A 54,938-nucleotide genomic window follows, 5' to 3' on the forward strand; every position below is an offset into this window, starting at 1 on the left:
CACGGCGGCGCACGAGGCGCTGCAGCGGGTCGCGGCCAAGCCCGATTTGTCGGACGGCGTGCGCGAGATCGTGACCCGCGCCCTCCAACAAGCCTGATTTTTGAAACTCTCGAAAGCCTCGTCATGAGCTCACGCGTCAGCCTCACGCAATACCTGGTCGAACAGCAGCGCCAGCACGGCAACATCCCCTCGCAACTGCGCCTGCTCATCGAGGTGGTGGCCCGTGCCTGCAAGCGCATCAGCATCAGCGTCAACAAGGGCGCGCTGGGTGAAATCCTCGGCAGCGCCGAGAGCGAGAACGTGCAGGGCGAGGTGCAGAAGAAGCTCGACATCATCGCCAACGAGGTGCTGATCGAAGCCAACGAATGGGGCGGCCACCTGGCTGCGATGGCGTCCGAAGAGATGGAAGGCATCTACGTGGTGCCGAACCGCTTTCCGCAGGGCGAGTACCTGCTGATGTTCGACCCGCTCGATGGCTCGTCGAACATCGACGTCAACGTGAGCATCGGCACCATCTTCTCGGTGCTGAAGAAAGACAGCACGCACGAAGGCGTCAGCGAGAAAGACTTCCTGCAGCCCGGCACGCAGCAAGCCGCCGCCGGCTACTGTGTCTACGGCCCGCAGACCACGCTGGTGCTGACGGTCGGCGACGGCGTCGTGATGTTCACGCTCGACCGCGAGCAGGGCTCGTGGGTGCTGACCGACGACAACGTGCAGATCCCGGCCGACACCAAAGAGTTCGCGATCAACATGAGCAACATGCGCCATTGGGCGCCGCCCGTGAAGCGCTACATCGACGAGTGCCTGGCCGGCAAGACCGGCCCGCGCGGCAAAGACTTCAACATGCGCTGGATCGCCAGCATGGTGGCCGACGTGCACCGCATCCTCACGCGCGGCGGCGTCTTCATGTACCCCTGGGACCAGCGCGAGCCCGAGAAGCCCGGCAAGCTGCGCCTGATGTACGAAGCCAACCCGATGGCCTTCCTGGTCGAACAGGCCGGCGGCGCGGCCACGAACGGGCAGCAGCGCATCCTCGAAATCGCGCCGACCAAGCTGCACGAGCGCGTGAGCGTGATCCTCGGCTCGAAGAACGAGGTCGAGCGCGTCACCTCGTACCACCAGGAAGCCAAGGCATGAAGCACCCACGCCCGCTTCGCTCGCTGCCCCCCGAGGGGGTAGCAGCTCAAGCCCTTCGGACGGCCTGGCGGGCCTGAGGACGCGATGGGTACGCTTTACCTCGTCCGCCACGGCCAGGCCTCGTTCGGCGCCGACAACTACGACAAGCTCAGCGAGCTGGGCCACCGCCAGTGCCTGCAGCTCGGCCAGTACCTGCGGGGCAAGGGCGTGCAGTTCGACGCCGCGCTCGTCGGCACGCTGCAGCGGCAGGTCGAGTCGCTCGCTGGCATCAGCGAAGGGCTGCAGCAGCAGCCTGAAACGCTGTCATGGCCGGGCCTGAACGAGTACGACAGCAAGGCGGTGCTCCAAGCCATCCACCCGGAGCCGTTGGCCAAGCCGAAAGATGCCGAAGCCGTGAAGCACCACTTCCGCCTGTTGCGGGACGGGCTGGCCGCGTGGATGGCCGGGCGCATCCAGCCGCAGGGCATGCCGAGCTACGCCGACTTCGTGGCCGGCATCACCGGCGCGCTGAATCACGTGCAGGCCAGCCACTTCGGCAAGAAGGTGCTGATCGTCAGCAGCGGCGGCCCGATCTCGACGCTGGTCGGCCACGTGCTGGGCATGCAGCCCGAGGCGACGATCGAGCTGAACCTGCGCATCCGCAACAGCTCGCTGACCGAGCTGGTGTTCACCGAGAAGCGCGCCTCGCTCGTCACCTACAACACGCTGCCGCACCTCGATCACCCCGACCACGCCAGCTGGGTGACGTATACATAGCCGGCGGCACGATTCGCTGGCTATAATCGCCGGCTTCACGCAGTTCGCAAGGTCTGCGCGCAAAACAAGGCCGGTGTAGCTCAGTTGGTAGAGCAGCGCATTCGTAATGCGAAGGTCGAGGGTTCGACTCCTTTCACCGGCACCAGATCAAGGGCTCAGCTTCGGCTGGGCCCTTTTTCGTTGCGGCCCGGCTTCCAGCCAGGCGACACGCCCAAACCTAGAATCACCGCCGCATGTGGCACCGCCTGTTCATCGTTGTAGCGCTGTGGTTGCTGGGCGCACCGGCCTTGGCCGCACCGAGCCCGGTGGCGTTCGCGGCCGTGTTCGAGGCCTCGCCCGAAGCCGGCGCATGGGCCTCCGCCGCCACGACCGAATCGGCCGCCGATTCGACGAGCCCGGCCGAGAGCGGCACGCCCCAACTCCCGCTCGAAGTGGGCGGTGACGTGTCCGACCTGCTGCACACGGCAGCGAGCCTCACCATCGACGCCCCCTCGCGCATGCAGCCGGCGCCCCGGGCCGACCCGGCGCTGCCCGCGCCGCTGGTGTGGAAGCAGCGCCGGCCACCCCGCGCCACGCACGCCCCTGCCGCGTGAGGCCGGCGGCGGCACCTTCGCCGCCCGCTCGCGCCTCGATCCGCTCACCCGCTTTTCAACACACTGCGCGCCCACGCCGCACGGCCCGTGCCCTGCGACCGACAACGCCTCCTGGACCCCATGGACTTCTTGCTCGACCCCCAAATCTGGATTGCCTTCGCGATGCTCACCGCCCTGGAAATCGTCCTCGGCGTGGACAACATCATCTTCATCTCCATCCTGGTCGGTCGCCTGCCCGCCGACCAGCGCGACAAGGCCCGCAGACTCGGCCTGGGCTTCGCGATGGTCTCGCGCCTGCTGCTGCTGTTTTCGCTCAGTTGGGTGATGGGCCTGACCGCCCCGCTCTTCACGGTGCTGACCCAGGAGATCAGCGGACGCGACCTCGTGCTGCTGTTCGGTGGGCTCTTCCTGCTCTACAAGGCCTCGCACGAAATCTTCGTCGAGGTCGAGGCACCTGAGCAGCAAGGTCCGGACGGCATCTCGGCCGCGGCCAAGTCGGCCGCGTTCTGGGGCGTGATCGGGCAAATCGCCATCATCGACATCGTGTTCTCGCTCGACTCGGTGATCACCGCCGTGGGCATGGTCGATCAGATCGGCGTGATGGTCGCCGCGGTCGTCTTCTCGGTGGGCGTGATGCTGCTCGCGGCCAAGCCCATCGGTGAGTTCGTCGAACGCCACCCGTCGGTGAAGGTGCTGGCGCTGGCCTTCCTGGTGATGGTGGGCATGGCGCTCACGGCCGAAGCCTTCGAGGTGCACATGCCCAAGGGCTACATCTACGCGGCCATGGCGTTCTCGCTGGCGGTCGAAGCGCTGAACATCCGCTCGCGCAAGAAGCGCCGGGCCGCCTCCGCCTGAGCCTGCGCCCTGAACCGCCGCCGGGCCGAGCCATCGCTCAGCCCGGCGGCGCCTGCGTCGGCAAAGCCTCATGCGGCCCGGCCACAGCCGGCCGTGGGGCCGGCTCGGGCGCACCCTCGGCGCCGATCAGCTCGGGCCAGATGCGGTGCCAGTCTTGCGGGCGCAAGTCCCAGCGGCGCACGCTGCCGCCGGTGGCCTGCTCGATGGCAAAGCAGCGTTCGGCCGGCGCCTGCCGCACGCCCCGTGCGATCTGCGAAAGAAAGGCCGGGGTCAACCCACAGCGGCTGGCCACCCGAACGGCCCGGCCGCGTTTGGCGCGAAGGTGTTCCATCAAGGTCATCGCGTCATGCTAAAGCAATACTTGAACTAAAGTAAAGCATTGGTTATAGAGAGCCTCATGAACAAAATGAAGCAATGCTTGACAAATCAGACACCGACATCGTCCGCGAGTGGCTGCTGGTCGCCCTGACCGTGGCCGAATCCCAAGGCAAGACGGCGAGCGAACTCGCCGCCTGGTGCGGCGTGAGCCCCCAGGCCGTCAGCGGCTGGAAGAAAACCGGCCGCATCAGCAAGGGCCACCTCGAACGCGCGGCCCTGTTCTTCGGCAGCGGCCCATCGTTCACGCGCGGCACGGCCTACGCGGCGCGTGAGTCGGTGCTGACCGGCTGGCCCTTCCCCGACCTCGACCGCGACCGATTCGACCAGTTGAGCTTCAACCAGAAGATCGAGATCCAGGGCTTGGTGCGCGAGCGCCTCGAACGCTTCGAGGCCGAGGCACCCGGCGCACGAGCCCGCGCCGTAAAGAAAGCGCCCACCCCCAAGGCACGCAAGCGCGCGGCCTGATCGCGGGGGCACCCCAGGGGGCCGCCCGGGGTGCCGTGATGAAATACAGGGATGAACGAAGACGTTGACAAGCTGCGCCGGTTGATCCAAGACCTGGAGGACCAGCACACCACCGGCTTCGTGAACGACGCTCAGTACGCCGAACATCGCGCGCGCCTGGAGCGGCGTCTGGTCGAGGCGGTGATGAAGGGCCCGGTCGATGCGGCCACACTCCCACCCGCGACAGCCCCGGCCGCCGCACGGCCCGCCGCGGCCGCGCCGACATCCCCCCCACCCCACCCCTCGCGCCGTGGACTGCGTCTCGCGCTGCCTCTGCTGGTCTTGGCCAGCATGGCAGGCGCCGGCGTGTGGTGGTGGGTGACACAGGGCCAGCGACCCGCCGCACCCGCGGCGGCCACATCGCCCCCGGCGCAGGCTTCGCAGGCCGTGGCCATCGAACCGCCGCCACCCACCGCCCCCACCGACGCCCCCGCGTCCATCAGTACCGAGGCACTGCCAGCCAGCGCGCCGACGCCCGCTGCGGCTGCTTCGCCAGCCCCCCGTGCGGCGGTTCGGTCCGGCGGGGCCTCGTCGGTGCAGGGCACGGTGAGCCTGTCGCCCACGCTGGCGGCACGCGTCCAGCCGGGCGACACGGTGTTCGTCTATGCACGGGGCGTCGATGGGCCGCCGATGCCGCTCGCACTGACCCGCGCGCAGGTGAAAGACCTGCCCCTGCGCTTTCGCTTCGACGACAGCATGGCGCTGTGGTCGTCGGCGAAGCTCTCGTCGTTTGCCTCGGTGGTCGTGATGGCCCGCGTCAGCAAGAGCGGCGAAGGCGTGCCGCGTGCCGGTGACCTGCAGGGGCAGTCGGCCCCGGTGCCGGTGGGCAGCGAGGCGGTGCGCATCGACATCGACACCGTCATCGCCAAGTAACGAAAAGGCCCGCACGCGGCGGGCCTGGGGGTGAACCGGCCCCGGCATCGCGCCGGGGCGTCACTCGGTTCACAGCGGCGAGAGCACGAAGTCGCCGGCCTCGTGCCCGGCAAAGCCGATCGGCGCGTACTGCGGCTGCTGCGGCACCTTCAGCCGGCGCGCGAGGTGCGCGAAGCGCGCCGACACCGACTGGTGCAGCTCTTGCGCAGCAACCGGGCCGTTCACCTGGCCGAGCACGTCGAGCAGGCTGCGCGCGAAGAGCGAGTGCGACACGCTGCCGCCATCGACCACGGGCTCCAGACCACCCGAGGTCATCGCCACCCGGGCGCGCTGCTTCGACAGTTGCTTGAGCGGGTTGAGGCGCTGCTCGGACGTGAGGGCCTGGTCCACCACCGGCACCAGCGAGCGCGTCAGCGTGCCCGAGTAGCACGAGTCGGCGATGACCAGCACGTGCCGCGCGCTCATGGCCGAGAGCTGGTCGGTGACGTCGATCACCGAGACCCACTGTGCGAGGTCTTTGGGATCGCCATCGACCGGGATCCAGTAGCCGCGTGCGGTGACTTCGTCCATCTGCCCATGGCCGGCGTAGTAGACGACGACCTGGTCTTGCGCACCGACCTGCTGGCGCAGGCGGCCCAGGGCCGCGAGCATCTGCTGGCGATTGGCGTCTTGCAGCGTGGTCACCTCGAAGCCGAAGCGCTGCTTGAGCACATCGCCCACGGCCTGTGCGTCGGCGCGCGGCGTGTCGAGCGGCGTCCACTGCTTGTACTGCTGGTTGGCGATCACCAGCGCAAAACGGCGACCGGCCAGCAGGGGCTCGGTCTTGGCACGGCCGGCCGCTGGCGGCGCCTTGTCGAGTTGGGCGACGAGCGCGGCCGCAGCATCCGAGGCGGCGCCTGACGCTGCCATCGGCGCCGAACGCTGCATCAGCGTGAGCTCACCTTGTGCCAATGCGCCGGCCTCGTCTTCGGCCTCGACGCGCACCGTGGTGCGCGCGTCGTTGATCGTCAGCGGCACGCTGATCAGGCCCTGCGCATCAGGCGTCTGCGGTTGGCCATTGACGCGCACCGTCTTCAGGCCGGTCGCCCCGGCCACACGCACAACCACCTCCAGCGGCCCGGCCGGCGCCTCGACCGCCAGCGGCGCGTTGGCCGTTCGCGGCAGCGGGGCCGCGCCCATCGGCGAGACGAACTCGACCCGCAGGCGCTCGGACCGCTGGATGGCCAGCCCCGCCACCAGACCACCGGTGGCCTTGCCGACCAGGTCGGTGATGCGCGCAAAGCTGTCGAGCGGGATCAGGCCCTTGTCCACCTGGCCGAGCAAGCCCGCCAGGTTGATCAATGAACGTGCATCGCCCTGCGCCGCGGCCTTCTCGTACCACGAGCGCGCCAGCGACTTCTGGCCACGCTGGTCGAAGAGTTCGCCGACGGTGGTCTGCGCTTCGGGCAGGCCTTCGTTGGCCATCGGCAGCCACATCTTCACGGCGCCACCGGTGTCTTGCGGTTCGACGTACTCGCCACCGGCCGCCCGGCACTGGCCCGGGGCCAGGCGCTGTGCGCGACGCGGCGTGACACTGGTGCTGAAGGCCCCGAGCCGTCGCACCTGGCCCGGCAGCAGGCAGTGCACGAGGCCGTCGCCCGCAGCCGCCAGTTCGGTGTTGGACTGAGCCTGCGCGGGTGCCGCGAACAGGCCCAGCAGCGCCAGCGCGCCGACGGCCACGCCGCGTTGCGCGAAGCGGGCGCGCGCCCGATGCAGCACCGCCATCTCAGCCCCCGGCGCGGAACTGCACGCGGCGGTTCACGCCGTCGTACGGGTCGGCCTTGTTGAGCGGCTTGTGCGGGCCCTTGCCCTCGACCATCAACAACTGGCCGGACAGCTTCTTCTCGCTGACGAGGTAGCGGCGCACGGCCGCGGCACGACGGTACGACAGCGCCTCGTTGTAGCTCACGCTGCCCTTCGCATCGGTGTGGCCCTCGACCACGACCTTGATCGTGCCTTCGGTGAGGCGGATGCCGTCGGCGATCACATCGAGCTGGCGCTTCGCCTGGGGCGACAAGGTCGATGAACCGAAGCCGAAGGGCACCGGCACCGACACGGCGCTGGCCTCGTTGATCTCGCGCGTGGGCGTTTGTTCGAGCACCGCGAAAGGCGTGTTGCCCGGTGACCGGCCGCGCGTCTTGATCTGCTCGCTCGCGCCGCGCGACAGGATGTCGGCGATGTCTTGCGCCGAGGGCGTCTGCCCTTCTTCATAGACCATCACGGTCTGCGCCGAGGCCCACAGCGGCAAGGCCGCGAGCACCGCAACGGCGGCGAATGAATGCAATGTGCGGATCGAAGCGAACGTTGGCATGAGTTCTCCCTGCATGGCCTGAAACGCTGGATTTTTTCATGCGGGCTGTGCGCAGCAGCCCCCGCAAGATGGGGCTGTGCCGCCTGCACATGCAACAAGACGAAACGTGTGGAGGCCGATGTCTTGTGTTGAGCACCCGCAAAGGGGGTTTACGCCTGACGCAGCGAGCCGGGATGATCGTGGGCTCATCTTTGTGTGCCACAGCGGCGCAAGACCGCTTCCCTCTTCAAGCTCCATGCGACATCCCAACATTCCATCGCTGTCATCGTTTGCTCTTCTTCCTCCACTGCTGTGGGTGGCTTCATCAGCCACCGCACAAACGGTGACCAACGTGCGCTGTTCGCCCAGCACCAGCGCCTCGGTCGTGCGTCCGGGCGAGACCTTCGTGTTGCGCGGCAACTGTGTCAACGGCGACACCAACACGCCTCTGACCGAGGGCATCGAACGCTGGCAGTACCGTGACGACGAGGGCAACCTCGTGCTGTTTGCCGAGCGCCCCTTGGTGTGCGAAGTGCTCGCCTCGCGGGGGGATCGCCCCGGCACCTCCGACTGCAACGGCCTGCGCGTCGAAGCCTCCAGCATCACGGGCGAACGCACCTACCTGCTGACGCACTTCAACACCGGCTATGGGGGCCCGATCGATCTCGAGGACGATGGTGGCCATCCGAGCGTCACCGTGACTGTCGAGGCCGATGCCTCGACCCAGCAGCGCTCGCTGAACCAACTCAGCGCCCCGCTGCTCAACATCCAGACCCAACGCCTGCGCAGCCAGCTCGCACAAGCCGATGCCCGCATGCGCCTCTTGCGCAAGCAGCGCAGCGTGCCCACGCTGGCCGTGCCGGGTGTGCCGCTGCCTGAAGGCAAAGACGGCGAAGACAAGAACCGCGAGCGCCGCACCGGCTTCTACGTCGGCGGCCTGGTGGACTACCTGCGCCAGAAGGCCAACGGCAGCCGGTCCGAGTTCGACTCGCGCACGACCAACCTGTCTTTCGGCGGCGACCACCGCGTCAGCGACGAGTGGGTGCTCGGTGGCAGCGTGGGTCGCTCGGACGGACGCGTCAGCTTCGGCGATTCGGCGAGCCGCCAGACGAGCGAAGGCAGCAACCTCACCGCCTACGCCAGCTGGAGCCTCACCGCCACCACCTACCTCACCGCCACGCTGAGCGTCGAAGAAACGAAGTTCGACCTCACGCGCGACGAACAAGGCAGCCTGAGCTTCGCGTCACCGCGCGGCAAGGGCGTGGGCCTGAGCGTCTCGGCCGGCCGCGACTTCAGCTTCGGCCCGTGGAGCATCGGCCCCTACCTGCGCTTCGACAACGTCACGTCCAGCGTCAAGGCCTTCGACGAAACCGGTGGCCCCTCGGCCGCTTCGGTGAGCGCGCAACGCCTGCGCTCGAACTCGATCAACCTCGGCGCACAGACGCAGTTCGCCGTGCCGGTCGAATGGGGCATCGTGCTGCCCTTCGTGCGCGCCGAGCTCACGCACCGCCGCGACGCCGTCAAGCAGGCCCCGACCGCCATGCTCATCGATGGCAACACGCCGCTGCTGGTGCCGACCACGGCCGACACCAGCGATGGCTTCGGCACGCTGGCCTTCGGCGTGACGGGCGTCAACAATGGCGGCCTGAGCTGGTTTGCCGACCTCGAGACCGCGGTGGGCCAAAAGGGCTTCCGCTCGCGCCGCGTCGGGTTCGGCCTGCGCTCGGAGTTCTGAGCTTCCGCCACCACCGCACCACCCACCTCGCCACCGCATGGCCCGCTTTCTCTTCGCCTGGGAACTGGGGGCCAACCTCGGCCACGTCTCGCGGTTGCTGCCGGTGGCGCGCATGCTCAAGGCGCGGGGCCACGAGCTGGTGTTCGCGCTGCGCGACTTGACCAACGGGCACGGTGCGATCGGCCCCGAACTGGGCCCGGTGCTGCAGGCGCCGGTCTACCTGCACGCCTCGCCACAGGCGGCCTGGACGATGGCCGACATCCTCTTGTCGTGCGGCTACGCCTCGCCGCGTGTGCTGAGCGGCTTGGCCGAAGCCTGGCGGGGCCTGATGGCCCTGAGCGCCTGCGATGCGGTCATCGCCGACCACGCACCCACCGCGCTGCTCGCTGCACGGCTGGCGGGTGTGCCCGCGCTGCACATCGGCCATGGCTTCACGGTGCCGCCACAGGTGTCGCCGCTGCCGGTCTTCCGCGATTGGGCGACCGCCCCCCGGCGGGCGCCGCATGAGAGCGACGCGCAGGCGCTCGGCAGCGTCAACGCCGTGCTGGCCGCCCACCACCGCGCCCCGCTGGCGAACCTGTGGCAGCTGTTTCGCCCCGAACGAAGCCTGCTGTGCACCTGGCCCGAGCTGGACCACTACGCCGCACGCCCCGACGAGCCCTACCTCGGGCCCGATTGCGAATACCTGCCCGGTGTCGCGCCCACCTGGCCCGCGAGCCCGGGGCCGCGCGTGTTCGCCTACCTGCGGGCGCACGACCCGCAGCACCAGGGCGTGCTGCAGGCACTTGCCGCGCTGCCCTGCGCGGTGGTGTGTTTCTTTCCCGACCTCGCCAGCGCCGGCGGCACGCTGCCGCGCCCGCCGCACATCCACTACAGCGCCGAGCCACTGGACCTGCGCCGCACCCTGGCCGACGGTTGCCGGCTGGTGATCTGCCACGCAGGCCAGGCCACGCTGGCCCAGGCGCTGCTGGCGGGCGTCCCGAGCCTGTTGATGCCGACGCAGGCCGAGCAGTTCATGATCGCGCGCCGCGCCGAAACGCTGGGCGCCGCCATCAACGTGGCGCGGGTGCCGAAGCCGGTGGACTTCCGCCCGCTCATCACGCAGTTGCTGCAGGCCGACGGGCCGCACATGGCCGCGGCCCAGGCCGTCGCCCACAAGTACCGCGACTTCGACCCGGCCCAGCTCAGCCATGCCGTGGTCGAAGCCGCCGAAGGCCTGCTGCCCCGGCCCCACGCCTGAAGCGACTCAGGCGATGCGGCAGGCCTCGTCGAAGTCGAGGCGCGGGCCACGCGGGTGCAAGGCCTCGGGGCGGCCCTGGCCGAGGGCGCAGACGAAGTTGGTCTTGACCGGGGTGCCGGCCCAGAACGCCTCGTCCATCTTCTGCGCATCGAAGCCGCCCATCGGGCCGCAATCCAGGCCGAGTGCGCGCGCGGCGACGATGAAGTAGCCCGCCTGCAGGCTCGCGTTGCGCAGCGCCGTTTCGGCGATGTGCTCGTGCGGCTTGCCGACGAACCAGCTGCGTGCGTCGGTGTGCGGAAAGAGCTTGGGCAGCTGCTCGTAGAAGGCCATGTCCATGCCCAGCACGGCCGTGACCGGCGCGCTGCGGGTCTTCTCGACGTTGCCCGGGTTCATGCAGGCCAGCAGCTTGTCTTTCGCTTCGGCCGACTGCACGAACACCACCCGCAGCGGGCAGCAGTTGGCCGATGTCGGGCCCCACTTCATCAGGTCGTACAGCGCCCGCAAGCGGGTCTCGGGGACGGGCGCGGGGTCAAAGCGGTTGTGAGAGCGCGCCTCAGTGAACAATTGCTCGGTGCTGGCGTTCATGTCGGTGTGTGATGAGAGTCTTTCAGAAGGCGAGAATTCTCGGATGTTTGCCCCCTCCCAACACGATGTGCGCCGCTTCTTCTGCGACGCTTACCGCAAGCAGCGCGAAGGCGCGCCGCTGACGCCCATCGAAGCCCTTGCCGGTGACTGGATCACGCAGCACGCCGAATACCACGCCGAACTGGCCGACACGGACCAGGCGCTCGCCGCGGTCTACGACGTCGAAGAGGGCCGCACCAACCCGTTCCTGCACCTGTCGATGCACCTGTCGATCACCGAGCAGGTCAGCATCGACCAGCCGCGCGGCATCAAGCAGGCCTTCACGCTGCTGGTGGCCAGGCGCGGCTCGATGCACGAGGCGCAGCACGAGGTGATGGAATGCCTCGGCCAGATGATGTGGGAGTCGCAACGCAGCGGCCTGCCTCCCGATGGCGACAAGTACATCGACTGCGTGAGGCGGCGGGCGACGCGGGACTGAGTGGCGGGGGCTTTGCTTGGGTGGCTGCGTTTGCGGTGAGGCACGTGTTTTCACCGCCAAGGCGCAAAGGAACGCAAAGAACGCAAAGACAGACTTCCTTCTTGGCGACCTTTGCGTTCCTTTGCGCCTTGGCGGTAAAAAAACGACACGCCCCGCCGACTCCAGTCAAGCGCTTCGAAGCCCCCGCTCAGTTCTGCACCAAGCCGGGGCCCGCGCACGCTGCCGCCCGACCGAGAAGCACCCCACGCTCGCGCGCGTTGCGCGTCATCTCGGCGGCGCGCTCGAACTCGGCACGCGCCTCGGCCATGCGCCCCAGCTTGAACAGCAGGTCGCCGCGCACGCTGGGCAGCAGGTGGTAGGCCTTCAGCGCGGGCTCGTCGCGCAGCACATCCACGGCCTCCAGCCCCGCGGCCGGCCCGTAGGCCATGCCGACGGCGACGGCGCGGTTCAGGCCCACCACCGGTGACGGCATCAGCTGGGCCAGCGCGTCGTACAGCGCGACGATCTGCGCCCAATCGGTGTCGCCAGGTGTCCGGGCCCGCGCATGGCAGGCCGCGATCGCCGCCTGCAGGCCATACGGCCCCAGGCCTTGCCGCAAGGCCGCCGCACGGTCGAGCGCCGCGAGCCCGCGGCGGATGAGCAACTGGTCCCACCACGCCCGGTTCTGGTCGAGCAGCAGCACCGGCTCGCCTTGCGGGCCGGTGCGCGCGCCGAGGCGAGAGGCCTGGATTTCCATCAGCGCGACCAGCCCGTGCACCTCGGGCTCGGCCGGCGTCAGCTCGGCGAGGATGCGCCCGAGCCGCAGCGCCTCTTCGCACAGCGCGGGGCGCACCCAGTCGTCGCCGGCGGTGGCCGAATAGCCTTCGTTGAAGACGAGGTAGATCACCTCCAGCACCGACGACAACCGCGCCGGCAGCTCGGCCGCGCGCGGCACCTCGAACGGCACCTTCGCCGCGCTGAGCGAGCGCTTGGCACGCACGATGCGCTGCGCGATGGTCGGCTCGGCCACCAGGAAGGCCCGCGCGATCTCGTCGGTGGTCAGCCCGCCCAGCAGGCGCAGCGTGAGCGCCACGCGCGCTTCGGTGCTCAGCACCGGGTGGCAGGCAGTGAAGACGAGCCGCAGCAGGTCGTCGCCGATGTCGTCTTCGGCGGCCGCCTCGAGGCCGTTGTCGGCCATCTCTTGCTGCAGAGCGAGTTCGTGGCCGATCTGCTCGTGCTTGCTGTCGCGCAGCTGCACATGGCGCAGCCGGTCGAGCGCCTTGTTCTTGGCGACCGCCGTCAGCCACGCGGCCGGGTTGTCGGGCACGCCGCCTTCGGGCCACTGTTCGAGCGCTGTGACGAGCGCGTCTTGCGCCAGCTCTTCGGCCAGGCCCACGTCGCGCAGCATGCGCGCGAGCGTGGCGATGATCTTGGCCGACTCCATGCGCCACACCGCGTCGAGGGTGCGCTGGATGCGCGTGCCCACGGTGGGGGACGGGCGAGGCGCCGGGGTCGTCGTCATGCCGGCGTCATGCCTTGCTGGTCTGCTGCTCGATCTGGGCGCGCAGGCGCTCTTCCTGCTCGCGCAGCTCGGGCGTGAACTCGGCACCGAAGTCGTCGGCCTCGAAGACCTGGCGGATTTCGATGTCGCTGTCGGTCAGCATCGGGTTGGGGCAGCGCTTGACCCACTCGATGGCCTCTTCGAGCGACTTCACCTGCCACAGCCAGAAGCCGGCGATCAGCTCTTTGGTTTCGGCAAAGGGGCCGTCGATCACCGTGCGGCTCTTGCCCGAGAAGCGCACGCGCGCGCCCTTGCTGCTGGGGTGCAGGCCTTCGCCGGCCAGCATGATCCCGGCCTTGACCAGTTCTTCGTTGTAGGCGCCCATGTCGGCGAGCAGTTTCTCGTCGGGCATCACGCCGGCTTCGCTGTCGGCCGTGGCTTTGACAATCACCATGAATCGCATCGTCGTCTCCTTCGCGGGTTGAATGAGCGAGGAAACCGTCCCCGCCCTGATGTCACGACGGCCGGGGCCGATCCAAATCGACACCCGTGGCCTCCCGGCGCATGTAACAATTTGTACCGACTGGTGCTGCGTCCGCCGCACCGCCCTACTTCGCGGGCTTCATGTGGATCCATCGCCATTCGAGCCAGTTGTCCGGCCGGTGCACGACCTCGACGTTCGCGCGCGCCGCCCACGGGATCACCTGCCGGTGCAGCGGCACGTACAGCACCTCGTCTTTCGCGCGTTGCAGCGCGGCCTTGATGAGCTGCTCGCGCTTCTTGGGGTCGGCCTCGCGGCTCGATGCCGCCGCCAGCTCGTCGAGCTTGGCGTCTTTCACCTGACCGAAGTTCCACGACCCGGTGCCGCCTTCGCCGCGACTGCGCAGCACGGGCGTGAGCGTGGTCTCGGCGTCGGTGATCGCACCGCCCCAGCCCAGCAGGTACATCGAGGTGTCGAGCCGCTGCAGCTTGGCGAAGTAGGTGCTGCGCGGCATGGCGTTGACGCGCACCTTCACGCCCAGCCGCGCCCACATCGAGGCCAGCGTCTGGCAGATCTCTTCGTCGTTGACGTAGCGGTTGTTGGGACAGTCGAGCGTCACGTCGAAGCCTTGCGGGTAGCCGGCGTCGGCCATCAACAGCTTGGCGGCGGCCAGGTCGAAGGGCAGGCGCTTTTCGATGGCCGCGTCGTTGAAGGCCCCCAGCGGCGAAGGCGTCACGTTGCCGGTGGGCAGCGCCTGGCCGCGCATCAGCTTGGTCTTGATGGCCTCGATGTCGATGGCCTGGTAGAGCGCACGGCGAACGCGCACGTCCTTGAACGGGTTCTTGCCCTTCACGCCCGAGTACAGCAGCTCATCGCGGTGCTGGTCCATGCCGATGAAGAGCGCGCGGTTCTCGGGGCCTTCGATCACCTTCAGCGTCGGCTGCGCCTTCAGGCGCGGCACGTCTTGCGGCGCGGGGTCGAGCACGAAGTCGATCTCGCCCGAGATGAGCGCGGCCACGCGCGTCGCGTCGCTCTTGATCGGCGTGTAGACGACCTCTTGCACGTTGCCGTCGAATTTGCCCCACCACGCCGGGTTGCGCTTGTAGACCGTTTTCACGTCGGGCTGGCGCGAGACCAGCACGAAGGGCCCCGTGCCGTTGGCATGCAGCGAGGCGAAGCCTTCTTCCTTGTTTTTGTAGTCGATGGGCCGGGTGGCCTTGTGTTTCTCGGCCCAGGCGCGGCTCATGATCGGCAGCGTGGTCAGGTGTTCGAGAAACACCGGGTTCACGGCCGGCGTGTCGAACTCGACGGTCAGCGCATCGACCTGCTTCACGGCGCCCAGCGCGTTGGCGTACACCGCGATGTCGGACGTGCCGGCACGCGCGCGCTGCGACGAGAACACCACATCGGCCGCGGTGAAGGCCGAGCCGTCGTGAAACTTCACGTTCGGCCGCAGCTTGAGGCGCCACTTGGTGGGCGCGAGCTGCTTCCATTCGGTGGCCAGCACGGGCTCGATGCGCATCTGCTTGTCGCGGTTGACCAGCGTCTCGTAGACCTGGCCGTTCATCGCGTTGGTGAGCAGCTCGTTCTGCGCATGCGGGTCCATGGTCTGCGGGTCGCCCTGCGAGGCCCAGCGCAGGGTTTGCGCCGACGCGCCGAAGTTCATCGCCAGCGCCAACGCGCCCACCATCCACCACCGCTTCATGCGTGCTCCTTGGGCTCACCGAAAAGACGCGGCGAGTGTAGGGGCCGACCTCGGCGTGCCTCTTGCGTGTCGCCCCCAAGCCCTGGGGCACGAAAGGGCTTGACCTTCCAACGATGGCAATCTTTAAGCTCCCCACCATGGACTCGATCTACACCCTGCAATTGCCCATCGAAGGCATGACCTGCGCCTCGTGCGCGGGCCGCGTCGAAAAGGCGCTCGGCAAAGTGCCGGGCGTGCGCTCGGCCCTGGTCAACCTCGCCACCGAAACGGCCACCATCGAGGCACCGCCCGAGGTGACGGCCACCGGGCTGGCGCAGGCCGTCACGGCCGCCGGCTACGCCGTGCCTTCTGAAGAGCTGCAACTCGCCATCGATGGCATGAGCTGCGCCTCGTGCGTGGGCCGCGTCGAAAAGGCGCTGGCCGCCGTGCCCGGCGTGCTGTCGGCCAGCGTGAACCTGGCCACGGCGCAGGCCACCATCAAGCGCCTATCGGGCGGTGACACCGCCGGCCTGCTGGCCGCCGTGCAGCGCGCTGGCTACACGGCGCGCGACCTGTCGCAGCCCGCCGCCCCCGGCGCCGAAAAGGCCCACCGCAGCGACACCGTCTGGCCCGTGCTGCTGGCCGCGGCGCTTTCGTTGCCGCTGGTGCTGCCGATGGCGGTCGAGCCGTTCGGCCTGCACTGGATGCTGCCCGGCTGGTTGCAGTGGCTGCTGGCCACGCCAGTGCAGTTCTGGCTGGGCGCGCGTTTCTACCGTGCGGCCTGGGGCGCGCTGCGTGCCGGCGCGGGCAACATGGACCTGCTGGTGGCCATCGGCACCACGGCGGCCTATGCGCTCAGCGTGTGGGTGCTGTACGCCGACGGTGGACCCATGCCCGAGCTGTACTTCGAGTCGTCGGCGGTGGTCATCACGCTGGTGTTGCTGGGCAAGTGGCTCGAAGCGCGCGCCAAGCGGCAGACCACCGAGGCGCTGCGCGCGCTGCAATCACTGCGGCCGGCCACCGCGCGCGTGCGGCGCGGTGAAGGTGACGCGGCGACCGACGTCGACCTGCCACTTGCCGAAGTGCGCGTGGGCGACCTGGTCGTGGTGCGGCCCGGCGAGCGGGTGCCGGTCGATGGCCTCGTGCACGAAGGCCACAGCCACGCCGATGAATCGATGCTCACCGGCGAAAGCCTGCCGGTGGCCAAGTCGCCCGGAGACCGCGTGACCGGCGGTGCGATCAACGCCGAAGGCCTGCTGCTCGTGCGCACCACGGCCATCGGTGCCGAGACGGCGCTGGCGCGCATCGTGCGGCTGGTCGAGTCGGCGCAGGCGAACAAGGCGCCGATCCAGCGGCTGGTCGATCGGGTCAGCGCCGTGTTCGTGCCAGTGGTCGTGGGCATCGCGCTGGTCACCTTCGCCGGCTGGTGGTGGTACGGGGCCGACCTCGCCACCGCCACCCTGCACGCGGTGGCCGTGCTCGTGATCGCCTGCCCGTGTGCGCTGGGCCTGGCCACGCCGGCCGCCGTGATGGTGGGCACCGGCACCGCGGCGCGCCACGGCATCCTGATTCAAGACGCGGCGGCGCTCGAAGCACTGCACGCGGTCGAGGTGATCGCCTTCGACAAGACCGGCACGCTCACCGAAGGCCGCCCCGTGCTCGTGAGCGCGGTGGCGGCCAACGGCGACAGCGACGCCCTGCTGGCCCGCGCCGCCGCGCTGCAGGCCGGCAGCGAACACCCGCTGGCGCGCGCCGTGATGACCGAGCTGCAGTCGCACCAGCTGCGCCCCTTGAGCGCCCGCGACGTGCGCGCCGAACCCGGCCGGGGCGTGCGCGGCGAGGTCGGTGTCGAGTCGCTCGCGCTCGGCAGCAGCCGCTGGATGCAGGAACTCGGCGTGGACATGTCGCCCATGGACGAACACGCCGCGCGCCTGCGCGACGAAGGCCGCACCGTGTCGTGGCTGGCCATCACCTCGGGCGCCGCACCCCGGTTGATCGGCCTGCTGGCCTTTGGTGACCCGGTCAAACGCGAAGCCGCCCGCGCCATCGCGCGGCTGAAGGCCCAGGGCCTGCGCACCGTGCTGATCAGCGGCGACAACCGCGGCAGCGCCGAGGCCGTGGGCCGGCAACTGGGCATCGACGAGGTGCTGGCCGAGGTGCTGCCGGCCGACAAGGCCGCCACCATCGACCGCCTGCGCCGCGCCGCCGAAGCGCCTGTGGCGATGGTCGGCGACGGCATCAACGACGCGCCGGCGCTGGCCGCGGCCGACGTGGGCATCGCGATGGGCACCGGCACCGACGTCGCCATGGCGACCGCCGGCGTCACGCTGATGCGCGGCGACGTGGGCCTCGTCGAGGCGGCTCGCTCGATCTCGAAGCGCACCACGGCGAAGATCCGGCAAAACCTGTTCTGGGCCTTCGTCTACAACGTGGTCGGCGTGCCGCTGGCCGCGCTGGGCTACCTGAGCCCGGTGGTGGCCGGCGCCGCGATGGCCTTGTCCAGCGTGAGCGTGGTGACGAATGCGCTCTTGCTCAAACGCTGGCGACCGACGGAGGTGAAGTGATGGAATCCTTGCAAACGAAGCCCGCGTGCCAGACGCCGGGGGGCTGCGAAGGCAGCCGAAGGGCCCTGGGCGCGTCGGCCAATGGCGCCACCGGCGCGGTCATGAACATCGGCGAAGCCGCCAAGCGCTCGGCCGTGTCGGCCAAGATGATCCGCCACTACGAGAGCCTGGGCCTGCTGCCGGCGGTGCCGCGCACCGAGTCGGGCTACCGGCAGTACGACGACGCCAGCGTGCACACGCTGCGCTTCATCCGCCGGGCGCGCGACCTGGGCTTCGGCATGGCCGAGATCGGCACGCTGCTCGGGCTGTGGCAAAACCGCCGCCGCAACAGCAGCGACGTCAAGCGCATCACCGAGCGGCACATCACCGACCTGCAGCGCCGCATCGACGAGATGCAGGCCATGAAGCGGTCGCTCGAACAGCTGGCCCATGCCTGCCACGGCAACGGCCGGCCGGACTGCCCCATCCTCGACGACCTGTCGGGCGGCCGGGTCGATTGACCGGCGGCGGTCCGCGGGGCGGTCAGTCGCTCAGCGACCCAGCTTGCGCAGCACGTCGGGCCCCGCCCACAGCTCGTCGAGGTGCTTGAACTGCCACTGCGCGTTCGACTCGCGGGCGACGATGCGGTCGCTGCAGCCGGCAGCCGAGAGGTCGACCACCTCCACCGTGACCGGCATGTTCGATCGCGTCGAAAAGAACACCTTCACCTTGGGAGACACCATCGAGCCGGCGCTCTGATCGACCACCACGCCGAGGCGTCCCGATTGCAGCCGCACCAGCGAGCCGGTCGGGTAGATGCCCAGGCTCTTCACGAAGGCCTGGAACACCGCCTCGTCGAAGTGCCCCTGGCGCCAGGAGGCCATCTTGGCGACCGACTCGGCTGGGTCCCAGCCCTCCTTGTAGGGCCGGTTCGAGGTGATGGCGTCGTACACGTCGCACACCGCACCCATCTTGGCAAGCTGCGAGATCTGGTCCGCCTTCAGCCCAAAGGGGTAGCCCGAACCGTCGGTCTTCTCGTGGTGGTGCAGACACACGTCGAGCGCGGCGGCCGGCACGGCGGCGCTGTCTTTCAGCAGGTCGTGGCCACGCTGCGGGTGACCCTTCATCACGGTGAACTCGGCGTCGGTCAGCTTGCCGGGCTTGTTCAGGATCTCCAGCGGCATCAGCGCCTTGCCGGTGTCGTGCAGCAGTCCCGCGACGCCGGCTTCGCGCGACTGGGCTTCGTCCATGCCCATCTCGCGCGCCAGCGACACCATCAGCGCACACACCGCCACCGAGTGCATGTACGAGTAGTCGTCGTGGGTCTTCAAGCGCGCCAGCGTCACCAGGGCGCTGGGGTTGCGCCACACCGAGGCAGCCACCTCGTCGACCAGTTCGACACACTGCTGCGTGTCGAGGGCCCGGCCCATGCGGGCCTCGGCAAAGAGCGCCATCACGGCCTGACGCGACTGCGTCACGATGGCGGCGGCGCGTTGCGTTTCTTCGGCGAACGAGGCCGATGGACGGGGACGCGCAGGCTTGGCCGGCGCCTCGCCGCGCGGCTGCGCGGGCGCCAACGCGGCGTCTGGCGTCGCAGGTTGGGCCGCGGCGACCCCGGCCGGCGCCGCGACGTCGCCACCCTTGCTCACGTCGATCCAGCATTCCTTCACGCCGCTGTCGAGCAGCTTGCGCAGGTCGCCCGGGTCGCGCAGCAGGAACTTGGTCTTCCAAAACGGGTGCGACAGCCACGGGCCCTCCAGTTCATGCAGGTGCATGCCCAGGCTGAGCTGATCGACCCGGATTTTCTTGAGCATCGCAGTCTCTTGTCGTGGTGGGGTCTGTGTGTCTTCTGGTTTCGGCCAAGCCAGCCGCATCTTGAACCCTGCGCTTGACGGCGCGCAATGAAAAACGCCGCTGATTTCTCAGCGGCGTTCGTCTTGCGGGATCGTTTTTTGCGGGCGATCAGCGGAAGCGCGACTGCGGCACCGTCTTCAGGTCGCCGGGCAGCGAACCAATGTAGTTGGCCAGGGCCTTCAGCTCGGCGTGGGTGAAGGGCTGGGCAGCGTTGGCCATGATCGCGTTGCCACGGCCGACCTGCGGGTTCGCCGTCGTCTGGTAGGCCTTCAGCGCCACGTAGAGGTAATCGCGGTGCTGGCCGGCCAGCTTCGGGTAGCCCTCGATGGGCTTGTTGAAGTTGTCACCGTGGCAAGACGCACAGTTGCCCTTCTTGATCAGTTCGGCCACCTGGGCCGTCGGCTGGGGCGCCGGGGCGGCGTCTGCGGGCTTGGCCTGCTGTTCGTAGAAGGCCGACAGGTCGGCGATGTCTTGTTCGGTCAGGGAGCCGGCGATGCCGCGCATCGTGGGGTGCTTGCGCTCACCCTTCTGGTAGGCCACCAGCGCCGAGGCGATGAACTTGGCGCTCTGGCCCGAGATCATCGGCACCTTGTGGATTTCAGGGAAGCTGGCCTGGTAGCCGGGGATGTTGTGGCAGCCGATGCACATCGCCGCCTTCTTTTCGCCGGCCTTGGCGTCTTGCGCCTGCGCGCCGAGGGTGACACTGCCCAGGGCAGCCAGAGCGAAGATCGAGGAGAGCAGCTTGTTCATGTGTTCTGCGAAGGCGGTGTCTTGGGACAGCCGGCGATTATAGGAGCCCCAGGCGTCGCTTCGAGGCAGCGACTTATACTGACCCGTTCCCTCCCCCGCTGCCCCCAAGCCCCCCGCGCATGAAGTTCCAAGGCTCCCAAAACTACGTCGCCACCGACGATTTGATGCTGGCCGTGAATGCGGCCTCGACCCTCAAGCGCCCCTTGCTCGTCAAGGGCGAACCGGGCACCGGCAAGACGATGCTGGCCGAAGAGGTCGCGCAAGCGCTCGGCCTGCCACTGCTGCAGTGGCACATCAAGAGCACCACCAAGGCCCAGCAGGGCCTGTACGAATACGACGCCGTGAGCCGCCTGCGCGACAGTCAGCTGGGCGACGAGCGCGTGAAAGACATCCACAACTACATCGTCAAGGGTGTGCTGTGGCAGGCCTTCACGGCCGACGAGCCGGTCGCCTTGCTGATCGACGAGATCGACAAGGCCGACATCGAATTCCCGAACGACCTGCTGCGAGAAATCGACCGCATGGAGTTCTACTGCTACGAAACGCGTGAACTGATCCGCGCCAAGCACCGCCCGCTGGTGTTCATCACCTCGAACAACGAGAAAGAGCTGCCCGACGCGTTCCTGCGCCGCTGCTTCTTCCACTACATCAAGTTCCCCGACGCCGACACGATGGGCAAGATCGTCGAGGTGCACTTCCCCGGCATCAAGAAAGAACTGCTGGGCGCGGCGCTGAAGAATTTCTACGACGTGCGCAACCTGCCCGGCCTGAAGAAGAAGCCGTCGACCAGCGAACTGCTCGACTGGCTGAAGCTGCTGGTGGCCGAGGACATTCCGCTCGACGTGCTGCAAAGCAAGGACGAAAAGGTCTCGCTGCCCCCGCTGGTGGGCGCGCTGCTGAAGAACGAGCAGGACGTGTCGCTGTTCGAAAAGCTCGTGTTCATGCAGCGTCACAACCGCTGAACGGTTGGCGGCGATGGCCCTGCGTTTTCTCGAACCCGTCACGCTGAGCGGCCAGCTTGTCACGCTGGAGCCACTGGAGCGTTTGCACGAGACGGAGCTTCTCGACGCCGCCCGTGACGGCGAGTTGTGGAACCTCTGGTACACGACCATCGCCACGCCCGAAGCGGTGCTGACCTACATCGACACGGCCCTCAAGCAGCGCGAAAAGGGCATCGCCCTGCCCTTCGTCGTGCGCCTGAAGGCCGACGGCCGGCTGGTGGGTTCGACGCGCTACATGAACGCCGATGCCGCCAACAAGCGGGTCGAGATCGGTGGCACCTGGTACAGCCGCAGCGTGCAGCGCAGCGGCGTCAACACCGAGTGCAAGCACCTGCTGCTCAAGCATGCGTTCGAGACGCTGCGCTGCATCGCGGTCGAGTTCCGCACGCACATCCTGAACACACAGAGCCGCGGCGCCATCGAGCGCCTGGGCGCCAAGCTCGACGGCATCTTGCGCAACCACCAGCGCTTGGCCAATGGCACGCTGCGTGACACCTGCGTCTACAGCATCATCGAAAGCGAGTGGCCAACCATCAACGCCCACCTGCGTTGGCAGATGACCAAGCCGCGCTGACGCCAGGCCTCGCCGGGTGTCAACGGCGATGGCATGGCGACGTTGGAGACTCTCGTCGGCCCCACCCGCCCGCCCACCACCTGCCGCAAAATCCGCCGCCATGCTGATCAATTTCTTCTTCACCCTGCGGGCGGCCAAGCTCAAGGTCTCGGTCAAGGAGTACCTGACGCTGCTCGAAGCCCTCCAGGCCGGCGTGATAGACGACGAGCACGGCCCGACGGTGGACAAGTTCTACTACCTCGCCCGCACGTCGCTGGTGAAGGACGAAGCCAACTTCGACAAGTTCGACCGCGCCTTCGCCGCGTACTTCAAGGGCGTCGAGTTGCTGACCGACTTCACCAAAGAGCTGCCGCTCGACTGGCTGAAGAAGAAGTTCGAACTCGAACTCAGCCCCGAAGAAAAAGCCGCCATCGAGAAGATGGGCTGGGACGAGTTGATGGACACGCTGAAGAAGCGATTCGAAGAGCAGAAAGAGCGCCACGAAGGCGGCAACAAGATGATCGGCACCGGCGGCACCTCGCCCTTCGGTGCCTACGGCTACAACCCGCAGGGCGTGCGTATCGGGCAGGACAAGAGTCGCAACAAGAGCGCGGTGAAGGTCTGGGACCAGCGCCAGTTCAAGGACTACGACGACCAACTCGAACTGGGCACGCGCAACATCAAGGTGGCGCTGCGCCGCCTGCGCCGCTTCGCGCGCGAGGGCGCGGCCGAAGAGCTGGACCTCGACGACACCATCCGCTCGACCGCGGCCAATGCCGGCTACCTGGATCTGAAGCTGGTGCCCGAGCGCCACAACAAGGTGAAGGTGCTGCTGCTGATGGACGTGGGCGGCACGATGGACGAGCACATCCACCGCGTCGAAGAACTCTTCAGCGCCAGCAAGGCGGAGTTCAAGCACCTGGAGTTCTATTACTTCCACAACTGCGTCTACGACTTCATGTGGAAGAACAACCGCCGCCGCTACAGCGAGAAGTTCAGCACCTGGGACGTGATCCGCAAGTACAACAAGGACTACAAGCTCATCTTCGTGGGCGACGCGACGATGAGCCCGTTCGAGATCCTGCAGGCCGGCGGCAGCGTCGAATACAACAACGAAGAACCCGGTGCCGAGTGGCTGCAACGCCTGACCAACGCCTTCCCGAAGTACGCGTGGATCAACCCCGAGCCACAAGGCGTGTGGGGCTACCGGCAGAGCATCGCGGTCATCCAGCAATTGATGAACCAGCGCATGTTCCCGCTGACGCTGCAAGGGCTCGAAGGGGCCATGCGACTGCTGAGCAAGTGAACGCATGACCCTCGGGCGCTTGCGCGCTGGCGACTGGGCCGGCCGGTTGATGGGGCACGTGGGCATGGCGCTGGCGGCCGGGGGCCTGTGGGGCTGTGCGGCGCTTGCGCAGCCAGCGGGGCCCGATGCGCCCAGCGAGCCGGCGCCGGTCGCGGCTCCAAGCTCAAGCGCCGCATCGGCCCCTGCGCCGGGTGCCGAACCCGGCGCCCCGCCCCCCACCGCACCGGCCGACACCGGCGCCGCCTACCAACTGGTGGTGGACGCCCCCGGCAACCTGCGCGACCTGCTGCAGACCTACCTCGACTTGGGCCGCTTCCAGGGCGAGGCGGACGCCGACCGCATCACCTCGACCGAACTCAACCGGCTGATCGCCGCAGCGCCCGCGCAGGCACGCTCGCTGCTCGAAACCGAGGGCTACTTCAGCGCCGAAGTCACCGTCGAACGGCAGCCGTCGCCGTTCGAGGGACCGCCGCGCGTGGTGGTGCGCGTCGAGCCCGGGCCCCGCGTGCAGGTGAAGGCGTGGTCGCTCAACGTGCAGGGCGACCTGTCCACACGCGGCGGGCGCGGCGAGGCCGATGCGCTGGCCCTCATCGAGCAGTTGCGCGCGCGCTGGCCGCTCAAGACCGGCGATGCCTTCCGGCAGCCGGCGTGGAACTCGGCGAAGAACACCGCCCTCGCCCGTCTGCGCGCCGAGGGCTACCCGGCGGCCTCGGTCGAATCGACCGAGGCCCGGGTGGACGCGCGCACGAACGAAGCCCACCTCACCGTGGTGTTCGACAGCGGGCCCCTCTTCCTGCTGGGCGAACTGCGTATCGAGGGCTTGCAGCGCTACGACGAGAGCGCGGTGCGCAACGTGGCCGACTTCGACGTGGGCACGCCTTACACCGAAAAACGCATGCTCGACTTCCAGGAGCGCCTGACCAAGGTCGGCCTGTTCGAGAGCGTCACCGTCGAGATCGACCCCGACGCGGCGGCGGCCTCGGCCACCCCGGTCACCGTGAAGCTGCGCGAGCAGACCCTGCAACAGGCCACGACCGGTGTGGGCTTCAGCGACAACACCGGCCCGCGCGTGACGCTCGAGCACCGCCACCGCCGCCCCTTCGGCTGGAACCTGCAATCGCACAACAAGTTCGAGATCGGCCGCGACCTGCGCTCGTGGGAAGGCGAGCTCATCTCGCACCCGACCGAAGGTCAGTACCGCAACCTCATCGCCGGCAGCGTGTCGCGGCTCGACACCGCCGGCGACGTGACCATCGCCTCGCGCGCCCGGGCCGGCCGCTTGCTGGAAACCGAACGCATCGAACGCCTGAGCTTCGGCGAAGTGATCCGCTCAGCCACCACCAACGCCCTCGGGCGACGCACCAGCCAGACGGTCGCCGCCAACCAGCACGCGGTGTGGCGCGGGGTGGACAGCGTGCTGCTGCCCACCGAGGGCTACACGGCCTCGGTGCAGGCCGCTGCCGGCTATGCGCGCTCGAACTTCGCCGACAGCGGGCCCTTCGGCCGCGTCTACACCCGCGTCACCGGTTACTGGCCGCTCGGCCGCGCCTGGTACAGCTCGCTGCGCGTCGAGGCCGGGCAGATCATCTCGAAGCCCGACATCGGCCTGCCCGAGGCGCTGCTTTTTCGCGCCGGTGGCGACGACTCGGTGCGCGGCTACCCGTACCGCACGCTCGGCCCCAAGATCAACGGCACGCTGACCAGCGGCCGGCACCTCTTCACCACCAGCGCCGAGCTGGCGCGCCCCCTCAGCGACCGCATGCCTTCGCTGTGGTGGGCGATGTTCGTGGACGCGGGCAACGCCGCCAACAAATGGAGCGAGCTCGACCCGGCCGTGGGCTACGGCCTGGGCCTGCGCTGGCGCAGCCCGGTCGGCCCGCTCAAGCTCGACGTTGCCTACGGGCAAGAACTGCGCAAAGCCCGCCTGCACCTGAGCGTGGGCATTGCGTTCTGACGCCGCGCCCGACCGAGCCATGAGCGACGACGCCGCCCTGCCCCCACCGGCCCCGCCGGAGCCGGCTGCTCCCCCCCCGCCCAGGCGCCGGTTCGGGCGTTTCGGCGTGTGGGGCTGGCTGGGCGTGCTGCTGCTGATCGTCGTGCCCTCGCTGATCGTCGGCTTGCTGTGGTGGGCCATGGCCAGCGCGGGCGGCACCGCATGGCTGCTCGCGCGCCTGCCCAGCCTGCAGTTCGTCGAGCCGCAGGGCAGCCTGATCGGCGACTTTCGCGCGAAGCAGATGACGGTGCTGCTCAAGGGCGACGACCGCATCGTGATCGACCAGCCGCGCTGGGACGACCTGCGTGTGCGCTACACCGCCGACCCGGACACCTGGGTGGCGATCCGCGCCCGGCAACTCTCTGCCGAGCGGGTGACGCTGCAACTCGCGCCCAGCGGCAAGCCCTTTGCGCTGCCGCCGCAGCTGCGGTTGCCGATCACGCTGGCCATCGACGCGGTGCAGGTCGGCGAGCTGCGCTTGCCCAATCCCAACGTGCCCCTGTTGCACGACTTGCAAGGCCGCGTGCGCCTGGGCATGGACGGCGGCACGCTGCACCGCATCGACAACCTCGCCCTGCGGCTGGACCCGATGCAGCTGCGCGGCCATGCGCAGATCGGCGCCGACGCACCGATGACGATGGACGTGCAATTGAGCGCCAGCCAAAGCACCACCAGCGCACCAGTGGTCTTGCCGGCATGGGCCCAGGCGCTGCGAGCCGACTGGCAGGCGCAGTTGAGCGCGAAGGGGCCGCTCGCGCGCTTCAGCGCCTCGGCGCGCCTGCGAGCACAAGGCCAGCAGCTGGATGCCGAAGGCGTGATCGCCCCCATGGACGCGTGGCCCGTGCCGCAACTCGAAGCCACCACACAGGGGCTCGACCTCTCGGCGCTGCTCGCACGCGCGCCGGTCACGTCGCTGAGCGGCAGCGTCAGCATCGTGCCGCTCAGCAGCGCGGCGCGCGCGGGCACCGGCGACCGCGGCGGCGCACTGTCGGCACGCGGCACGCTCAGCAACGCCCAGCCGGGTCGCTGGACCGAGCAGCGCCTGCCGATCCGCCGGGTGGTGTTCGACCTGCGAGGCCAGGCCAACCGGCCCGACCACTTCGAGATCGCGTCGATGGACGTGCAGTTCGCCTCGGGCCTGCGCGACGCCGGGCTCATCGAAGGCAAGGGCCAGTGGACGGCCGGGCGCTTCGAGCTGAAGACCGTGCTGAGCCGGCTGCAGCCCGGGTTGATCGACCCGCGGCTGCCGGCCATGAGTCTCAGCGGCCCGATCGCGCTGAAGGGCCACGTGGCCCGCGCCGCGCCGCAAGCATCCCAGCCAGCCGCCTCGCAGCCCGCTCCTGAACTGCACGCCACGGCCGACCTCACCGGCCGGCTCGAAGCGGCCGCGCGCGAGGTGCGCGTGAAGCTCGATGCGCAGGCCACGCCGCAGCGCATCCAGGTGAATGAGTTCCGCGCCAGCGCCGGCGGTGCGCACGCCACGCTGGCCGGCACCGCCGAGCGCGGCGCAGAAAGCTGGGACTTGAAAGGCCAGGCCGCGCTGGCCGACTTCGACCCGCAGCCGTGGTTTCCGGGCGTGCCCGGCGCGGCCTGGGCGCGCGGCTCGCACAAGCTCAACGCCAAGGCCGAATGGGCGCTCAACCTGCCCGACAGCATCGGCACGCCCTCGCGCCGCGCACGCATCGACCGGCTGGCTGGCGTGCGTGGTACCGCCGAGGCGCGGCTGAGCGACAGCGTGCTGGCCGGTGTGCCGCTGAGTGGCGAACTGCGCCTGGCCCACCCGAGCCCGAGCCAACCCTTGGCCGCGTCCGCCGTGCTCGACCTCGTCGGCAACCAGTTGCGGCTCGATGGCAGCCTCGCGCCGGTGACCCAGCGCAGCGGCGAGGACCGCTGGACGCTGAGCGCCCGCGTTCCGGCGCCGGGCCGGCTGACGCCGCTGCTCAGCCTGGTGCCGGGCCTCGAACGCTCGGGCCTGCTCGATGGCCTGACCGGGAGCCTGAGCGCGGATGCCCGCGTCAACGGCCGCTGGCCCGACGCCACGATGAGCGGCACCGCGCAGCTACCCAGCCTGCGCGCGGGGCCGCTGCTGATCAATGGCGGCCAATCGCGCTGGCAGCTCGGCACACGGCGCGATGCGGCGCTCGACGTGCTGGCCGAAGTGGCCGACCTGCGCTGGCGCGGTCAGCGTGTCGATGCGACCCGGCTGCAACTGCAGGGCAGCGCACGCGAACACACGCTGTCGTTCCAGTCTGAACTGCACGCGACGCCGCCCGCCTGGGTGGACGCGCTGCAAGGCACGGCCGGCGCCTCGCGCGTGGGCACCGCCCACACCCTGGCGCGCGGCTCGGCGCGCGGCACGCTCGACGGCGGGGTGTTCGACAGCGCCGAGGGCAGCGCCCGCCCCGCGCCCTACCACTGGCGTGGGCTGGTGCAACTGCTCGAATTGCGCGGCAGCCAGGCCAACGCCATCCCATGGTTGCGCACGCGCGACGTGACCCTGGCGCTCGACGCCGGCCCGGCCGCGCAGGTGAGCGTCGGCCCCGGTCGCGTCGAGCTGCTCGACGCCGCCATGCGCTGGACGCGCATCGCCTGGCAGGCCGGCCAGGGCCTGCAGACCCAGCAGATCGACATCAACGCCGAGTTGGAGCCCCTGCCCGTGGTGCCGCTGCTGCGCCGGCTGCAGCCCGAGTTCGGCTGGAGCGGCGACCTGCACATGGGCGGGCGCATCGTGGTGAACCAGGCCGACGAGTTCAGCGCCGACATCGTGCTCGAACGCGCGCGCGGCGACCTGCAGGTCACCGACGATGCCGGCACCACGCCGCTCGGTCTCACCGACCTGCGCGTGGGCTTGAACGCGCAGGACGGCGTCTGGAGCTTCACGCAGGGCCTGGCCGGCCGGCAGCTCGGCCAGGCGGCCGGCGCGGTGGTCGTGCGCACGTCGCCGCGCCGTGCCTGGCCGGAACCCGAGGCGCCGATGCAAGGCGTGCTCGAAGCGCAGGTGGCCAACCTGGGCACCTGGGGCACCTGGGTGCCCCCGGGCTGGCGGCTCGGCGGCCGCCTGGGTGTCACCGCCAGCATCGGTGGCCGCTTCGGCGCCCCGCAATACACCGGCGTGATGACCGGCAGCGGCATCGCCGTACGCAACCTGCTGCTGGGCGTGGATGTGTACGGCGGCGAACTCGACATCACCCTCGAAGGCGAGACCGCGCGCATTCGCACCTTCACGGCCAAGGCCGGCCCGGGGCGCGTCGAGCTCACCGGCGACGCGACCTTCGGCGCCAACCCGCGCGCGCAGCTCGCTCTGGTGGCCGACCGCTTCCAGGTGCTGGGGCGCGTGGACCGCCGCGTGGTCGCCAGCGGCAAGAGCCAGTTGCTGCTCGACCGCGACAGCCTCGCCCTGACCGGCAAGCTCGCGGTAGACGAAGGCCTGTTCGACTTCTCACGCGGCGACGCGCCCAACCTCGGCAGCGACGTGGTGGTCACCGGCCGCCGCAACGAGCCCGCAGCACCGGCCGCGCCGTCGACGCGCTCGCGCAAGAGCAACCTCGACCTGCTGGTGAACCTGGGCGACCGGCTTCGCGTGCGCGGGCGCGGCATCGACACCGGCCTCAAGGGCGAAGTGCGCATCACCAACCCGGGCGGGCGCATCGCCATCCACGGCAGCGTGAGCACCGAAGACGGCACCTACGCCGCCTACGGCCAAAAGCTGGAGGTGGACCGCGGCGTGATCGCCTTCAGCGGCCCACCCGAGAACCCGCGGCTGGACATCGAGGCCACGCGCCCCAACCTCGACGTGCGCGTCGGCGTGCAGATCGGCGGCACGGCGCAGAACCCGCGCGTGCGCCTGTTCTCGGACACCGACATGACCGACACCGATCGGCTCTCATGGCTGCTGCTGGGTCGCGCCAGCGAAGGCTTGGGCACCGGCGACACGGCGCTGCTTCAACGCGCCGCACTGGCGCTCCTGGCGGGTGAAGGAGAAGGCGTCACCGACCAAATCACCAAAGCCATCGGCATCGACGAGGTCTCGGTGAGCCAGAAAGACGGCGAAGTGCGCGAAACCGTCATCACCCTGGGCAAGCAGCTGTCGCGCCGCTGGTACGTGGGCTACGAGCGCAGCCTGACCGAAACGACCGGCACCTGGCAGCTCATCTACCGGATCGCCCAACGCTTCACCTTGCGGGCGCAGTCGGGTCTCGACAACTCGCTGGATCTGATCTGGAGCTGGCGCTGGGAGTGAGTCGCCAATACCCCAAGCCCGCCGTCGCCTGACGGCATGCCTAGGGGTTGACGCGCCGCGCGCATCAGGCCGCCGTGGCGAGCTCGAGCGCGCGGATCGCGCGGTGGCCGCTGTCGAGGGCCCGCACCAAGGCATCGTTGGCCGTCTCGAAGCGGTGGCCGCCGAAGAGCCGCTCGTCGCGAAAGACCAGTTCCGGCGGGCGCCCGGCGCCGCGGCGCCGGTGGACGACCACCCCGGCCACATAGCCCCCCGTCGGTTCTTCCATCGCTCCGGCATAGATCCGGAAGTCGCCCATGTCACGTTCGGTGAAATGCATCGCTGGCTCCTTGTCGCCGACATCCCGCGTCGACATGGGGAAATCTTCGGCGCCGAAGGTCCGCATGACATCCGCAGGGGGTGGGCCCCGCTTTGGGGGAGAAGCAGTGCTTGCGTAAAAGCGTTGTTACGCAGCCTCAGGGAATGCCCGCACCGCTGACCTTCTCAAGCTTGGCATCGAAGCGAGGCCGCACATAAAGTGACAATGCCAATCTTCACCCGCCCTGACCCGAGGCAAAGGCACGCCATCCCTGTGCTTACGAGGTGAAACGCTCCAGAACCCAGGGGGCGATTTCACCCCGGCCGCCCGCGGTCTCATCCAGCGCAACGCGAGGCTGCATGCGGCTTTGCCGGTTTGTATACGTTTGCTTACGAGTGCAACCTAAAGCAAAAGGCGCGGAAAGGCGGGCGAAAATCACTGTCGCCACGGACGACCCATGAGGCTTGTCAAGGACACTGGCGCGCTCCGTAAGCGGGCGGTCGCTGTCTGCGGCAAGTCTGTGTTTTCAGGGCTCGTGGCACGCACGAAAAAATCGCTTCCGGAAGCTCGGCCCCTGCAGGGCCGGTGCCGCACATCAGACGTTGGGGACAGAGTTGAACGAACAAAGGGCATCGATGATGAAGAAAGCGGGTCGTGGGGTGGTTGCGGCGTTGGCGGCCGCCTTGGTGTTGTGGGGCCCAAGCCTCGCCTCGGCACAGATTCGCATCGGGCAGACCACCGGGCTCACCGGCCCGGTGTCGGCTTCGGTGAATGAAATCAACATCGGCGCGAAGCTGTACCTCGACTACGTCAATGCAGACGGTGGCATCGGCGGGCAACGCATCGAGCTGGTCTCGATGGACGACAAGTTCCAGCCGCCGATGGCCGTCGAGAACGCCAAGAAGCTGATCGCCGATCCGAAGGTGCTGGCGCTCTTCCTGAACCGCGGCACGCCGCACGTGCAGGCGGTGTTGCCGCTGCTGGCCGAAGGCAAGATCCCGCTGATCGCGCCTTCGACCGGCGCCATGGCCCTGCACAGCCCGGTGCAGCCGTGGATCTTCAACGTGCGCGCGACCTACCAGGTCGAAGCCGAACACGTGACGCGCCACCTGGGCCTGTCGGGCCTCGAAAACGTGGCCGTGCTGTATGTGGCCGACTCCTTCGGCGAAGACGCAGCGGCCGGCGCGAACAAGGTGTTCCGCGACGCGAACAAGAAGCCGGCCGTCTTCGAGGCCATCGACCGCGCCAAGCCCGACTACACGGCCGCCGCGCAGAAGGTCGTGGCCGCGCGGGCGACCGGCGTGCTGGTGATCGGCTCCAGCACCTCGGTGGCTTCGGGCGTGCGGGCGCTGCGCAAGGCGGGCTCGCTGGCGACGATTGCCACGCTGTCGAACAACGCCGCGTCGGGCTTCGTCAAAGAATTGGGCAACCTCGGCCCTGGGATCATCGTCAGCCAGGTCTTCCCGTCCGAGCGCAAGCAGGCGGTGGCCATGATTGCCGAAGCGGTGCGCCTGGCCAAGGCGAGCAAGCTGCCCGAGATCACGCCGGCAATGATCGAAGGCTTCGCAGGCGCTAAGGTGCTGGTGCAGGGCCTCAAGATCGCCTCGAAAGACCCGAAGGGGCTGAGCCGCGCCAGCCTCAAGCGCGCGCTGGAGAGCTTCAACCGCTACGACCTGGGCGGACTGGAGATCACCTACAGCTCGAACGACCACACCGGCCTCAATTTCGCAGACCTGTCCATGATTGGTGAAGACGGGAAGTTCCGGCGCTGATGCGCATGAACGCCGGCGTGCCGGCTCCCGTCCACACCGATCCGCCACCACCAGCACAAGGCGCCGCCGCAGCCGCCGCAGAGCCGCCTGCGGCGGAGCCCGAACCGCCCGCAGCGCCCGAGTCCGGCCGGCTCGCACGCCACCTGGTGGTGTTTTGCGCCGCGCTGGGCGGCTTTGTGGACCTGTACTGCACCCAGGCCATCTACCCCAGCCTGCAAGCGCGCTTCGGCATTTCGGTCGCCGGTGCCGGTGCGCTGGTCACCACGACCACGCTGGTGCTGGCACTGTTTGCGCCCTTTGCCAGCTGGTTTTCTCACAAGGTCGGCGCGCGCCGTGCCACCGTTGGCGGGCTCGCCGGGCTCACGCTCTCGGTGTTCCTGATGGCCTTCGTCGATCAGACCTGGCAGCTGATGGCCTTGCGCGTGATGCAAGGCCTGCTGATCCCGGTGGTGCTGTCGTCGGTCTTGCGCACCAACCAGGCGCTGGGCGGCGAGTCCGAGGCCCTGGCGCTGGCCGGCACCTACGTCAGCGGCACGGTGCTGGGTGGTGTGATGGGGCGCTTCCTGCCCGCAGCCCTGGTGCCGGCCATCGGCTGGACCGGCGCCTTCCTCGCGTTCGCGTTCGTTCATGCGGCGCTGATGGCCGTCGTGGCGCGCTTGTACGTATCGCCGACGCCACAACCGCCGCCACCCGCAGACGCCGCTGAAAGCTCGGGCCCCTCGGGGCCCAAGCCATGGCTGCACATCGCCCTGCTCGGCATGGCAGGCTTCAGCTTGCTGTTCTCGCAAGCGGCGACCTACACCTACATCGCGATCCGCTTCGCGTCCGAGCCCTATGGTTGGAGCACGGCGCAGCTCGGCGCGATCTACCTCGTCTTCTTGCCTTCGCTGGTGTTCGTGCGCCTGTCGCGCAGCCTGGTGGCGCGCATTGGCGCGCTGGCAGCCCTCAAACGTGCGGTGATGGTTTCGACCGCCGGGCTGCTGCTCACACTGGTGTCACCGGCATTGGCCATCGTCGCCGCATTGGTCGTTTTTTCGGTGGGGATCTTCGTGTGCCAGGCCTTGTTGGCACACCTGGTGTCCGCCGCTGAAAAGCAGTACGAAGGTGTGCCGGTCTCTGGCATCTATCTGTGCTGCTATTACCTGGGTGCGAGTGCTGGCGCGATCGCGCCTGCGCTCTTGTGGGCCGACTTCGGTTGGCCGGGTTGCATCGCCTTGGTCATTGGCGTGCAACTTGCAACCGCGACCATTGCAAAGTTAGGGGGATCACGATGGACAGGCGCTCGTTCATAGTGATCTGGCGGAGCTTGCCCGCACTTTCTAAAGCCTTGGGGAAAATCTCGATTGCAGTTGCCAATGCTTACCCATCACACAAACGCAGACTCGTACATTGATTCGGCTGGATCAAAACAGGGGATGAATAAATGAATGACCTGAGCAACGCGGGCGTCAAACTGTTGGGCGGGGAGAGCCTTCCAAACTGGAAGGTCGAAGCCCCGATCGTTCTCGAAACCATTCGTCAGCATCACCACCAAGCCCCTTACCGCGACGTGACGCCCTTTGCGTCGCCAACGGGCACCCACGCGCTGCGCCGCGACCTCATTGCGCGTGCACCGGGCTTTGCCGCCTTCATCGAAGAGCTGGTCGAGCAATTCGACGGCGCATGCGGCATCTTTGTGCCCGAGTTGGGTTTGCAGCACCTCGATGTCGATTCGCGTGCACTGATCGCCTATGCCGTGGGCCTGTGCATCGGCGTACCCACCGCCACGGATCAATACCAAATCATTTGGGACGTGAAACCTCGGCAAAAGGAAGCCGGCTATTTCTCGACGTTTTCTGAAACCGACCTCGAAGCAGCCTTCCACACCGACACCCAGTACTACCCGAGCCCCGAAGAAGCCTTCATCCTCTACACGATGGAGCCCGCCCGCTGCGGCGGCGGCATGTCGCAGGTGTGCGACGCGCGCGGCCTGCGCGCACAGCTCGAAAAAGAAGCGCCCTGGGCCGCCAAGGTGCTGACCGAACAGCCGCTGCCCTTCCGCGTGCCCACCGCCTTCATGACGACCAAGGTGCCGGGTGCGGTGCAGGCGACCATTGCGCCGGTGCTGGGCGACTCGCCGTTCATCCGCTACCGCCGCGACACGCTGGCCGACGGACTGATGCACTTCCCCGAGTACGGCACGGCAGACGTGCACCGCGCGCTCGACAAGTTCGAAGAGGTGCTGGCCGACTGCGCCTACACGGCCGAGTTCTTCATGCCGCGCGACAGCCTCATCCTCCTGAACAACCACCACGCATTGCACGCCCGCACGGCCTTCCAGGACCACGAACGCCACTTGCTGCGCATTCGCTTGCGCTGCGGCGAACCGGTGCTGTCCACCGAAGGACGTCACGAGTTGGTGACCCGCGTGCCCGGCGAGCACGCCCACGCCACGGCCTGAGCACCTGGGCGCAGGGCTGTGGGGCGCTTGCCCTACACTGCGCGCCCAGATCAGCGGGCGACCTCTGCCGATCGCTCGCCGTAGTTCAATGGATAGAACGGCCGCCTCCTAAGCGGCAAATACAGGTTCGATTCCTGTCGGCGGGACCAACCGGCCCCACGACGCGCCGACCTGACCCAACAACAAGGCCCCGACCAATCTGGCGCGGGGCCTTTGTTTTTGCTCGTGCGCCGCGAGCGGCACAGCCGCTGCCTGTCGGTCGCCGAGCGCTCCCTGTCTTGGCTTCGCGTTGCCTTCAGTCCGCGCGACGGCGGCGCGCCGCGTAGCCAACCGCCCCCAGGCCCGCCAGCATCAGCGCATAGACCTCGGGCTCCGGCACGGCCGCCACGGCGTTCAGGCCGATGGTGAAGTCGTCCCAGTCGCGTTGGGCGCCGTTGCTGAAACCCAGCACGTAGTCAAAGCTGCCGAGCGACGTGACGACATCGCGACCCAGCACCACGAAGCCGGCGCCTCCGCGCGAGCGATCTTCGGCACTGGCGTACGAGCCCCCTGTCGAACTGCCGAAGATGAACGACAGCAGTTCGCCCTGGTGGTACGCGCCGGTGATGCTCGCGCCAGGCGCCATCCCGTTGGTCAGCTTGCCGCCCTGCGGCAGCACGAGGTAGTCGAACACCTGCGAATCTTTGCCGATGTAGGTCAGCGTGAATTGGCCGTCGGTTCGAGCGCGAAACTGCCCAGATTCGCCGCTCAGGTAGGGACTTGCATCGAAGCTGGCGCCCACCGGGTCGAATGCCCCGTCGAGGGTGACACTGCCGCGCGAGTCGAATGCCACGTTGGCCGAAGCCGTCGCAGCCATCCAACTCATCGCCGCGGCGATCAGGATGTGCTTGGTGTGCATTGCTGTCTCTCTTCTTTCTGCGTTGAAGGACACCCGGCCGAGCGCAGAAGCTCGACGGGGCGAACGAAGCGTGGGGAGCGCGCTTGCGGACGAGCCGACAGCGCTCTGGCACTGTGTCTCCCGGCGACGCAAGAAGGGATCGGCCAGCGGCGTTGCCCTGCGTAGGCGGCACCTGCAAGCGCTTGTAGGAAGGGCCTCACCCTGATCGGGGGGTGTCGGCGGGCACGCCCACGCGCGCGTTGAGAACCAGTCGCAATGCCAGCGCGAAGCGCGCGCCTGTGTCCACGCCCATGAACTGCGCGCGAGGGGGCGCTGGCGGCGTGAAAAGCGGATGAAACTTCCCCCTGCCGAGCCCTTCCAAGCGAGGGGCGCGGCATATACTGAAATCGCGCGAATTCAAGCCTTCAGGCAGGAAAAGTCACACATGGGTGCCAAGTTCAAAGTAGCCGGTTGGGTCATGGCAGGGGCCTTCGTTGGGGCCCTGGGCACCATGCAGTTGCAAGCCACGGCGCGCAACCCGGTGTCCGAGCTTCCCTACGAGGAAGTCCAGAAACTCGCCACGGTCTTCGGCCTGATCAAGACCGACTACGTCGATCCGGTGGACGAGAAAAAGCTCATCAACGACGCCATCTCGGGCATGGTGTCGGGGCTCGACCCCCACTCGCAGTACTTCGACAAGAAGACCTTCAAAGAATTTCGCGAGAGCACCTCGGGCAAGTTCATCGGGGTCGGCATCGAGATCGACATGGAAGACGGCCTGGTCAAGGTCGTCACGCCGATCGAGGGCTCGCCGGCTTTCCGCGCCGGGCTCAAGAGCGGTGACCTGATCACGATGATCGACGACACGCCCGTCAAGGGCCTGACGCTCGAACAGGCGGTCAAGCGCATGCGCGGCGAGCCGCGCACCAAGGTCACGCTGACGATCTTCCGCCGCGCCGAGACGCGCAGCTTTCCGGTCACCATCGTGCGCGACGAGATCCGCACGCAGAGCGTTCGCGCCAAGGTCATCGAGCCCGGCTACGCCTGGCTGCGCGTGAGCCAGTTCCAGGAGCCGACGGTCGAAGACTTCGTGCGCAAGCTCGACGAAATCTACAAGCAGGAGCCCAACCTCAAAGGCTTGGTGCTCGACCTGCGCAACGACCCGGGTGGCCTGCTCGAAGCCTCGGTGGCCATCTCGGCCGCCTTCCTGCCGCCCGAGGCGGTGGTGGTCACGACCAACGGCCAGATCCCCCAGGCCAAGGAAGTGCGCAAGGCCCGCCCGGCCGACTACACCCACAGCCGCGCAGGCGGCGGCGACCCGTTGCGGCGCCTGCCCGCCTCGGTGAAGAAGGTGCCGCTGGTGGTGCTGGTGAACGGCGGCTCGGCTTCGGCCAGCGAGATCGTGGCCGGTGCGCTGCAAGACCACAAGCGCGCGACCATCATGGGCGCGCAGACCTTCGGCAAGGGCTCGGTGCAGAGCGTGCGACCGCTGGGCACCGACACGGCGATCAAGATCACCATCGCGCGCTACTACACGCCCAACGGCACGTCGATCCAAGCCAAGGGCATCGTGCCCGACGTGATGCTCGACGAAACCGCCGAGGGCAAGAACTACGCAGCGCTGCGCCTGCGCGAAGCTGATCTGCAGCAGCATTTGTCGAGCGGCCAGGGCCCCGAGAAGAAAGATCCAGCCCAAGAAAAGGCCCGCGAAGAAGCGCGCAAGAAGCTCGAAGAAGAAGCCGCCAAGACAACCGCGCCGCAGCGCCTGCCCGAACTGGGCAGTGCCGAGGACTTTCAACTCGCCCAGGCGCTCAACCACCTGAAGGGCAAGCCGGTGCTGGTGTCGAAGACGATGACCGAGCGCAAGCCGGACGAGCCCAAGACGAACTGACGGACGCTTCGCCCTCTCGCCAAACGCCCGCGCGACCCGCGGGCGTTTGCCTTTTCAGCGCACGTAGATGAGCGTCGTGGCCCGCGCCTGCACGTAGCCACCAGTCGCCGCCGCGTTCGGGCAGGCCCCGGCGAGCGGCTGGTTGCAGGCGATGGCCGTCAGCCGGAAGATGCTGACCTGCCCGGCGTCGTCGGGCGCACCGGCGGCCTCGCACCGCACCGTCACCGCCGTGCCGCCTGCGCTGAACGGCGGCACGAAGCTCACGGGCGAGGCAGCGCATGGCGCGGCCTGCCGCAAGTGCCGAAAACGCGCCCACTCCAGCCCGGCTTCGGCGGCCTGACGCGCCCGCGACACGGCCAGTTCCGTGGCGTAGCTGTCCTGCATGCCGATGCCTATGCTGGCCCCATACGCGAGCATGCTGCCCATCAGCACGATCACGCCGAGCATCAGCACGGCCGACACGCCCTCCTCCTTGCGACGAAACGATGTCATGGCTGATCCTGCACCGCGAACTGCCAGTTCGCCTCCGCCTGCTCGGGCGCGGCGGCCCCGGGGGCGGTCGCGTTGAATTGCACGCGCATCGTGGCCACCTGTCGGCTCGACGTGGCCGACACACCCACCACGCGAAAGTCGCAGGCAGCGAGGTTCGTGGCCATGACCGCCGACGGCGCCGCACCGAACGCCGCGGGCACGCCGGCCGCCGCGATGGCATGGCCCCACCGGCGCAGCATTTGCCCCGCGGCGTTGCATTCGTAGACGACGGGCGTCTCGACCACCCAGAAGCTGCGCCGCTCCTGCGCGAAGGCGGGCGTGCTGCCGGGGTCAGGAAAGGTGTGGTTCTGCACCTGGAGGCAGACCGCCCCGTTCAACGGTGGCGGGTTGTTGCCGGGTGGGCCGACTGCCGCCAGCCGGCTCTTCGACCCGCCCGTGGCATTGCCGCCCTGGTAAGGGTTGCCGGCGCCGGGAAAGGGCACAGGGTTGACGACGACGAAGTCGGCGTTGACCGCCATTGCCGTGCCGTCTGGCTGTACCAGCGGCCCGAGGCTCGCGAAGCAGTTGTCGGCCGCGTCGAAGCGCAGGCGCTGCGGATCCGGGCCGCTGCAAGCGGCCGGGCAGGCCACGTCGACACCGGCCGCCACGCGGTAGCGGCCCTTCACCCGGTAGCGCAGGAACTCGATGCGGTTGCGCGCCGCGTTCACGCGCAGGCTGCCGGGCACGGCGCGCGCGAAGTCACCACGCATCACCGTGGCGATCTGCTCCATCTCGGTGCTCACCTCAGCGCGTGCGCTGCTGTCGAAGTAGGCGCGCATGGGCATTTGGAACATCGGCACGGCCACCGTCGCCAGCAGAGCCAGCAAGGTGATGGCGACGATCATCTCGACCAGCGTGAAGCCGGCCTCGTTGGCGCCTCGCCGCGATGAGGGGTCAGAAGTTGTTCGGCGCATGGCGCGTCCGCAATCCTTCGACGAACACCGGCTCGACGCCCGGGCAGCGCACATCGACGCGGATGCGCAGCACCTCGGCCGCCGGCACGCCGTTCATCGCCACACGCGCGAGCTGCACGCCGGCGCTGCAGCCGACCAGCACGCTGCCAGGCGGGTTGAGCGCATTGCCGGCCATGTCGCACAGGCCGGCGCAGCCGAAGCCGCTGGCGTAGTCGCTCACGCCGTCGTAGCGGTTGTTGGGGTTGAAGCGCGTCTCGCCGCCTTCCACGCCGAGGTTGTCGACCGAGCCGGCGGGGCAACCCGCAGCATTCGCCGCCCGGCTGGGGGCATCGCAGAAGGTGAAGGGCTGCTGGCGGATCTCCTCCAGCAGCGACTGCGCTATGACGAGCATCTGGCGGTTCTTCATGCCGATGGCGGACTGCTCGGACATGCGCCCCGCCAGCTGCGTGACGGTCGCCGCCATCACGCCCAGCATGACGATCACAAACAGCACGTCGATGAGCGTGAAGCCGCCTTCGGGCGATGCGAGGCGCTTCATCACTGGTAGGCGAAGCCGGTCTCGCGAGCCACACGCACGACGCCTGTGCCCACAGACAGGCTCAGGTTCGCGTTCGGTACCGGCTGCCCGTTGGCGTTGAAGGCCACCTGCACGGCGCCGCCCCAGGCCACACCGAAGGGCAGATCGATCAGGTAGGGCTGCGAGCCCCCGGGCTCGGGCACGGGCAGGCCCGTGCACGCCACGCCGTAGCGCATCTCGGCCTGCTGGGGGGGGCCAGCGACAAGGCGCACGCACACGTCGCGCTGCTGGGCGATGGCGACGCGCCGGGCGTCGCGCAGCATGCCTTGCAGCTGGTCGCGAAAACCGCGCTCTTGGAGCGCGGTTCGGTCGAGCATCCGCGGCAGGGCCACGGCGGCCAGGGTGCCCATCACGATCAGCACCACGGTCAGCTCGACCATGGTGAAACCGCGTGAGGGCTTCATGGCATGAATCAGCAGCCTGCGGTCAGCATCTCGGTCACCGTCGGTGCGGCGCCGATCTGGGTCGGAGGCACGTAATTGAACGAACACGTTGCCGCGTTGACGCCGCCGGTCACCCGAATCTGGCGACCACCGTTCGGTGCAGCGGCGGTTTGATAGCCGTTGGCACCCAGCGCTGCCGTGATGTCTGCAGCAACGGGCGCTCCGGTCAGCTGGACGATGCCCGAAGCGAGCACGATGCCGGCATCCGCGGCGGTCGGGTACAGGCGAAAGACCGGAATCAGTCCGTTTTCCGTACAAACGTTGCCGTTGCCGTTGGCCGCGACGTTCGGTACGCCGAAGCCTGCGCAGGCCAGCTGCACTTGGCCTTGCCGCGCCATGGCGGCACCGTGGATCATGCCGCTGGCGGACAAGACCGCGCCACGCGCCGCGTTGAGCTTGGCCACGCGCGCATCGCGCTGCATGTTGGTGAAGCGCGGCAGCGCTACCGCAGCCAGCACACCCAGGATGACGATCACAACGATCAGCTCGATCATCGTGAAGCCGCGTTGAGAACGTTTGCTCATCTCATAACTCCATTGCGGTTGAAATCTGCCAACCGGGTCACGTTTCCCAGCCGGTCAACGGGTTATCGGCCGGTGGTGAGGCAACTTGACAAACATCAGCCTGGGGAATACACGCAGAGCCGCCTCGCGGCGTGACGCATGTCACTTGTTGGCGTGGCTGCCCATGTCCCACATCGGCAAGAAGACCCCGAGCGCCAGCACCAGCAAGATGCCACCGAGCATCACGATGAGGATGGGCTCGATCTTCGACGACAGCGTCTTCAGCTCGTACTCGACCTCTTGCTGGTACATGCCGCCGATCTCGTCGAGCATTTCACCCAGCGTGCCCGACTCTTCACCCACCATGACCATCTGCAGCACCACCGGCGTGAACACACCCGCCTTGCTGCTCGCGGCCAGCAGGGTGTCGCCGTGCTCGACCGCGCTGCGCATCTGCGCCAGCGCCTGCGCCACAAAGGCGTTCTCGACCACCGCGGCGCTGAGCGTGAGGCCTTGCACCACGGGCACGCCGCTCTTGAACACCAGCGCAAGGCTGCGGGTGGCCTGCGACAGCACGCCCTTTTGCACCAGCGAGCCGGCAATCGGCAGGCGCAGCTTGAGGCGGTCCCAGAACAGGCGGCCGCGCTCGGTGCCGACGAAGGCCCGAGCAGCGAAGAACAGGGCCACGCCGGCCAGCAAGATGGCCGGCCACCAGGTCACGGTGAACTTCGAGGTGCCCAGCAGGATGCGCGTCATCAGCGGCAGCTCGGCGCGCATGTTCTCGAACACCTTGGCGAAGGCCGGGATGACGAAGATGTTGATGACCGCCACCGCGCCCACCATCGCCAGGATCACGAAGGTCGGGTAGCGCAGTGCGCTCTTGACCTGCTCGCGCATGAACTTCTGAAATTCAAGGTGGTGAAAGAGGTTCTTGAAGATCTCTTCGAGCCGGCCGGTCTGCTCGCCCACGCGGATCATCGACACGTAGAACGCATCGAACACGTCGTCGCGCTTGGCCATGGCCTGCGACAGGTCGAGCCCGGTGTCGAGCGAGGCGTGCAGGTCGCGCATCAGGCGCGCCACGGCGGGCCGCGTGGCCGAGCTTTCGAGCCCGCGCAGCGCCCGCAAGATGGGGATGCCCGAGCGCATCAGCGTGACCATCTGCCGCGTGAACATCATCAGCTCGATGGCATTGATGCGGTCGCGTTTGAACAGGCGCGCCAGCACCTCGCCGGCGTCTTGCACTTCGCGCACAGGCTCGATGGCCACGGGCGTCATGCCCGAGTTCATCAGCCAGTCGGCCACGTGCCCGGGCGTGGCCGCTTCGAGCACGCCGGTGACGAGCTGGCGCGCCGGGTCGCGGGCAGAGTAGTTGAAGTTAGGCATGGTCAGCGACCGCGCTCACCCACGGTGCCATCACGCCTGGTTGCTCACCCGCATCGCTTCGGCCACCGTGGTGCGGCCGGCCAATGCGAGCCGCAGGCCGTCGGCGCGCAGCGTGTATTGCGAGAACTGCGCGTGCGCGATCTTGGCGAAGCCGGACGCATCGCCGGTGGCCGCGGCGTGCACCAGCTCGGGCGTCATCTCGATCATTTCGTAGACGCCGGTGCGGCCTCGGTAGCCGGTGTTGCGGCAATGCGAGCAACCGGCGCCTGAGAGGAACCTGCCTTCGTGTTCTTGCACGCGGTCGCCGAGTTCGATGGACAGCCACTCGCGTTCGGCCGGGCTCAGCGGGTGGGGCTGCTTGCAGTGCTCGCACAGCACGCGCACGAGGCGCTGGGCCAGCACCATGCGCAGGCCGAGCGACACCATGTACGGCGGCACGCCCATGTCGGCCAGGCGCATCGGGGCGCTGGCGGCGTCGTTCGTGTGCAGCGTGCTCAGCACCAGGTGGCCGGTGAGCGCGGCGCGCAGGCCGATCTCGGCGGTCTCTTGGTCGCGCATTTCGCCGACCAGCAGCACGTCGGGGTCTTGCCGCAGGCAGCTGCGCAGCACGCGCGCGAAGCTGAGGTCGATCTTTTCGTGCACCTGCACCTGGTTGAGCCCGGGCAGGCGGTATTCGACCGGGTCTTCGACGGTGATGATCTTGGTGCCCGGGGTGTTCAGCTCGGCCAGCGCCGCGTACAGCGTGGTGGTCTTGCCGCTGCCCGTGGGGCCGGTGACGAGGATCAGCCCCGAGGTCGCCTTCAGCGCCTTGCGCAGGTGCGCGAGGATGGGCGCCGGCAGGTCGAGCGCGTCGAGCTGCATGCGGTCGGCGTTCTGCACCAAGAGGCGCATCACGACCGATTCGCCGTATTGCGTGGGCAGCGTCGAGATGCGGATGTCCACCGCCTGCGAGCCCACGGTGAGCTGGAAGCGGCCGTCTTGCGGCAGGCGCTTCTCCGAGATGTCGAGGCTCGACATGAGCTTGAGCCGCTGCACCATGGCCGAGGCGATCTTCGGGTCGTAGGTGCTCTGCACGGTCAGCACGCCGTCGATGCGCAGGCGCACGGCCACGTTCTTTTCTTGCGGCTCGACGTGGATGTCGCTCGCGCCCTGCGACAGCGCCGCCTCGAAGATCGACTGCATCAGCCGCACGATGGGCGCGTCGTCGCTGGTGGCGTTCAACTCCAGCAGGCCGAGCCCGCCCTTGACGCCGATGTTCAGGTCGGCCGCGACTTCGTTGGCCAGGCCCGAGAGTTCGTCTTGCCGCTGGTAGATGCGGTCCACCGCCGAGAGCAGGTTGCGCTCGGTGACGACCGCCGGGTGCACGGTGACGGCCAGCACGCGCGCCACTTCGTCTTGCGCAAAGATGTCGGTCGGGTCGGCAAAGCCCACCAGCAGGCCGCCCAGGTGCTCGCCCAGCACCAGCGCACGAAAGCGCCGCGCCTGCGACTCGGGCAGCTTGCGCACGAGCTTGGCGTTCAACTCGTGCTTGCGCAGGTCGATGAAGGGGATGTGCAACTGCCGGCTGATCACCTGGCCGATGGCCTCGTCGGTGACCAGGCCCGAGTCGGTGAGCACGCGGCCGAGCTTGCGGCCGGTCTTCTTCTGCTCGGCCAGGGCCTGCGTCAGTTGTTCGGCCGTGATCAGGCCATCGACCACGAGGGCATCGCCGAGTCTGAATTTCTGTGGGGCGCTCATGGGTTCGGTCCCTTCGGGGGTCGGCAGGCAGCGGCACTCATCGCAGCGCCGCCAATTTTTGATCGAGGTAGGTCAGCAGGTCGCCGCGCAGCGAACCAATGCTGCGCGCGCGCTGCAGCGCCAATTGCGCCTCGCGCGGGCGGCCTTCGGCATCGAACGCGAGGCCAAGGCCCAACCAGGCAGCGGCGTTCTCAGGATCGAGCCGCACGACGGACTGGTAGGCCTCGGCGGCTTCGCGCGTGCGGCCCTGGCGCATCAACACGCTGGCGCGCAATGCGTGGGCGTCGGCACCGAGTGCTTGCTGCGTGGACAGCACCGCCAGGGCGCCGGTGGCGTCGCCGGCCTCGACCTTCAGCCGGGCCAGCAGAAAGGCGAACTGCGCCTGCTGCGGCTGGCGTTGCAAGCCGGCCTGCAGCAGCGCCGCGGCTTCGTCGAAGCGCCGCGCCTCGCACAGCAGCACGGCGGCGAGCTGGCGTGCGGCCAGGTGGTCGGGGTCGAGCGACAGCGCTTCGAGCGCCTTGTCGAGCGCCTGCGAGCTGTGGCCGCTGGCCGCTTGCTCGCTGGCCTGGGCATAGGCCCCTTGGGCGCGTTGGGCCGCGCCCATGGCCGAGGGACGTTTGTCCACGCGGCCACCCGACATCGACGGCTCGGGGGCCGGCACGCCGGGGGTCGAGCGGGTGAACAGCACCGGCTCCGGCCGCAGTGCGAGGGCATCGCCGTCGGCAGGCGCCGGGGCCTCATGCGGCGCAAGCGATGGCGGCCGATCGTCGAAAGCTGCGTCGCGGGCCGGCGCGCGCTGCGGGGCACGGGCAAAGTCAGACCGCAGCGGCTCGGCCGGCGCTGCGCTGGTGGTCGCAGCCACGGGCGCGACGCCCATGGCGCCGCTGCCGCGCTCGGCCGCAGCCGGCGCCACGGCGCTGGCGGTGGCCACCGACGCGGGGGCCGATGCACTCTCGGCGGGCGCCGCCTGCGCATCGGGGCCCAACGCCACGGGCTTGGGCAGGCGCGCCGGCGCAGGCACCCAGGGCGTCCAGTTGCCGAAGGCCGCGACCGACACCAGGGCGGCGCCAGCCAGGGCGATGAACTGGACGCGGCGCGACCGCCACGCCGGGGCCGCGGCCTCGGGCGCCGCCACGACGCCGGGACCGGCTTCGGCCGGCGGCCCTGCGCGGCGCGCGTCGAGCGCGTTCAGCATCTGGTTGATGACGCTCATGCTTCGGTCCTTCGCAGCCAGCGACCGCCGCGCGGGGCTTTCAATCGATAACCGCCTTCGTCGCGCACGGCGGCCAGGGCTTCGCGCCAACCCACGTGGCGGTGGCCACGGCCATACGCGACCATCAGGCCCTTGTGCGCGAGGATGTTGGCAATGCGTGGCACGCCACCGCTCGCACGGCGCAGCAGCCACGTGGCGACGGGGCTGAACACCGGCCCGCCCCGCCACCCGGCCACGCCCATGCGGTGTTGCAGGTAATGCGCAAAGTCTTCGCGCGCCAAGCCGCGCAAGCACGCGCTGAAGGCGATGCGGCTGGCGAGCGAGCGGATGCGGTGCGTTTGCAGGTGCTCGTCGAGTTCGGGCTGGCCGAAGAGCACGATCTGGATCAGCTTGCGCTTGCCGGTCTCGAGGTTGGACAGCAGGCGCAGCGCTTCGAGGCTGTCCACCGGCAGCGCCTGCGCTTCGTCGATGCACAGCACCACGCGCCGGCCTTCGGCGGCCAGCTGCATCAGCTCGGCTTCGAGCGCGCGGCACAGCGTGTGTTCGTCGGCGTCGGCGGGCAGGCGGAGGCTCAGCTCGCTGCCCGCGACCCGCAGCAGGTCGCGCGCGGCCAGGCGCGGGTTCAGCACGTAGGCGGTGACCACGTCGGCAGGCAGGCTGGCCAGCAGGTGGCGGCACATCAGCGTCTTGCCGGTGCCCACCTCGCCGGTGACCTTCACGAAGCCTTCGTGGCTGTTCAGCGCGAGCAGCACCGTGTTCATCGCAGCCTGGTGGTGCCGGCCGCGGAACACGAACTCGGTGTCGGGCGTGAGCGCGAAGGGGTACTCGCGCAGGCCGAAGTGGTCGAGGTACATGGTGGCGCCTATCGCGGGGTGGCCGGCACGCGGCCCATGCGCTCTTGCGTGCCGTTGAGGTCGGCCATCCACTGCGCATCGCTCTTGATGACGGTCGGCTTGATCAAAAAGACCAGCTCGCGCTTGACCAGGCTGCGGTTCGTGCGTTTGAACAGGTGCCCGGCGAGCGGCATTTCGCCCACGCCCGGCACCTGCGCCTTGTCGTCCGACTGGCTCTGCTGCATCAACCCGCCGATGGCGACGATGTAGCCGTCTTGCACCCGCACGACGGTGTCGGTCTCGTTGACGTTGCTCGATGCCAGCGGCAGCGTGAAGTTGCCGGCCGTGCCCAGGTTGACCACGCGGCTTCGTTCGGTCACCTCGCTCACGGACGGGCGCACGTGCATGGTGACCATGCCCTCGTCGTCGATCTGCGGCGTCACGTCGAGCGAAATGCCCGAGAAGAAGGGCTGCACCGTGATCGTCGGCGTGGTCACGTTGCCGGCCGCGCTGGAGGTCGTGGTGGTCGAGATGTTCGTGATGAAGAAGTCGTCGGTGCCGACACGCAGCACCGCCTTCTGGTTGTTGATGGCGGCCACGCGCGGCGACGACAGCACCTGCACCGTGCCCTGCGTTTCAAGAAAGGCGAGCAGGCCGTTGAAGGTGTTGGTCGTGAAGGCCAGGCCCAGCATGCCCGCACCGCCCGCGAAAGGGCTGGTCAGCACGTTGCCCAGCACGTTGGGCGTGACGGCAGCCGGCGGCCCGGGGTCGACCGGCGTGTTGATCGATCCGCTCGGGATGCCGTACTGCCGGCCGATGCTGCCCGGCACGTTAATGGTGTTGGCGTTGGCGCCGACCGACATGCGGTGGTTGCCTTGCGACAGAAGCGCCCAGTTGATGCCCGACTCGAAGCCCTCTTTCAGGCTGACCTCGACGATCTTGGCTTCGAGCATCACCTGCCGTTCGATCGACAGGCGCGCCGAGCGCAGGAAGTTCTCGACCTCGCGCATGTCTTTCGGAAAGCCCTTCACCACCACCACGCCGGTGTGCTGCGACATCACCACCTGGCGGCCGCCCTCGGTGCCGATCACGGCCTTGAGCGAGGTTTCGAGTTCTTTCCAGAAGTCGGTGTCGGTCGAGGTGGACACCTGGCTGCCCTCGGCCGAGCCGAGCCCGGCCGCACTGGTGCCACCGCTCGCACCGCTGCCGCTCTGGCTGGCGATCGAACCCGAGGTCACGCGCGTTTCGCTGCGGCCCAGGCGCTTGCCGGTCGGGTAGCTGACCTGGAACATGCGCGTTTGCAAGGTCGCCGGCTGGATGAACACGCGCGTGCCGTCGATGCGGTATTCGAGCCCGTGCAGCTCGCGCAGCACATCGAGCGCCTCGCGCACGGTCACGTCTTTCAGGTTGATCGACACCGTGCCGCTCACCCCCGGAGGCACGAGGATGCTGTAGCGCGAGCCCGAAGCGATCGCATGGAAGACCTGTTGCAGCGACGCGTTGTTCACCGCCAGGTCGAAGCGCGGCTCGGGCGCCCTGGCGGGCCGTGGCAGCTCGGTGGTCAGGGGCGGCATCAGCGCGTCGGCCACCTTGTCGGGCACCTGCGGCTTGGGGCGCGCGTTCAGCGCTTCGGCGAGGGCGTCGTCGATGCTGTTGCGCGCGGCGCGGGGCTGCGGCCCCATCTGGCAAGCCGCCAGCGAGGCGAGAAGCGCGCCGGCGAGGGCGATGCGGGTGGACGTCATGACAGGGCTCATTTCTCTGGGGCCGCCGCCTCGGGGGCGTCGGGGTCGGCATCGGTGCGGGCCGGGGGCGCGGGCGACGGCGTCGGGGCGAACGACATCGGCAGCCGTTCGCGGCGGCCGTTGGGGTGTTGCAGCACCACGGCCTGCGGCGACAGCTGCGCGAGCCGCGCACCGCGCACCGCGTGGCCCAGCGGCACCCAGCGCCCGTCGATCAGGGCGGCAGGGCGCGAGCCCATGCGAACGCCGGTCAGGCCGAAGCCGGCGGCGGCCTCGGGGTCGGACGCCCGCGCCGCCACCGCATCGGCAGAGACGACAGACGGCGGGGTGAACGGGTCGCGCGGCCCCATGGCCAGCGAAGGCAACGTGGCGCACAAGGCGGCAGCGATGAAACCCAGCGCGAGGCCATGAGCGCCCCAATGGAGGACGCGCGTCAGGCCCGCGCGCAAGGCGATCACAACGCGAGCCATGTGGCCTCCGGGCTGATGGTGGTGAAGACGAGCAGCGCACGCACCGCGGCGCCTCCGGGTTGGGCCGTGACCTGCACCTGTTCGACCCGCAGGGGCTTGAGCCCCGTCTCGAGTGCAGCGACCGACGCGGCCACCTGCGCGGCCGGACCTTCGAGCGTGAGTTCGGCGCGGTGGCGGTACAGGCGCGGGGCAGAGGCCGGCGCGGCGGCGGGCATGGCGGCGTGGCCGCCCGGGTCGGCACCAGGGGCATCGCCGGCCTCGTCTGCATCCGCCACCGGGGCTTGGATCTCGATCGGCTCGACCGGCAAGGCGCGCAGGCCGGTCAGCGTGGTGCCGCGCTGCTGCAGCGCGCGGCGCACGAAGTTGTCGAGCGCCTCGCGCTGGGCCTGCTGCACGCCCAGCGCCGCGAGGCGGCCCTCGAGGTCTTTGGCACGCACGAGGGCGGCTTCGAGGCGCTGCTCGCGTTCGACACGCTCGGTGTTCTGCGCCTCGATCTCGGATGCGCTCTGCTCCTCGACCGCTGCGGCGATGCCCCGGCGCTTGTCGGCCATGGGCATCAGCACGGCGGCTTCGAGCCCGATGAACACCGCCAGCAGGCCGCCGGCCAGGGCCAGGCGGTCGCGCGGCGGCAGGGCGTCGATGCGCCCGGCGAGTTGGAACACGAAGGTCCGGATCGCCTGCTTCATTTGGACTCCTCGGTGCCGGCCATGCTCGACATCTCGAAGCCGAAGTGGCGGGGCGCGGGGCGCCGGGGGACGCCGGGGTCGGAGGGCGGGTCGGTTCCGTCCTGGGGTGCTTCGCTGCGGCCCAGCGAGAACAGCCGCACCGGCATGCGCTCGAAGCCGTTCGCACGGCCCAGCACTTCGGACAGCGCCGCCAGGTCCGACGGGTTCTGCGCCCCGCCGACGATGCGCACCTGCCCGCCGCCGGAGAAGGCGACCTCGTGCAGCCAGGCCGTCTCGGGCAGCGCCGAAAACAGCCGCTGCAGGCGCAGGCCGTTGTCCACCGGCAGGTGAGCGAGCGCCGCGGCCGCGCCGATCAGCGCTTCGTCCTGTCGCACCCGGGCTTCGGCCGTGGCGATGGCGGCTTCGAGTTCGCCCGCGGGCGCGGCCTGTTCAGTCGGAGCCGCTGCGGGCGTGGGGTTGGCCAGCAGGCGCCGCAGTGCGGCCTGCTCGTAGCCGAACTGCGCCACCAGCACCGCACCGAGCACGGTCGAGGCGACCAGCACGCGCAGGCCGGTCACCAGTTCGCGGCGCGGCAGCAGCGAGCGTTCGAGCAGGTTGATCTGCTGCGTCATGCGGCGCTCGCTTCCGGCGCTTCTTCGCGCAAAGCCGCGCCGATGGCGGGAATGAAGTCCAGCCCCTGGGCCGGGTCGATCAGCGGGCCGGTGTGCGCAATGTCGAGCCAGTCGCGCAGCGGCATCGGCTGCACCGGGGTGTTGACGAAGGGGCTGAGCAAGGCGGCGAGCGACAGGCCAGGCACCTCGTCGATCACGCGCATGGGGCCGACGGCCGCCGTGTAGAACTGGCGCTCGAAGGCGTCGCAGGTGCGTTGCAGGTCGAGGCCCAGGCGCTCGATCAGCGCCTCGCGGTGCTCGGGCAGCGCGTCGATCAACTGCTGCGCGGTGAGGTCGAAGCGGCGAAAGGTGCACAACTCGCCGTGCCACACCATGACGAGCGTGGTGCGGGCGAGCCCCACGTGCAGCACGCCCACGGCGGCGGGGCCGGGCACCAGCAGCGCGATGTTGCGCAGCGCGAGTTCGGGGATGTCGATCGCCTGCAGCGCATGGCGGGCGTCGAGCAGGCGCAGCATGCGTTGCGCCACGGTCTTGCGCGGCGCCACCACGGCGAGGCCCTGGCGCGCCGGGGCCGAGGGGTCGGCGCCGGGCACGAGCACGCAGGCCACGCTGGCGTCCTCGGGCGGGTAGTCGATCATGTCCTTGACCTTCCAGCGGGCGGCGTCGGCCAGCTCGTCGGGCTGCAGGTCGGCCACGTCCACCGGCAGGATCTGGTAATCGCCCACGCCGAGCAGCAGGTTGGCGGGGGCGTCGGTCCAGCCCTGGCGCGAACGCCACTCCGCGAGCGTCTTGAGGGCACTGGGACCCGCGGCCGCTTGGCAGCCGGCGACGCGGGGCTTGGCCCCGGGCGCGCGCTGCACGAAAGCGGCGCTGGCGCCTTCGTCGGCCGCAACCAGGCCCAGCCGGCCGGTGGGGGCGGCACGGCGTGCGAACGATCGAAAGAGGTCAGACAGGGCCATGGCTTCGGGCGCCGCAAAGGCGCCAGTTGGACGGAACGCGGGCAGTGGCCAGTCTAGGAACGACACCCCCCTGGCGAAGCCCGGAACACCGCCGGCAATACCGGCCAATCCCGCCCCTGGCGGCCCGGTGCCGGGCCGGCGAGGCCGTGCTTTGCCTACATGGCAGGTAATTGCCGCGCCTCACCCGCGCCGAAATACTGGCCCTGCGTTGACCGACGCCATGGCGGCGCCGCCCGCACCCACCCCAACCCCTGGAGGCATTTCATGCAGTTCATCCGCCCCTCGTCCTTCTTGAAGACCGTGCTCGCCGTCGATGCGATGGGCAGCGTGTTCATCGCCCTCGCTCACCTGCTCGCCACCCCCACGCTAGCGCTCTGGCTCGGGCTGCCCGAGGCGCTGCTGTGGGGTGCCGGGTGGCTCTTGGTCGGCTATGTCGCCTTGCTGGCGACGATGGTGCGCGCCGCGCGCCTGCCCCGTGCGCTGGTGCAGTTCGTCGCGCTGGGCAACACAGGCTGGGCCGTGGCCTGTGCGGGCCTGGCGGCTGGCGGGTTCATGCAAGCCACCCCGCTGGGCACGGCCTACCTGCTCGCGCACACGGCGATGGTCGGCGGCTTCGCGGCGATGCAGTTCGTCGCGGCGGCTCGCGCCGAACCGGTCGCCTACAGTGCGGCGGGCGGGCAGCCGGTGGGTCGTCCGCGCACCTCGTGACCCCCCTCTTGACCGTTCACATACACACCATGCGACCCCTGGCCAGCGACCTCACCCACCCCACGACCGCCCTGGGCGGCGACCCCTCGGTGGGCGGCCTGCTCAGGCACTGGCGCACGGCCAAGCGCTGGAGCCAGGCCGAGCTGGCACATGCGGCCCAGGTGTCGGCGCGGCACCTGAGTTTTGTCGAGACCGGCCGGTCGCGGCCCTCGGCCGAGTTGCTGGTGTCGCTGGGCATTGCGCTGCACCTGCCGCTGCGCGAGCGCAACCGGCTGCTGCTCGCGGCCGGCTTCGCGCCGTGCTACCGCGACCGCCCGCTCGACGCGGCCGAGTTGGCGACCATCCGCTCGCTGCTGCAGCGGGTGGTAGACACCCACGACCCCTACCCCGGCCTGGTGCTCGACCGGCAGTGGAACGTGCTGATGACCAACACGGCCGGCGCCGCACTGGCCGCCCTCTTGCCACCCTTCCTGGTCGAGCCCCAGCTCAACGTGTTTCGCGCGACCCTGCACCCCGAGGGCCTGGCGCGTTACATCGCCAACTTCGCCGAATTGGCGGGCTCGATGCTGCTGTCGCTGCGCAAGGCCATCGCGGCCTCGGGCGACCTGGGGCTGATCGCGCTCGAACAAGAGGTGCTGGGCTACGAAAACGTGCGCGCTCTGTGCCACGAGGCCCTGCCCGCGCCCTCGGCGATGGCGCCGATGCTGGTGCCGCTGGTGCTCGACCTGCCGCAGGGCCGGCAGAGCTTCATCACGACGATCAGCGTGTTCGGCACGCCGCAAGAGGTGCTGCTCGAAGAGATCAGCGTCGAGTTGTTCTACCCGGTCTGAGGGCGATTGCAGGCCGGGCGGCGGGTATGCTGGCCCGCATGAACGACGATCAGTTGCTGCGCTACTCGCGCCACGTGCTGCTCGACGCCATTGGTGTCGAAGGCCAGCAAAAGCTGCTGGACGCCCACGCGCTGGTCATCGGCGCGGGCGGCCTGGGCTCTCCGGTGCTGCTGTACCTGGCCACCGCCGGCCTGGGCCGCATCACCGTGGTGGACCACGACACCGTGGACCTGACCAACCTGCAGCGCCAGATCGCGCACCGCATGTCGCGCATCGGCCAAGCCAAGGTGAGCTCGGCCGCGCAGACGCTGGCCGAGATCAACCCCGAGGTGCAGGTCGTCGCGCTGCAAGAGCGGGTCGATGCGGCGCGGCTCGACACCCTGGTCGCCGGCTGCGACCTGGTGCTCGACTGCAGCGACAACTTCGCCACGCGCCATGCCGTCAACGCGGCGTGCGTGGCGCACCGCAAGCCGCTGGTGTCGGGCGCGGCCATCGGCTTCGACGGGCAGGTCTCGGTGTACGACACCCGCGATGCAGCCTCGCCCTGCTATGCGTGCCTCTTCCCGCCCGACACGGTGTTCGAAGAAGCCCGCTGCGCGACCATGGGCGTGTTCGCGCCGCTGGTCGGCATCGTGGGCAGCATGCAGGCCGCCGAGGCGCTGAAACTCGTGGCCGGCACCGGCCAGTCGCTCGCCGGTCGCTTGCTGATGCTCGACGCGCTGGGCATGGAATGGACCAGCCTGCGCCTCGAACGCAGCGCCCATTGCCCCGTCTGCGCGGCCCGCGACAGAGCCCCCGCCGCGTGAGACGGCATACAAAAGCCCCCCTTCCCTGCCATACGTCGGCGTTAAGCTGCGCACCATGAACAAGCGAATCGACCTGACCGCACGCAACTTTCCCACGGCCCAGGAAGAGGCCGAGGTCGAAAGCCCGACCCACCTGTACGACGGCCCCGAGAGCGCCTACCGCCTCGCCTTCACCGACCGCGACTTCCTGCTGCGTGAAGAGTTGCGCCCCGTGCGCATGCAGCTCGAACTGCTCAAGCCCGAGCTGGTGCAACAAGAGCGCGGCATCGAGTCCACCATCGTCGTCTTCGGCAGCGCGCGCATCGTGCCGCCCGAGACCGCGCAGCGCATCCTCGCCGACGCCGAGGCCGCCAGCGACCCCACCGCACTGCGCATCGCGCAGCGCCACGTGAAGATGGCGCGCTACTACGACGAGGCCCGCCGCTTCGGGGCGCTGGTCACGCAGAAGTCGCGCCAGCTCGCCAACCCGATCTACGTGGTCACGGGTGGCGGCCCCGGCATCATGGAAGCGGGCAACCGCGGCGCCCACGAGGTCGGCGGCAAGAGCATCGGCCTCAACATCGTGCTGCCCCACGAGCAGGCGCCCAACCCGTACATCACGCCCGAGCTGTGCTTCCAGTTCCACTACTTCGGGTTGCGCAAGATGCACTTCCTGATGCGCTCGATCGGGCTGGTGTGCTTTCCGGGTGGCTTCGGCACGCTCGACGAGATGTTCGAGGTACTCACGCTCATCCAGACCGGCAAGAGCCGTCGCCGCCCGGTGCTGCTGTTCGGCCGCGAGTTCTGGGAAAAGCTCATCAACTTCGATCACCTGGTGGACACCGGCATGATCAGCGAGCTCGACCTGCAGCTCTTCAAGTTCGTCGAGACCGCCGAAGAAGCCTGGGACGTGCTCGCCGCCGCCTACGGCTTCGACCTGCACGAGCACGACAAGAGCGGGCACTTCGCCGACGATTGAGCGCATGAACATGGGCATGCTCAAGCCGCACCGCTGTCCACGGCCTCTCCCAAGAGGGCGAGGGGGTTGAAGCGATGAACCCACGCATCAGCCTCATCGGCGCGCCCACCGACATCGGCGCCGGCACGCGCGGCGCGAGCATGGGCCCCGAGGCGCTGCGGGTGGCCAACATCGGCCCGGTGCTGCAAGGCCATGGGCTCGACGTCATCGACCGGGGCAACCTGGGCGGCCCGGCCAACCCCTGGCAGCCGCCCGTCAACGGCTACCGCCACCTGGCCGAGACGGTTGTGTGGAACCAGACCGTGCACGAGGCCGTGCATGCCGAGCTGAAAGACGGGCGCCTCCCCATCCTGCTGGGCGGTGACCACTGCCTGGCCATCGGCTCCATCAGCGCGGTGGCCCGCCACTGCCGCGAAACAAAGAAGAAGCTGCGCGTGCTGTGGCTCGACGCGCACGCCGACTTCAACACCAACACCCTCACCCCCAGCGGCAACGTGCACGGCATGCCCGTCGCGTGTCTGTGCGGCCACGGCCCGCAAGAGCTGATCGAGATCGGCGGCCACGTGCCCGCCATCAGCCCGAAGTGGGTGCGGCAGATCGGCATCCGCAGCGTGGACCCCGGCGAGAAGCGCTTCGTGCACGAGATGGACCTCGAAGTCTTCGACATGCGCTTCATCGACGAGATGGGCATGCGCCACGCGATGGAGCTCGCGCTCGCCACGCTCGACGCCAACACCCACCTGCACGTGAGCTTCGACGTCGATTTTCTCGACCCCGATTTCGCCCCGGGCGTGGGCACCACCGTGCGCGGCGGACCGACCTACCGCGAAGCCCAGCTCTGCATGGAAATGATCGCCGACACCGACCGGCTCGCCTCGCTCGACGTGATGGAGTTCAACCCCGCGCTCGACGTGCGCAACGCCACCGCCGAAGTCGCCGTGGACCTGATCGAGTCGCTGTTCGGCAAGAGCACCTTGATGCGCAAGTGAGGCCCACCGGCCCCGCCCTGCGCAGTAGCATGGCCGCCCCTTCGTGGCCCAGGAGACCCAGCCCATGACCTTCGGTCGTTCGTCGTTCACCCCCGCCGCCCTGCTGCCGATCGCGGCCCTGCTCGCCGGCTGCCAGTCGATGCCCGAGGTGCCGTTCATGGGCAAGAAAGACACCCCACCCCCCGCCGCCGCCTCGGCCGAGTCGCCCGCCACGGCGCCCGTGGCAGCTGCGCCCGCGGCCGCAGCCGGCGCGCTGCCCGAGCCACCCAGTGCCCCGCCGCCGGCCGCACGCACCGCACTCGTCGGCAGCAGCTATTCGATCGACGGGGCCATCTTGCCGGTGATGACCGGGCAGCAGCTCATCGAGACCCGCGCCGACATGCGCCGCACCGACACGCTGCACGCCTTCGACAACCGGCTGCTGCGCACCTTTGCCGGCGAGACCCGCAGCGCCGACATCGTGCGACTCGACAAGAAGCTGGTGTGGACGCTCAACCCCGGCAAGAAGACCTACACCGAATGCCCGCTCACCGGCTGCCGCGTGGCCGAGCCGCCGCGCGACAAGCCGCAGCGCCCCGACAAGCCCTCGGAGCCGTCCGAGCCCAGCTGCCCGCTCACGCTGAAGAAGAACGAGCTGAAGGCCACGCCGACCGGCGAACGCCGCAACATCAACAGCTTCAACACCGAGCGCATCCAGGTGAAGTGGGTGATGGAACTGGCCGACAAGCAGGGCCGCGTCACCAGCAACCAGGTGCTGCTCGACCTGTGGACCACGCCCGAGACCGGCGTCGTGAAAGACGTGCAGGCCATCGACCAGGCCTTCACGCGCCGCCACGCCGCCGCGCTGTCGGCCGGCGACGCACCGCTGGGTCGCTACGTGCCGCGCGAGGTGATGCGATCGCTGGGCTCGCTGATGGGCCAGATGGGTCCGTCGTCGAAGGCCATGGCCGGCTGGGCCAACGAGTTCAAGAAGGTGCGCGGCTACCCCATCCTCACCACGCTGTCGTGGACGACGCAGGGCAACGCCTGTGGCGACGACCGCGCAGCCGCGGGCGGTGCCCCCACGGGCCCGGCCGCGCTGGGGGCGATGGTCGGCGGCCTGTTCGGCAAGAAGGGCGGCGGCGAGGGCGCGGGCAACAGCGGCGCGCTGCTGACCTACACGCACGAGGTCAAGACGCTCGACATCAAGCCCGTCAGCGACGCGTGGTTCGCCCCCGCGCCCGACTTCAGCAAGGTGCAGCCATGAGCAACGGCACAGACAAGAAGGTCTGCGTGGTCACCGGCTCGTCGTCGGGCATCGGCGCGGCCACCGCGCGCCAGTACGCCAAACACGGCTGGCACGTCGTCATCAACTACTCGCGCAGCGCCGCACCGGCCGAAGCCGTGGCCGACGAGTGCCGCGCGCTCGGCGTCGACGCGCTG

At 69.0% G+C, this 54,938-nt stretch carries 53 protein-coding genes and 2 tRNA genes (2 of these 55 running past the window's edge); 30 read left to right on the top strand and 25 right to left on the bottom strand.

Annotated features, from left to right (window positions below):
• From pepN to AC1KAT_RS10460, 6 genes are all read left to right on the top strand, one after another.
• Positions 1 to 97 carry the 3' end of an aminopeptidase N gene (gene pepN, locus AC1KAT_RS10435; RefSeq protein WP_480325518.1) on the top strand. 2,603 nt of this gene lie to the left of the window's left edge, so only the last 97 of its 2,700 coding nucleotides appear in the window; its start codon lies beyond the left edge, outside the window; it ends in the stop codon at positions 95 to 97.
• Between the two features lie 26 nt (positions 98 to 123).
• Positions 124 to 1,137, top strand: a complete 1,014-nt coding sequence (locus tag AC1KAT_RS10440; protein ID WP_480325520.1) for a class 1 fructose-bisphosphatase — start codon at positions 124 to 126, stop codon at positions 1,135 to 1,137.
• A gap of 84 nt (positions 1,138 to 1,221) precedes the next feature.
• On the top strand, positions 1,222 to 1,893 hold the full coding sequence (locus tag AC1KAT_RS10445) for a histidine phosphatase family protein (RefSeq protein WP_480325522.1): 672 nt from the start codon (positions 1,222 to 1,224) through the stop codon (positions 1,891 to 1,893).
• Positions 1,894 to 1,962: 69 nt separating this feature from the next.
• A tRNA-Thr gene (locus AC1KAT_RS10450) sits at positions 1,963 to 2,038 on the top strand.
• Positions 2,039 to 2,126: 88 nt separating this feature from the next.
• Positions 2,127 to 2,486, top strand: a complete 360-nt coding sequence (locus tag AC1KAT_RS10455) for a hypothetical protein (RefSeq protein ID WP_480325524.1) — start codon at positions 2,127 to 2,129, stop codon at positions 2,484 to 2,486.
• Positions 2,487 to 2,606: 120 nt separating this feature from the next.
• On the top strand, positions 2,607 to 3,341 hold the full coding sequence (locus tag AC1KAT_RS10460) for a TerC family protein (RefSeq protein WP_480325526.1): 735 nt from the start codon (positions 2,607 to 2,609) through the stop codon (positions 3,339 to 3,341).
• A gap of 37 nt (positions 3,342 to 3,378) precedes the next feature.
• Here AC1KAT_RS10460 and AC1KAT_RS10465 read toward each other — a convergent pair whose 3' ends face one another.
• Entirely contained in the window at positions 3,379 to 3,672 is a 294-nt protein-coding gene (locus tag AC1KAT_RS10465; protein ID WP_480325528.1) for a YdaS family helix-turn-helix protein, read from the bottom strand.
• Positions 3,673 to 3,755: 83 nt separating this feature from the next.
• On the opposite strand from AC1KAT_RS10465, the gene AC1KAT_RS10470 reads away from it, so the two are divergent.
• Together AC1KAT_RS10470 and AC1KAT_RS10475 are read left to right on the top strand one after the other, a co-directional pair.
• Positions 3,756 to 4,184 (top strand): hypothetical protein, encoded by a 429-nt coding sequence (locus AC1KAT_RS10470; RefSeq protein WP_480325530.1) that lies wholly within the window; start codon positions 3,756 to 3,758, stop codon positions 4,182 to 4,184.
• Between the two features lie 51 nt (positions 4,185 to 4,235).
• Positions 4,236 to 5,096 carry a c-type cytochrome biogenesis protein CcmI/CycH gene (locus tag AC1KAT_RS10475; protein WP_480325532.1) on the top strand — a complete coding sequence of 287 codons (861 nt, stop codon included), beginning with the start codon at positions 4,236 to 4,238 and terminating at the stop codon, positions 5,094 to 5,096.
• 69 nt (positions 5,097 to 5,165) lie between these two features.
• Here AC1KAT_RS10475 and AC1KAT_RS10480 read toward each other — a convergent pair whose 3' ends face one another.
• Entirely contained in the window at positions 5,166 to 6,860 is a 1,695-nt protein-coding gene (locus tag AC1KAT_RS10480) for a caspase family protein (RefSeq protein ID WP_480325534.1), read from the bottom strand.
• Position 6,861: 1 nt separating this feature from the next.
• The gene (locus AC1KAT_RS10485; RefSeq protein ID WP_480325536.1) at positions 6,862 to 7,446 is read right to left on the bottom strand and encodes an OmpA family protein; all 585 of its coding nucleotides are present in this window, start codon (positions 7,444 to 7,446) and stop codon (positions 6,862 to 6,864) included.
• Positions 7,447 to 7,768: 322 nt separating this feature from the next.
• Between AC1KAT_RS10485 and AC1KAT_RS10490 the strand changes: the two genes are divergently transcribed.
• A complete protein-coding gene (locus tag AC1KAT_RS10490; protein WP_480325538.1) occupies positions 7,769 to 9,160 on the top strand; it encodes an autotransporter outer membrane beta-barrel domain-containing protein in 1,392 nt (463 codons plus the stop codon).
• Between the two features lie 37 nt (positions 9,161 to 9,197).
• Positions 9,198 to 10,400 carry a glycosyltransferase gene (locus AC1KAT_RS10495; RefSeq protein WP_480325540.1) on the top strand — a complete coding sequence of 401 codons (1,203 nt, stop codon included), beginning with the start codon at positions 9,198 to 9,200 and terminating at the stop codon, positions 10,398 to 10,400.
• 6 nt (positions 10,401 to 10,406) lie between these two features.
• Here AC1KAT_RS10495 and AC1KAT_RS10500 read toward each other — a convergent pair whose 3' ends face one another.
• Positions 10,407 to 10,985 carry a malonic semialdehyde reductase gene (locus AC1KAT_RS10500; RefSeq protein ID WP_480325542.1) on the bottom strand — a complete coding sequence of 193 codons (579 nt, stop codon included), beginning with the start codon at positions 10,983 to 10,985 and terminating at the stop codon, positions 10,407 to 10,409.
• Positions 10,986 to 11,028: 43 nt separating this feature from the next.
• On the opposite strand from AC1KAT_RS10500, the gene AC1KAT_RS10505 reads away from it, so the two are divergent.
• Positions 11,029 to 11,463 carry a DUF1841 family protein gene (locus tag AC1KAT_RS10505; RefSeq protein ID WP_480325544.1) on the top strand — a complete coding sequence of 145 codons (435 nt, stop codon included), beginning with the start codon at positions 11,029 to 11,031 and terminating at the stop codon, positions 11,461 to 11,463.
• A 187-nt stretch (positions 11,464 to 11,650) separates the two neighbouring features.
• On the opposite strand, the gene AC1KAT_RS10510 is transcribed toward AC1KAT_RS10505, so the two are convergent.
• The 3 genes from AC1KAT_RS10510 to AC1KAT_RS10520 form a co-directional block, all read right to left on the bottom strand.
• A complete protein-coding gene (locus AC1KAT_RS10510; RefSeq protein ID WP_480325546.1) occupies positions 11,651 to 12,964 on the bottom strand; it encodes an RNA polymerase sigma factor in 1,314 nt (437 codons plus the stop codon).
• A 7-nt stretch (positions 12,965 to 12,971) separates the two neighbouring features.
• A complete protein-coding gene (locus tag AC1KAT_RS10515) occupies positions 12,972 to 13,406 on the bottom strand; it encodes a YciI family protein (RefSeq protein WP_480325548.1) in 435 nt (144 codons plus the stop codon).
• 145 nt (positions 13,407 to 13,551) lie between these two features.
• Positions 13,552 to 15,129: an ABC transporter substrate-binding protein gene (locus AC1KAT_RS10520; protein WP_480325550.1), complete on the bottom strand. Its 1,578-nt coding sequence runs from the start codon at positions 15,127 to 15,129 to the stop codon at positions 13,552 to 13,554.
• Positions 15,130 to 15,266: 137 nt separating this feature from the next.
• Between AC1KAT_RS10520 and AC1KAT_RS10525 the strand changes: the two genes are divergently transcribed.
• Entirely contained in the window at positions 15,267 to 17,672 is a 2,406-nt protein-coding gene (locus AC1KAT_RS10525) for a heavy metal translocating P-type ATPase (protein ID WP_480325552.1), read from the top strand.
• A 101-nt stretch (positions 17,673 to 17,773) separates the two neighbouring features.
• Positions 17,774 to 18,172 carry a Cu(I)-responsive transcriptional regulator gene (gene cueR / locus AC1KAT_RS10530; RefSeq protein ID WP_480326541.1) on the top strand — a complete coding sequence of 133 codons (399 nt, stop codon included), beginning with the start codon at positions 17,774 to 17,776 and terminating at the stop codon, positions 18,170 to 18,172.
• A 30-nt stretch (positions 18,173 to 18,202) separates the two neighbouring features.
• Here the strand turns inward: cueR and AC1KAT_RS10535 are convergent, their stop codons facing one another.
• Both AC1KAT_RS10535 and AC1KAT_RS10540 read right to left on the bottom strand, forming a co-directional pair.
• Positions 18,203 to 19,465 (bottom strand): cyclic di-GMP phosphodiesterase, encoded by a 1,263-nt coding sequence (locus tag AC1KAT_RS10535; RefSeq protein WP_480325554.1) that lies wholly within the window; start codon positions 19,463 to 19,465, stop codon positions 18,203 to 18,205.
• A gap of 148 nt (positions 19,466 to 19,613) precedes the next feature.
• Positions 19,614 to 20,255: a c-type cytochrome gene (locus AC1KAT_RS10540; protein WP_480325556.1), complete on the bottom strand. Its 642-nt coding sequence runs from the start codon at positions 20,253 to 20,255 to the stop codon at positions 19,614 to 19,616.
• A 119-nt stretch (positions 20,256 to 20,374) separates the two neighbouring features.
• Between AC1KAT_RS10540 and AC1KAT_RS10545 the strand changes: the two genes are divergently transcribed.
• From AC1KAT_RS10545 to AC1KAT_RS10565, 5 genes are all read left to right on the top strand, one after another.
• A complete protein-coding gene (locus AC1KAT_RS10545; RefSeq protein ID WP_480325558.1) occupies positions 20,375 to 21,217 on the top strand; it encodes an AAA family ATPase in 843 nt (280 codons plus the stop codon).
• Positions 21,218 to 21,230: 13 nt separating this feature from the next.
• On the top strand, positions 21,231 to 21,830 hold the full coding sequence (locus AC1KAT_RS10550; RefSeq protein ID WP_480325560.1) for a GNAT family N-acetyltransferase: 600 nt from the start codon (positions 21,231 to 21,233) through the stop codon (positions 21,828 to 21,830).
• Positions 21,831 to 21,930: 100 nt separating this feature from the next.
• Positions 21,931 to 23,115: a vWA domain-containing protein gene (locus AC1KAT_RS10555; RefSeq protein WP_480325562.1), complete on the top strand. Its 1,185-nt coding sequence runs from the start codon at positions 21,931 to 21,933 to the stop codon at positions 23,113 to 23,115.
• A 4-nt stretch (positions 23,116 to 23,119) separates the two neighbouring features.
• Complete coding sequence (locus AC1KAT_RS10560; RefSeq protein ID WP_480325564.1) at positions 23,120 to 25,069, top strand: autotransporter assembly complex protein TamA; 1,950 nt, start codon at positions 23,120 to 23,122, stop codon at positions 25,067 to 25,069.
• 19 nt (positions 25,070 to 25,088) lie between these two features.
• Positions 25,089 to 29,348, top strand: a complete 4,260-nt coding sequence (locus tag AC1KAT_RS10565; protein WP_480325566.1) for a translocation/assembly module TamB domain-containing protein — start codon at positions 25,089 to 25,091, stop codon at positions 29,346 to 29,348.
• 64 nt (positions 29,349 to 29,412) lie between these two features.
• On the opposite strand, the gene AC1KAT_RS10570 is transcribed toward AC1KAT_RS10565, so the two are convergent.
• The gene (locus tag AC1KAT_RS10570; protein ID WP_480325568.1) at positions 29,413 to 29,730 is read right to left on the bottom strand and encodes a hypothetical protein; all 318 of its coding nucleotides are present in this window, start codon (positions 29,728 to 29,730) and stop codon (positions 29,413 to 29,415) included.
• 548 nt (positions 29,731 to 30,278) lie between these two features.
• Here AC1KAT_RS10570 and AC1KAT_RS10575 point away from each other — a divergent pair.
• The 4 genes from AC1KAT_RS10575 (at position 30,279) to AC1KAT_RS10590 (ending at position 34,004) form a co-directional block, all read left to right on the top strand.
• Complete coding sequence (locus tag AC1KAT_RS10575) at positions 30,279 to 31,415, top strand: ABC transporter substrate-binding protein (RefSeq protein ID WP_480325571.1); 1,137 nt, start codon at positions 30,279 to 30,281, stop codon at positions 31,413 to 31,415.
• A complete protein-coding gene (locus tag AC1KAT_RS10580; RefSeq protein ID WP_480325573.1) occupies positions 31,415 to 32,707 on the top strand; it encodes an MFS transporter in 1,293 nt (430 codons plus the stop codon). The genes AC1KAT_RS10575 and AC1KAT_RS10580 overlap by 1 nt, the downstream gene beginning before the upstream one ends.
• Before the next feature lie 131 nt (positions 32,708 to 32,838).
• Positions 32,839 to 33,855 (top strand): TauD/TfdA family dioxygenase, encoded by a 1,017-nt coding sequence (locus tag AC1KAT_RS10585; RefSeq protein WP_480325575.1) that lies wholly within the window; start codon positions 32,839 to 32,841, stop codon positions 33,853 to 33,855.
• Positions 33,856 to 33,929: 74 nt separating this feature from the next.
• A tRNA-Arg gene (locus AC1KAT_RS10590) sits at positions 33,930 to 34,004 on the top strand.
• 146 nt (positions 34,005 to 34,150) lie between these two features.
• Here AC1KAT_RS10590 and AC1KAT_RS10595 read toward each other — a convergent pair.
• A complete protein-coding gene (locus AC1KAT_RS10595; RefSeq protein WP_480325577.1) occupies positions 34,151 to 34,753 on the bottom strand; it encodes a PEP-CTERM sorting domain-containing protein in 603 nt (200 codons plus the stop codon).
• 424 nt (positions 34,754 to 35,177) lie between these two features.
• Between AC1KAT_RS10595 and AC1KAT_RS10600 the strand changes: the two genes are divergently transcribed.
• Positions 35,178 to 36,623, top strand: coding sequence for a S41 family peptidase (locus AC1KAT_RS10600; protein WP_480325579.1), 1,446 nt, complete (start codon positions 35,178 to 35,180; stop codon positions 36,621 to 36,623).
• Between the two features lie 54 nt (positions 36,624 to 36,677).
• Here the strand turns inward: AC1KAT_RS10600 and AC1KAT_RS10605 are convergent, their stop codons facing one another.
• The 14 genes from AC1KAT_RS10605 to AC1KAT_RS10670 form a co-directional block, all read right to left on the bottom strand.
• Complete coding sequence (locus AC1KAT_RS10605) at positions 36,678 to 37,115, bottom strand: hypothetical protein (protein WP_480325581.1); 438 nt, start codon at positions 37,113 to 37,115, stop codon at positions 36,678 to 36,680.
• Positions 37,112 to 38,068 (bottom strand): type II secretion system protein, encoded by a 957-nt coding sequence (locus tag AC1KAT_RS10610; RefSeq protein ID WP_480325583.1) that lies wholly within the window; start codon positions 38,066 to 38,068, stop codon positions 37,112 to 37,114. The genes AC1KAT_RS10605 and AC1KAT_RS10610 overlap by 4 nt, the downstream gene beginning before the upstream one ends.
• Positions 38,049 to 38,606, bottom strand: a complete 558-nt coding sequence (locus tag AC1KAT_RS10615) for a type IV pilus modification PilV family protein (RefSeq protein ID WP_480325585.1) — start codon at positions 38,604 to 38,606, stop codon at positions 38,049 to 38,051. The genes AC1KAT_RS10610 and AC1KAT_RS10615 overlap by 20 nt, the downstream gene beginning before the upstream one ends.
• Positions 38,606 to 39,049: a pilus assembly FimT family protein gene (locus AC1KAT_RS10620; protein WP_480325586.1), complete on the bottom strand. Its 444-nt coding sequence runs from the start codon at positions 39,047 to 39,049 to the stop codon at positions 38,606 to 38,608. Before AC1KAT_RS10620 ends, AC1KAT_RS10615 begins: the two co-directional genes overlap by 1 nt.
• Before the next feature lie 8 nt (positions 39,050 to 39,057).
• Positions 39,058 to 39,582: a hypothetical protein gene (locus AC1KAT_RS10625; protein ID WP_480325588.1), complete on the bottom strand. Its 525-nt coding sequence runs from the start codon at positions 39,580 to 39,582 to the stop codon at positions 39,058 to 39,060.
• 171 nt (positions 39,583 to 39,753) lie between these two features.
• The gene (locus AC1KAT_RS10630) at positions 39,754 to 40,977 is read right to left on the bottom strand and encodes a type II secretion system F family protein (protein ID WP_480325590.1); all 1,224 of its coding nucleotides are present in this window, start codon (positions 40,975 to 40,977) and stop codon (positions 39,754 to 39,756) included.
• A 30-nt stretch (positions 40,978 to 41,007) separates the two neighbouring features.
• The gene (locus AC1KAT_RS10635) at positions 41,008 to 42,714 is read right to left on the bottom strand and encodes a GspE/PulE family protein (RefSeq protein WP_480325592.1); all 1,707 of its coding nucleotides are present in this window, start codon (positions 42,712 to 42,714) and stop codon (positions 41,008 to 41,010) included.
• Between the two features lie 37 nt (positions 42,715 to 42,751).
• Entirely contained in the window at positions 42,752 to 43,927 is a 1,176-nt protein-coding gene (locus AC1KAT_RS10640; RefSeq protein ID WP_480325594.1) for a tetratricopeptide repeat protein, read from the bottom strand.
• A complete protein-coding gene (locus AC1KAT_RS10645) occupies positions 43,924 to 44,781 on the bottom strand; it encodes an ExeA family protein (RefSeq protein WP_480325596.1) in 858 nt (285 codons plus the stop codon). Before AC1KAT_RS10645 ends, AC1KAT_RS10640 begins: the two co-directional genes overlap by 4 nt.
• Before the next feature lie 8 nt (positions 44,782 to 44,789).
• Positions 44,790 to 46,502 (bottom strand): secretin N-terminal domain-containing protein, encoded by a 1,713-nt coding sequence (locus AC1KAT_RS10650; protein WP_480325598.1) that lies wholly within the window; start codon positions 46,500 to 46,502, stop codon positions 44,790 to 44,792.
• Positions 46,503 to 46,510: 8 nt separating this feature from the next.
• On the bottom strand, positions 46,511 to 46,969 hold the full coding sequence (locus AC1KAT_RS10655; RefSeq protein WP_480325600.1) for a hypothetical protein: 459 nt from the start codon (positions 46,967 to 46,969) through the stop codon (positions 46,511 to 46,513).
• A complete protein-coding gene (locus AC1KAT_RS10660) occupies positions 46,954 to 47,655 on the bottom strand; it encodes a hypothetical protein (protein WP_480325602.1) in 702 nt (233 codons plus the stop codon). The genes AC1KAT_RS10655 and AC1KAT_RS10660 overlap by 16 nt, the downstream gene beginning before the upstream one ends.
• Positions 47,652 to 48,266: a PilN domain-containing protein gene (locus AC1KAT_RS10665; protein WP_480325604.1), complete on the bottom strand. Its 615-nt coding sequence runs from the start codon at positions 48,264 to 48,266 to the stop codon at positions 47,652 to 47,654. The genes AC1KAT_RS10660 and AC1KAT_RS10665 overlap by 4 nt, the downstream gene beginning before the upstream one ends.
• Positions 48,263 to 49,225: a hypothetical protein gene (locus AC1KAT_RS10670; protein WP_480325606.1), complete on the bottom strand. Its 963-nt coding sequence runs from the start codon at positions 49,223 to 49,225 to the stop codon at positions 48,263 to 48,265. The genes AC1KAT_RS10665 and AC1KAT_RS10670 overlap by 4 nt, the downstream gene beginning before the upstream one ends.
• Positions 49,226 to 49,489: 264 nt before the next feature.
• Between AC1KAT_RS10670 and AC1KAT_RS10675 the strand changes: the two genes are divergently transcribed.
• From AC1KAT_RS10675 to AC1KAT_RS10705, 7 genes are all read left to right on the top strand, one after another.
• Positions 49,490 to 49,933 (top strand): hypothetical protein, encoded by a 444-nt coding sequence (locus tag AC1KAT_RS10675; RefSeq protein WP_480325608.1) that lies wholly within the window; start codon positions 49,490 to 49,492, stop codon positions 49,931 to 49,933.
• A 29-nt stretch (positions 49,934 to 49,962) separates the two neighbouring features.
• Positions 49,963 to 50,763 carry a helix-turn-helix domain-containing protein gene (locus AC1KAT_RS10680; protein WP_480325610.1) on the top strand — a complete coding sequence of 267 codons (801 nt, stop codon included), beginning with the start codon at positions 49,963 to 49,965 and terminating at the stop codon, positions 50,761 to 50,763.
• Between the two features lie 38 nt (positions 50,764 to 50,801).
• Entirely contained in the window at positions 50,802 to 51,569 is a 768-nt protein-coding gene (locus tag AC1KAT_RS10685) for a HesA/MoeB/ThiF family protein (RefSeq protein ID WP_480325612.1), read from the top strand.
• A gap of 55 nt (positions 51,570 to 51,624) precedes the next feature.
• Complete coding sequence (locus tag AC1KAT_RS10690; protein ID WP_480325614.1) at positions 51,625 to 52,527, top strand: LOG family protein; 903 nt, start codon at positions 51,625 to 51,627, stop codon at positions 52,525 to 52,527.
• A 74-nt stretch (positions 52,528 to 52,601) separates the two neighbouring features.
• Positions 52,602 to 53,516: an arginase gene (gene rocF, locus AC1KAT_RS10695; protein ID WP_480325616.1), complete on the top strand. Its 915-nt coding sequence runs from the start codon at positions 52,602 to 52,604 to the stop codon at positions 53,514 to 53,516.
• Positions 53,517 to 53,580: 64 nt separating this feature from the next.
• Positions 53,581 to 54,762, top strand: a complete 1,182-nt coding sequence (locus AC1KAT_RS10700; protein ID WP_480325618.1) for a hypothetical protein — start codon at positions 53,581 to 53,583, stop codon at positions 54,760 to 54,762.
• Positions 54,759 to 54,938 carry the beginning of an SDR family NAD(P)-dependent oxidoreductase gene (locus AC1KAT_RS10705; RefSeq protein WP_480325619.1) on the top strand. It continues 594 nt past the right edge of the window, so the window shows 180 of its 774 coding nt (coding positions 1-180); the start codon lies at positions 54,759 to 54,761; its stop codon lies off the right edge, out of view. The genes AC1KAT_RS10700 and AC1KAT_RS10705 overlap by 4 nt, the downstream gene beginning before the upstream one ends.

Source organism: Piscinibacter sp. PDB5-1, assembly GCF_056676035.1.

Excerpts from the sequence above, each read along its gene's own strand:
- AC1KAT_RS10480 (WP_480325534.1), bottom strand. The coding sequence starts at position 6,860 with ATGGCGGTGCTGCATCGGGCGCGCGCCCGCTTCGCGCAACGCGGCGTG.
- AC1KAT_RS10585 (WP_480325575.1), top strand. The coding sequence starts at position 32,839 with ATGAATGACCTGAGCAACGCGGGCGTCAAACTGTTGGGCGGGGAGAGC.
- AC1KAT_RS10570 (WP_480325568.1), bottom strand. The coding sequence starts at position 29,730 with ATGCGGACCTTCGGCGCCGAAGATTTCCCCATGTCGACGCGGGATGTC.
- AC1KAT_RS10555 (WP_480325562.1), top strand. The coding sequence starts at position 21,931 with ATGCTGATCAATTTCTTCTTCACCCTGCGGGCGGCCAAGCTCAAGGTC.
- AC1KAT_RS10665 (WP_480325604.1), bottom strand. The coding sequence starts at position 48,266 with ATGACGCAGCAGATCAACCTGCTCGAACGCTCGCTGCTGCCGCGCCGC.
- AC1KAT_RS10670 (WP_480325606.1), bottom strand. The coding sequence starts at position 49,225 with ATGGCCCTGTCTGACCTCTTTCGATCGTTCGCACGCCGTGCCGCCCCC.
- AC1KAT_RS10575 (WP_480325571.1), top strand. The coding sequence starts at position 30,279 with ATGATGAAGAAAGCGGGTCGTGGGGTGGTTGCGGCGTTGGCGGCCGCC.
- AC1KAT_RS10475 (WP_480325532.1), top strand. The coding sequence starts at position 4,236 with ATGAACGAAGACGTTGACAAGCTGCGCCGGTTGATCCAAGACCTGGAG.
- AC1KAT_RS10520 (WP_480325550.1), bottom strand. The coding sequence starts at position 15,129 with ATGAAGCGGTGGTGGATGGTGGGCGCGTTGGCGCTGGCGATGAACTTC.
- AC1KAT_RS10645 (WP_480325596.1), bottom strand. The coding sequence starts at position 44,781 with ATGTACCTCGACCACTTCGGCCTGCGCGAGTACCCCTTCGCGCTCACG.
- AC1KAT_RS10485 (WP_480325536.1), bottom strand. The coding sequence starts at position 7,446 with ATGCCAACGTTCGCTTCGATCCGCACATTGCATTCATTCGCCGCCGTT.
- AC1KAT_RS10560 (WP_480325564.1), top strand. The coding sequence starts at position 23,120 with ATGACCCTCGGGCGCTTGCGCGCTGGCGACTGGGCCGGCCGGTTGATG.
- AC1KAT_RS10565 (WP_480325566.1), top strand. The coding sequence starts at position 25,089 with ATGAGCGACGACGCCGCCCTGCCCCCACCGGCCCCGCCGGAGCCGGCT.
- AC1KAT_RS10535 (WP_480325554.1), bottom strand. The coding sequence starts at position 19,465 with ATGCTCAAGAAAATCCGGGTCGATCAGCTCAGCCTGGGCATGCACCTG.
- AC1KAT_RS10620 (WP_480325586.1), bottom strand. The coding sequence starts at position 39,049 with ATGAAGCCCTCACGCGGTTTCACCATGGTCGAGCTGACCGTGGTGCTG.
- rocF (WP_480325616.1), top strand. The coding sequence starts at position 52,602 with ATGAACCCACGCATCAGCCTCATCGGCGCGCCCACCGACATCGGCGCC.
- AC1KAT_RS10525 (WP_480325552.1), top strand. The coding sequence starts at position 15,267 with ATGGACTCGATCTACACCCTGCAATTGCCCATCGAAGGCATGACCTGC.
- AC1KAT_RS10505 (WP_480325544.1), top strand. The coding sequence starts at position 11,029 with ATGTTTGCCCCCTCCCAACACGATGTGCGCCGCTTCTTCTGCGACGCT.
- AC1KAT_RS10455 (WP_480325524.1), top strand. The coding sequence starts at position 2,127 with ATGTGGCACCGCCTGTTCATCGTTGTAGCGCTGTGGTTGCTGGGCGCA.
- AC1KAT_RS10500 (WP_480325542.1), bottom strand. The coding sequence starts at position 10,985 with ATGAACGCCAGCACCGAGCAATTGTTCACTGAGGCGCGCTCTCACAAC.
- AC1KAT_RS10660 (WP_480325602.1), bottom strand. The coding sequence starts at position 47,655 with ATGAAGCAGGCGATCCGGACCTTCGTGTTCCAACTCGCCGGGCGCATC.
- AC1KAT_RS10630 (WP_480325590.1), bottom strand. The coding sequence starts at position 40,977 with ATGCCTAACTTCAACTACTCTGCCCGCGACCCGGCGCGCCAGCTCGTC.
- AC1KAT_RS10545 (WP_480325558.1), top strand. The coding sequence starts at position 20,375 with ATGAAGTTCCAAGGCTCCCAAAACTACGTCGCCACCGACGATTTGATG.
- AC1KAT_RS10470 (WP_480325530.1), top strand. The coding sequence starts at position 3,756 with ATGCTTGACAAATCAGACACCGACATCGTCCGCGAGTGGCTGCTGGTC.
- AC1KAT_RS10445 (WP_480325522.1), top strand. The coding sequence starts at position 1,222 with ATGGGTACGCTTTACCTCGTCCGCCACGGCCAGGCCTCGTTCGGCGCC.
- AC1KAT_RS10655 (WP_480325600.1), bottom strand. The coding sequence starts at position 46,969 with ATGGCTCGCGTTGTGATCGCCTTGCGCGCGGGCCTGACGCGCGTCCTC.
- AC1KAT_RS10690 (WP_480325614.1), top strand. The coding sequence starts at position 51,625 with ATGAACAAGCGAATCGACCTGACCGCACGCAACTTTCCCACGGCCCAG.
- AC1KAT_RS10635 (WP_480325592.1), bottom strand. The coding sequence starts at position 42,714 with ATGAGCGCCCCACAGAAATTCAGACTCGGCGATGCCCTCGTGGTCGAT.
- AC1KAT_RS10540 (WP_480325556.1), bottom strand. The coding sequence starts at position 20,255 with ATGAACAAGCTGCTCTCCTCGATCTTCGCTCTGGCTGCCCTGGGCAGT.
- AC1KAT_RS10580 (WP_480325573.1), top strand. The coding sequence starts at position 31,415 with ATGCGCATGAACGCCGGCGTGCCGGCTCCCGTCCACACCGATCCGCCA.
- AC1KAT_RS10460 (WP_480325526.1), top strand. The coding sequence starts at position 2,607 with ATGGACTTCTTGCTCGACCCCCAAATCTGGATTGCCTTCGCGATGCTC.
- AC1KAT_RS10510 (WP_480325546.1), bottom strand. The coding sequence starts at position 12,964 with ATGACGACGACCCCGGCGCCTCGCCCGTCCCCCACCGTGGGCACGCGC.
- AC1KAT_RS10495 (WP_480325540.1), top strand. The coding sequence starts at position 9,198 with ATGGCCCGCTTTCTCTTCGCCTGGGAACTGGGGGCCAACCTCGGCCAC.
- AC1KAT_RS10675 (WP_480325608.1), top strand. The coding sequence starts at position 49,490 with ATGCAGTTCATCCGCCCCTCGTCCTTCTTGAAGACCGTGCTCGCCGTC.
- AC1KAT_RS10640 (WP_480325594.1), bottom strand. The coding sequence starts at position 43,927 with ATGAGCGTCATCAACCAGATGCTGAACGCGCTCGACGCGCGCCGCGCA.
- AC1KAT_RS10550 (WP_480325560.1), top strand. The coding sequence starts at position 21,231 with ATGGCCCTGCGTTTTCTCGAACCCGTCACGCTGAGCGGCCAGCTTGTC.
- AC1KAT_RS10605 (WP_480325581.1), bottom strand. The coding sequence starts at position 37,115 with ATGACATCGTTTCGTCGCAAGGAGGAGGGCGTGTCGGCCGTGCTGATG.
- AC1KAT_RS10465 (WP_480325528.1), bottom strand. The coding sequence starts at position 3,672 with ATGGAACACCTTCGCGCCAAACGCGGCCGGGCCGTTCGGGTGGCCAGC.
- cueR (WP_480326541.1), top strand. The coding sequence starts at position 17,774 with ATGAACATCGGCGAAGCCGCCAAGCGCTCGGCCGTGTCGGCCAAGATG.
- AC1KAT_RS10440 (WP_480325520.1), top strand. The coding sequence starts at position 124 with ATGAGCTCACGCGTCAGCCTCACGCAATACCTGGTCGAACAGCAGCGC.
- AC1KAT_RS10680 (WP_480325610.1), top strand. The coding sequence starts at position 49,963 with ATGCGACCCCTGGCCAGCGACCTCACCCACCCCACGACCGCCCTGGGC.
- AC1KAT_RS10700 (WP_480325618.1), top strand. The coding sequence starts at position 53,581 with ATGACCTTCGGTCGTTCGTCGTTCACCCCCGCCGCCCTGCTGCCGATC.
- AC1KAT_RS10610 (WP_480325583.1), bottom strand. The coding sequence starts at position 38,068 with ATGCGCCGAACAACTTCTGACCCCTCATCGCGGCGAGGCGCCAACGAG.
- AC1KAT_RS10625 (WP_480325588.1), bottom strand. The coding sequence starts at position 39,582 with ATGATCGAGCTGATCGTTGTGATCGTCATCCTGGGTGTGCTGGCTGCG.
- AC1KAT_RS10685 (WP_480325612.1), top strand. The coding sequence starts at position 50,802 with ATGAACGACGATCAGTTGCTGCGCTACTCGCGCCACGTGCTGCTCGAC.
- AC1KAT_RS10615 (WP_480325585.1), bottom strand. The coding sequence starts at position 38,606 with ATGAAGCGCCTCGCATCGCCCGAAGGCGGCTTCACGCTCATCGACGTG.
- AC1KAT_RS10515 (WP_480325548.1), bottom strand. The coding sequence starts at position 13,406 with ATGCGATTCATGGTGATTGTCAAAGCCACGGCCGACAGCGAAGCCGGC.
- AC1KAT_RS10650 (WP_480325598.1), bottom strand. The coding sequence starts at position 46,502 with ATGACGTCCACCCGCATCGCCCTCGCCGGCGCGCTTCTCGCCTCGCTG.
- AC1KAT_RS10595 (WP_480325577.1), bottom strand. The coding sequence starts at position 34,753 with ATGCACACCAAGCACATCCTGATCGCCGCGGCGATGAGTTGGATGGCT.
- AC1KAT_RS10600 (WP_480325579.1), top strand. The coding sequence starts at position 35,178 with ATGGGTGCCAAGTTCAAAGTAGCCGGTTGGGTCATGGCAGGGGCCTTC.